Source organism: Paenibacillus rhizophilus (assembly GCF_003854965.1).
In the GTDB taxonomy this organism is placed as follows: Bacteria; Bacillota; Bacilli; order Paenibacillales; family Paenibacillaceae; genus Paenibacillus_AQ; species Paenibacillus_AQ rhizophilus.
This window is the reverse complement of record NZ_RQPI01000003.1, coordinates 288,036-345,706: the sequence shown is the minus strand read 5'-3', so window position 1 is coordinate 345,706 and position 57,671 is coordinate 288,036. Positions and strand designations below refer to the sequence as shown.

Annotated in this window: 55 protein-coding genes and 2 tRNA genes (2 of these 57 cut by a window edge); 8 read left to right on the top strand and 49 right to left on the bottom strand. The window is 49.3% G+C overall.

Annotation, left to right across the window (positions count from 1 at the left end):
* The 26 genes from glf to EH198_RS08675 all read right to left on the bottom strand — a co-directional run.
* Window positions 1-364, bottom strand: partial view of a UDP-galactopyranose mutase gene (glf, locus tag EH198_RS08800; RefSeq protein WP_124695162.1) — the beginning only. It extends 755 nt beyond the left edge of the window; the window shows 364 of its 1,119 coding nt (coding positions 1-364); it begins with the start codon at window positions 362-364; the stop codon falls past the left edge of the window.
* A gap of 42 nt (window positions 365-406) precedes the next feature.
* Window positions 407-1,867, bottom strand: a complete 1,461-nt coding sequence (locus EH198_RS08795) for a flippase (RefSeq protein ID WP_124695161.1) — start codon at window positions 1,865-1,867, stop codon at window positions 407-409.
* A 34-nt stretch (window positions 1,868-1,901) separates the two neighbouring features.
* On the bottom strand, window positions 1,902-2,810 hold the full coding sequence (locus EH198_RS08790; RefSeq protein ID WP_124695160.1) for an alpha-1,2-fucosyltransferase: 909 nt from the start codon (window positions 2,808-2,810) through the stop codon (window positions 1,902-1,904).
* 36 nt (window positions 2,811-2,846) lie between these two features.
* Window positions 2,847-3,719: a glycosyltransferase gene (locus EH198_RS08785; protein ID WP_124695159.1), complete on the bottom strand. Its 873-nt coding sequence runs from the start codon at window positions 3,717-3,719 to the stop codon at window positions 2,847-2,849.
* A 37-nt stretch (window positions 3,720-3,756) separates the two neighbouring features.
* On the bottom strand, window positions 3,757-4,569 hold the full coding sequence (locus tag EH198_RS08780; protein WP_124695158.1) for a glycosyltransferase family protein: 813 nt from the start codon (window positions 4,567-4,569) through the stop codon (window positions 3,757-3,759).
* A 12-nt stretch (window positions 4,570-4,581) separates the two neighbouring features.
* The gene (locus EH198_RS08775) at window positions 4,582-5,880 is read right to left on the bottom strand and encodes an O-antigen polymerase (RefSeq protein WP_124695157.1); all 1,299 of its coding nucleotides are present in this window, start codon (window positions 5,878-5,880) and stop codon (window positions 4,582-4,584) included.
* Between the two features lie 29 nt (window positions 5,881-5,909).
* The gene (locus tag EH198_RS08770) at window positions 5,910-7,238 is read right to left on the bottom strand and encodes a UDP-glucose dehydrogenase family protein (protein WP_124695156.1); all 1,329 of its coding nucleotides are present in this window, start codon (window positions 7,236-7,238) and stop codon (window positions 5,910-5,912) included.
* A 211-nt stretch (window positions 7,239-7,449) separates the two neighbouring features.
* A complete protein-coding gene (locus EH198_RS08765) occupies window positions 7,450-8,223 on the bottom strand; it encodes a glycosyltransferase family 2 protein (RefSeq protein WP_246014156.1) in 774 nt (257 codons plus the stop codon).
* Between the two features lie 2 nt (window positions 8,224-8,225).
* Window positions 8,226-9,104 carry an NAD-dependent epimerase/dehydratase family protein gene (locus tag EH198_RS08760; RefSeq protein WP_124695154.1) on the bottom strand — a complete coding sequence of 293 codons (879 nt, stop codon included), beginning with the start codon at window positions 9,102-9,104 and terminating at the stop codon, window positions 8,226-8,228.
* Between the two features lie 3 nt (window positions 9,105-9,107).
* Window positions 9,108-9,734, bottom strand: coding sequence for a sugar transferase (locus tag EH198_RS08755; RefSeq protein ID WP_124695153.1), 627 nt, complete (start codon window positions 9,732-9,734; stop codon window positions 9,108-9,110).
* A gap of 29 nt (window positions 9,735-9,763) precedes the next feature.
* On the bottom strand, window positions 9,764-9,988 hold the full coding sequence (locus EH198_RS08750) for a hypothetical protein (protein ID WP_124695152.1): 225 nt from the start codon (window positions 9,986-9,988) through the stop codon (window positions 9,764-9,766).
* Between the two features lie 26 nt (window positions 9,989-10,014).
* A complete protein-coding gene (locus EH198_RS08745) occupies window positions 10,015-11,007 on the bottom strand; it encodes a stalk domain-containing protein (RefSeq protein WP_124695151.1) in 993 nt (330 codons plus the stop codon).
* Window positions 11,008-11,009: 2 nt separating this feature from the next.
* A complete protein-coding gene (locus tag EH198_RS08740) occupies window positions 11,010-11,654 on the bottom strand; it encodes a hypothetical protein (RefSeq protein ID WP_124695150.1) in 645 nt (214 codons plus the stop codon).
* A gap of 24 nt (window positions 11,655-11,678) precedes the next feature.
* Window positions 11,679-13,517: a polysaccharide biosynthesis protein gene (locus EH198_RS08735; protein ID WP_124695149.1), complete on the bottom strand. Its 1,839-nt coding sequence runs from the start codon at window positions 13,515-13,517 to the stop codon at window positions 11,679-11,681.
* Between the two features lie 58 nt (window positions 13,518-13,575).
* Entirely contained in the window at window positions 13,576-14,262 is a 687-nt protein-coding gene (locus EH198_RS08730; protein ID WP_124695148.1) for a CpsD/CapB family tyrosine-protein kinase, read from the bottom strand.
* On the bottom strand, window positions 14,243-15,019 hold the full coding sequence (locus tag EH198_RS08725; protein ID WP_124695147.1) for a YveK family protein: 777 nt from the start codon (window positions 15,017-15,019) through the stop codon (window positions 14,243-14,245). Before EH198_RS08725 ends, EH198_RS08730 begins: the two co-directional genes overlap by 20 nt.
* A 189-nt stretch (window positions 15,020-15,208) precedes the next feature.
* Window positions 15,209-17,218 (bottom strand): S-layer homology domain-containing protein, encoded by a 2,010-nt coding sequence (locus EH198_RS08720; protein ID WP_124695146.1) that lies wholly within the window; start codon window positions 17,216-17,218, stop codon window positions 15,209-15,211.
* A gap of 113 nt (window positions 17,219-17,331) precedes the next feature.
* Window positions 17,332-18,114, bottom strand: coding sequence for a tyrosine-protein phosphatase (locus EH198_RS08715; protein WP_124695230.1), 783 nt, complete (start codon window positions 18,112-18,114; stop codon window positions 17,332-17,334).
* A gap of 103 nt (window positions 18,115-18,217) precedes the next feature.
* On the bottom strand, window positions 18,218-18,838 hold the full coding sequence (gene yihA, locus EH198_RS08710; RefSeq protein WP_124695145.1) for a ribosome biogenesis GTP-binding protein YihA/YsxC: 621 nt from the start codon (window positions 18,836-18,838) through the stop codon (window positions 18,218-18,220).
* Between the two features lie 20 nt (window positions 18,839-18,858).
* On the bottom strand, window positions 18,859-21,222 hold the full coding sequence (gene lon, locus EH198_RS08705) for an endopeptidase La (RefSeq protein WP_124695144.1): 2,364 nt from the start codon (window positions 21,220-21,222) through the stop codon (window positions 18,859-18,861).
* Window positions 21,223-21,385: 163 nt separating this feature from the next.
* Complete coding sequence (gene lonB, locus EH198_RS08700) at window positions 21,386-23,095, bottom strand: ATP-dependent protease LonB (protein WP_124695143.1); 1,710 nt, start codon at window positions 23,093-23,095, stop codon at window positions 21,386-21,388.
* 294 nt (window positions 23,096-23,389) lie between these two features.
* Window positions 23,390-24,517, bottom strand: coding sequence for a flavodoxin-dependent (E)-4-hydroxy-3-methylbut-2-enyl-diphosphate synthase (gene ispG, locus EH198_RS08695; RefSeq protein WP_124695142.1), 1,128 nt, complete (start codon window positions 24,515-24,517; stop codon window positions 23,390-23,392).
* 160 nt (window positions 24,518-24,677) lie between these two features.
* A complete protein-coding gene (gene clpX / locus EH198_RS08690; protein ID WP_124695141.1) occupies window positions 24,678-25,934 on the bottom strand; it encodes an ATP-dependent protease ATP-binding subunit ClpX in 1,257 nt (418 codons plus the stop codon).
* An 11-nt stretch (window positions 25,935-25,945) separates the two neighbouring features.
* Window positions 25,946-26,536 carry an ATP-dependent Clp endopeptidase proteolytic subunit ClpP gene (clpP, locus tag EH198_RS08685; RefSeq protein WP_124695140.1) on the bottom strand — a complete coding sequence of 197 codons (591 nt, stop codon included), beginning with the start codon at window positions 26,534-26,536 and terminating at the stop codon, window positions 25,946-25,948.
* A 203-nt stretch (window positions 26,537-26,739) separates the two neighbouring features.
* Window positions 26,740-28,080, bottom strand: a complete 1,341-nt coding sequence (gene tig / locus EH198_RS08680; protein ID WP_124695139.1) for a trigger factor — start codon at window positions 28,078-28,080, stop codon at window positions 26,740-26,742.
* 118 nt (window positions 28,081-28,198) lie between these two features.
* Window positions 28,199-29,062, bottom strand: a complete 864-nt coding sequence (locus tag EH198_RS08675; RefSeq protein WP_425464151.1) for a hypothetical protein — start codon at window positions 29,060-29,062, stop codon at window positions 28,199-28,201.
* Window positions 29,063-29,253: 191 nt separating this feature from the next.
* Between EH198_RS08675 and EH198_RS08670 the strand changes: the two genes are divergently transcribed.
* Window positions 29,254-29,327: transfer RNA gene (locus EH198_RS08670), tRNA-Arg, on the top strand.
* Between the two features lie 630 nt (window positions 29,328-29,957).
* On the opposite strand, the gene pstA is transcribed toward EH198_RS08670, so the two are convergent.
* The 4 genes from pstA to EH198_RS08650 form a co-directional block, all read right to left on the bottom strand.
* Window positions 29,958-30,839, bottom strand: coding sequence for a phosphate ABC transporter permease PstA (gene pstA, locus EH198_RS08665; protein WP_124695138.1), 882 nt, complete (start codon window positions 30,837-30,839; stop codon window positions 29,958-29,960).
* Window positions 30,840-31,781 (bottom strand): phosphate ABC transporter permease subunit PstC, encoded by a 942-nt coding sequence (gene pstC / locus EH198_RS08660; protein WP_124695137.1) that lies wholly within the window; start codon window positions 31,779-31,781, stop codon window positions 30,840-30,842.
* Between the two features lie 82 nt (window positions 31,782-31,863).
* Window positions 31,864-32,721: a phosphate ABC transporter substrate-binding protein gene (locus EH198_RS08655; protein WP_124695136.1), complete on the bottom strand. Its 858-nt coding sequence runs from the start codon at window positions 32,719-32,721 to the stop codon at window positions 31,864-31,866.
* 59 nt (window positions 32,722-32,780) lie between these two features.
* Window positions 32,781-34,214 carry a stalk domain-containing protein gene (locus EH198_RS08650; protein ID WP_124695135.1) on the bottom strand — a complete coding sequence of 478 codons (1,434 nt, stop codon included), beginning with the start codon at window positions 34,212-34,214 and terminating at the stop codon, window positions 32,781-32,783.
* Window positions 34,215-34,456: 242 nt separating this feature from the next.
* On the opposite strand from EH198_RS08650, the gene EH198_RS08645 reads away from it, so the two are divergent.
* From EH198_RS08645 to EH198_RS08635, 3 genes are read left to right on the top strand one after another with little or no spacing between them, the layout of a single operon-like run.
* Window positions 34,457-35,188, top strand: coding sequence for an ABC transporter ATP-binding protein (locus tag EH198_RS08645; RefSeq protein ID WP_124695134.1), 732 nt, complete (start codon window positions 34,457-34,459; stop codon window positions 35,186-35,188).
* Window positions 35,185-36,249, top strand: coding sequence for an ABC transporter permease (locus EH198_RS08640; RefSeq protein WP_124695133.1), 1,065 nt, complete (start codon window positions 35,185-35,187; stop codon window positions 36,247-36,249). The genes EH198_RS08645 and EH198_RS08640 overlap by 4 nt, the downstream gene beginning before the upstream one ends.
* 58 nt (window positions 36,250-36,307) lie before the next feature.
* The gene (locus EH198_RS08635) at window positions 36,308-37,000 is read left to right on the top strand and encodes a TetR/AcrR family transcriptional regulator (protein WP_124695132.1); all 693 of its coding nucleotides are present in this window, start codon (window positions 36,308-36,310) and stop codon (window positions 36,998-37,000) included.
* Window positions 37,001-37,094: 94 nt separating this feature from the next.
* Here EH198_RS08635 and EH198_RS24880 read toward each other — a convergent pair whose 3' ends face one another.
* The 3 genes from EH198_RS24880 to EH198_RS08625 form a co-directional block, all read right to left on the bottom strand.
* Complete coding sequence (locus tag EH198_RS24880; protein WP_197970100.1) at window positions 37,095-37,196, bottom strand: sporulation protein YjcZ; 102 nt, start codon at window positions 37,194-37,196, stop codon at window positions 37,095-37,097.
* Window positions 37,197-37,836: 640 nt separating this feature from the next.
* Window positions 37,837-37,910 (bottom strand) — tRNA-Arg (locus EH198_RS08630).
* 192 nt (window positions 37,911-38,102) lie between these two features.
* The gene (locus EH198_RS08625) at window positions 38,103-38,459 is read right to left on the bottom strand and encodes a hypothetical protein (RefSeq protein ID WP_124695131.1); all 357 of its coding nucleotides are present in this window, start codon (window positions 38,457-38,459) and stop codon (window positions 38,103-38,105) included.
* 151 nt (window positions 38,460-38,610) lie between these two features.
* Between EH198_RS08625 and asnB the strand changes: the two genes are divergently transcribed.
* Together asnB and EH198_RS08615 are read left to right on the top strand one after the other, a co-directional pair.
* On the top strand, window positions 38,611-40,455 hold the full coding sequence (gene asnB, locus EH198_RS08620; protein ID WP_124695130.1) for an asparagine synthase (glutamine-hydrolyzing): 1,845 nt from the start codon (window positions 38,611-38,613) through the stop codon (window positions 40,453-40,455).
* Window positions 40,456-40,678: 223 nt separating this feature from the next.
* Window positions 40,679-41,500, top strand: coding sequence for a type II CAAX endopeptidase family protein (locus EH198_RS08615; protein ID WP_124695129.1), 822 nt, complete (start codon window positions 40,679-40,681; stop codon window positions 41,498-41,500).
* Window positions 41,501-41,596: 96 nt separating this feature from the next.
* On the opposite strand, the gene EH198_RS08610 is transcribed toward EH198_RS08615, so the two are convergent.
* From EH198_RS08610 to EH198_RS08580, 7 genes are all read right to left on the bottom strand, one after another.
* A complete protein-coding gene (locus tag EH198_RS08610) occupies window positions 41,597-42,433 on the bottom strand; it encodes an aldo/keto reductase (protein WP_124695128.1) in 837 nt (278 codons plus the stop codon).
* A 225-nt stretch (window positions 42,434-42,658) separates the two neighbouring features.
* Window positions 42,659-43,123 (bottom strand): cupin domain-containing protein, encoded by a 465-nt coding sequence (locus EH198_RS08605; protein ID WP_124695127.1) that lies wholly within the window; start codon window positions 43,121-43,123, stop codon window positions 42,659-42,661.
* 115 nt (window positions 43,124-43,238) lie between these two features.
* Window positions 43,239-44,171 carry an SPFH domain-containing protein gene (locus EH198_RS08600; RefSeq protein ID WP_124695126.1) on the bottom strand — a complete coding sequence of 311 codons (933 nt, stop codon included), beginning with the start codon at window positions 44,169-44,171 and terminating at the stop codon, window positions 43,239-43,241.
* A gap of 4 nt (window positions 44,172-44,175) precedes the next feature.
* Window positions 44,176-44,604, bottom strand: a complete 429-nt coding sequence (locus EH198_RS08595) for an NfeD family protein (protein WP_124695125.1) — start codon at window positions 44,602-44,604, stop codon at window positions 44,176-44,178.
* A 281-nt stretch (window positions 44,605-44,885) separates the two neighbouring features.
* Window positions 44,886-45,533 carry an XTP/dITP diphosphatase gene (locus tag EH198_RS08590; protein WP_124695124.1) on the bottom strand — a complete coding sequence of 216 codons (648 nt, stop codon included), beginning with the start codon at window positions 45,531-45,533 and terminating at the stop codon, window positions 44,886-44,888.
* A 1-nt stretch (window position 45,534) separates the two neighbouring features.
* Window positions 45,535-46,293 (bottom strand): ribonuclease PH, encoded by a 759-nt coding sequence (gene rph, locus EH198_RS08585; RefSeq protein WP_124695123.1) that lies wholly within the window; start codon window positions 46,291-46,293, stop codon window positions 45,535-45,537.
* Window positions 46,294-46,482: 189 nt separating this feature from the next.
* The gene (locus EH198_RS08580; protein ID WP_124695122.1) at window positions 46,483-47,670 is read right to left on the bottom strand and encodes a GerMN domain-containing protein; all 1,188 of its coding nucleotides are present in this window, start codon (window positions 47,668-47,670) and stop codon (window positions 46,483-46,485) included.
* 108 nt (window positions 47,671-47,778) lie between these two features.
* Between EH198_RS08580 and EH198_RS24565 the strand changes: the two genes are divergently transcribed.
* Together EH198_RS24565 and EH198_RS08575 are read left to right on the top strand one after the other, a co-directional pair.
* The gene (locus EH198_RS24565; protein ID WP_185702811.1) at window positions 47,779-47,937 is read left to right on the top strand and encodes a hypothetical protein; all 159 of its coding nucleotides are present in this window, start codon (window positions 47,779-47,781) and stop codon (window positions 47,935-47,937) included.
* Window positions 47,938-47,943: 6 nt separating this feature from the next.
* Window positions 47,944-48,543 carry a phosphatidylglycerophosphatase A family protein gene (locus EH198_RS08575; RefSeq protein WP_124695121.1) on the top strand — a complete coding sequence of 200 codons (600 nt, stop codon included), beginning with the start codon at window positions 47,944-47,946 and terminating at the stop codon, window positions 48,541-48,543.
* A 94-nt stretch (window positions 48,544-48,637) separates the two neighbouring features.
* On the opposite strand, the gene EH198_RS08570 is transcribed toward EH198_RS08575, so the two are convergent.
* From EH198_RS08570 to nifE, 9 genes are all read right to left on the bottom strand, one after another.
* Window positions 48,638-49,654: an MBL fold metallo-hydrolase gene (locus EH198_RS08570; protein ID WP_124695120.1), complete on the bottom strand. Its 1,017-nt coding sequence runs from the start codon at window positions 49,652-49,654 to the stop codon at window positions 48,638-48,640.
* Entirely contained in the window at window positions 49,655-50,389 is a 735-nt protein-coding gene (locus EH198_RS08565; RefSeq protein WP_124695119.1) for a class I SAM-dependent methyltransferase, read from the bottom strand.
* A 236-nt stretch (window positions 50,390-50,625) separates the two neighbouring features.
* A complete protein-coding gene (locus EH198_RS08560; RefSeq protein ID WP_124695118.1) occupies window positions 50,626-52,335 on the bottom strand; it encodes a glycoside hydrolase family 13 protein in 1,710 nt (569 codons plus the stop codon).
* Between the two features lie 317 nt (window positions 52,336-52,652).
* Window positions 52,653-53,798: a homocitrate synthase/isopropylmalate synthase family protein gene (locus EH198_RS08555; protein WP_124695117.1), complete on the bottom strand. Its 1,146-nt coding sequence runs from the start codon at window positions 53,796-53,798 to the stop codon at window positions 52,653-52,655.
* Window positions 53,795-54,550, bottom strand: a complete 756-nt coding sequence (locus EH198_RS08550) for a HesA/MoeB/ThiF family protein (protein WP_124695116.1) — start codon at window positions 54,548-54,550, stop codon at window positions 53,795-53,797. The genes EH198_RS08555 and EH198_RS08550 overlap by 4 nt, the downstream gene beginning before the upstream one ends.
* Window positions 54,551-54,630: 80 nt before the next feature.
* Window positions 54,631-55,176 carry a DUF269 domain-containing protein gene (locus EH198_RS08545; RefSeq protein ID WP_124695115.1) on the bottom strand — a complete coding sequence of 182 codons (546 nt, stop codon included), beginning with the start codon at window positions 55,174-55,176 and terminating at the stop codon, window positions 54,631-54,633.
* Window positions 55,160-55,561, bottom strand: coding sequence for a nitrogen fixation protein NifX (nifX, locus tag EH198_RS08540; protein ID WP_124695114.1), 402 nt, complete (start codon window positions 55,559-55,561; stop codon window positions 55,160-55,162). The genes EH198_RS08545 and nifX overlap by 17 nt, the downstream gene beginning before the upstream one ends.
* Window positions 55,536-56,864 carry a nitrogenase iron-molybdenum cofactor biosynthesis protein NifN gene (gene nifN, locus EH198_RS08535; RefSeq protein WP_124695113.1) on the bottom strand — a complete coding sequence of 443 codons (1,329 nt, stop codon included), beginning with the start codon at window positions 56,862-56,864 and terminating at the stop codon, window positions 55,536-55,538. The genes nifX and nifN overlap by 26 nt, the downstream gene beginning before the upstream one ends.
* A protein-coding gene (nifE, locus tag EH198_RS08530; RefSeq protein WP_124695112.1) for a nitrogenase iron-molybdenum cofactor biosynthesis protein NifE crosses the window boundary here: on the bottom strand, window positions 56,854-57,671 show its 3' portion. 544 nt of this gene lie beyond the right edge of the window; the window shows 818 of its 1,362 coding nt (coding positions 545-1,362); the start codon falls outside the window, past its right edge; its stop codon occupies window positions 56,854-56,856. The genes nifN and nifE overlap by 11 nt, the downstream gene beginning before the upstream one ends.

Genomic DNA, 57,671 nt, shown 5'->3' with positions numbered 1-57,671 from the left:
GTTCTTCAATTTTTTGTTTAGCTTCACCAGGTGTAATAGCACCCCATAACTTGTTAAATGTATTCATATTAAATGGTAAATTATAAATCTCTCCTTTATAATTTGCAATCGGAGCATTAGTGTATCTATTGAATTCAGCAAATTGATTAACGTAATCCCATATTTCTTTATTATTGGTATGAAAAATATGTGCCCCATAATTATGTACATTTATACCTTCAACATTTTCACAATAAACATTACCACCTATATGATCTCTGCGATCAATAACCAGACACTTTTTTCCTCTTTTGGTTGCTTCATATGCAAAAACTGCACCAAATAAGCCAGAGCCTACAATCAGATAGTCATATTCTTTTGACATATTATTAATACTCCTCTTTTATATGGATGTATATTTAAAGTTCTATTTTCTAAAAGGCTGTATCTTCTTCAGGATTTTATTTGTAAAGCCATAAATGAATTCATTTTTCAATAAATATAAGATAGCGTAATAAAACAAAGTAGATAATAAGACTGATAAAAATGTGCTTATTAGTAAGTTGCTTATTAATAAATGAATTATAGTGCAAGTTAAAACAATAAGTGTACTCCCTAGAAAATAACCCAATAAGTTCTTAAATTTAATAGTTCCTTTGATATATTTAAAAGCTAAAACAAACTGTGCTAATACAACACAAATTTCTGCAATTAAAGAACTAATTGCAGCTCCATTCTGTTGCATTTTGGAAATCAAAAGCAGATTTAAGATGAAATTAACAGAGGCACCTATTAAAGTTGATATTAATGTCAACTTTTCTTTACCATGTGAAACTAATATTTGAATTCCTATCAAGTTACTTAAACCTATTGCTATAATTATGGGGCTAATAATTTTTATAGTAGTAATCGCATCTAAATAGTCACTTCCAGCAAACAAAAAAATGATCTGTTTAGAGAGCATAATAATACCAACAGCAGAAGGTATAGATATCATTAGTACAAAATCTAAAGATTTTCCTATTAGCCTTTTTTTCTCTATTTCCATATTATTTTCTATATAGTACGACATTCTTGGTAACATAACTGCCCCTAGAGATGTGATTAATAAGACAATAATACTTACAATTTTATTGGCAGCTGTGTAAAGACCAACCGATTTATCTCCAGAAATAAATCCTAACATTACTTTGTCCAGATTGATATAAACACTTACAGAAAGATTCATAAAAAACAATATCATAATAGGTTTTAAATGCTTTTTGAAATTGTATTTTTTATATTTTTTAAACAAATCAATATACTTGGTTGCTCTTACAAAGTTATAGAAGTAACCGAGCGATAATGAGAGAACATAAAAAATACCGTATAATAAATAATCATCTTGTTCTTTAATAAAAATAAATACCAATATTAGAGAAAACAGCTTAACGAAAAGACTTCTTAGAGTAATATATCTGTATTCTTCAATAGCTTGGTAAAACCATTCCATACCTATATTAACAGACAAAATATTAATACTAATTATTATCATTAAACTCTTATATTCATTCAATTGACTCACAAAACTCATTGATATAAATAACAGTAAATAGGATACAGAAACCATAACAAAATTTAATATTAATATTTCTTGAACTAGTTTACTTAATTTCTCTTTATCATCTCTAACTTTAGCACATTGTCTAACGGCATATAATGGTATCCCCACTTGAGAGATAATTATAAAGTATTGAATAATCGCTGTAACAAAATCTATTCTTCCTACCCCATCTGCTGATAATACTCTGGCTAAATAAGGAAAAGTAATTAGCGGGAAAATTATACTTAAAAACCTTAATAAAGCATTATACAAAAAATTTGTCTTTATAGATTTTAAATTCGCCAATTTGAGTCCCTCAAAACTTGTTTATTTTTTCCAATCACACTTCTACTAAAATCATTGATTTCAAGTAAATATCAGGATTTCTTAATGAATTTTTATACCATTTACTAGGTGCTACAATTATTTTTTGTTCATTATCCGATAAATAAGCCCCAGCCCACGAAAATGAACTGTTAGCTATCACAAAATGCTTACAGGAATATAGTAACCTTAACGATTCATAGTCCGGTAAATTATCTATAAATTTAACGGGATACTTAAAATTATAAAACTCCTTTACTACATTTATATTATCACTGAAAATGTAAAATACAGGATTTTTAACTTTTGAAGCTATAATTTCCATCCCTTTGTAATAGTATTCTTTCGAACAAACATTCAAATGAGAATTGATATAATCTTCTCCACATCTTATACTTACACCAATTGCGTTAGAGCTTAGAATCTCATTTAAATAAAATTGAGCCTTTTCAGAAGGCTTAGTGATTACTTTTAATTCGGTTTTAATTTCATTCTTTATATTTTCAAAATATCTTTCGCTTTGGAAATATCCATATATGCATTTAATTCTCTTATCCACTTTAATGGAAGAATAGTACTGTCTATCAAATGTGAAGTATAGCCCTTTTCTTGAATACTTCAAGAAATTCCTTTCTCCAGTAGCATCCCTTTCAAAAGTTAACTTATAGAAACGCTGATATGCCCTATAAATTTTTTGGTGTATTTTCAGCCTTACAAAATCATATTTATTCAGACCACTAAATTGTATATCCTGTATTTCTTTAGATATATTTAGATTGAACAAGGAAAAATTTCTTATCTTATATTTCTTGTATGCTGTAGTATCAAAAAAAAGAGGCTCGTTATACATTTCCTGTATAAATCTAGCATAAGCATACTGAAAAATTTGATTTCCTAAACCACCTGTTAATTTTAAAATAATCATTTATAAACGCCTCTCAAAAATAGTCTTAGATTGATTTTAATAATGTGAGCACTTCCCCATTTTTCTATTTCTATAATCAAAGAAACCTTTCCTCATTGCATTTATTTTTTTGATTTTTGATGATTCTAACAACAATACCATTCCGATATGTTTTAAAGAAGACACTACTAAATGAAAGACTTTGTTTAATTTATTCTTCTGGTACTTATCTAATATATACAAGCGATTTCTAAACATGTAATAATGTCTAATATAATTATGTTGATAATAATTAATAATTCCAGCTGTGGGCTCTCCTAAAAATTGATATAAGAGAGAATTTTGGACCACTACCGTTTTATATCCAAATGATTTTATGTTTATACAATAGTCATAATCAACCTTGTCAATGAATAAATTCTCGTCAAATCCACCCGTAATATTAAATATCTTCAAGTCAATTACACTTCCTGAGGTAATACTCCAGCTTACCTCATCAACCTCCGGGCTTCTTTCGACATTCTTCTGCTCTCTGTCTATGTCCTCTATAAATCTTATGGCAGTAGATTTTGGAGAGAAAACTCCTATGTTCTCAACACTATTATTACTTACTACCTCGAATAGTTTTGTCATATTTCCCAAATCAAAAATACTATCTTGATCCATTAATAGTATATATTTATATCTGTCTTGAATTGCTTTATTACATAAGTAATTTAAAGCAATTGAAATACCATCATTTCTTTTATCCCCTAAATATTCACAATAATCTCTTTGAATTAATTCCAGTACAGCTGCATCTACATTACCTTCCGAATTATCATAAATATAAATTTTATCAACTATTTTGGAATAATCCCTCACTTTTTGAATTTGTTCTTTAGTCGGATTGTAGAATATAATTCCTACACAGAATGAATCATATATCATGGAATCAATAACCCCTCTGCTGAATTTTCTTAAATAGTCACTTCATCTTGTACCAAGTTTGATAATACTCGATATAGGATTCAGCAACTCTATCGATAATCGCTCCTTCCAAAAAGTTCATACTCCCATCTTCTTTGTGCAATATACTAACGTGTGAATTCATAATTATACTAACTTTCTTTGATCTAGCAAGTTGTGCTAAGTGATCTTCTTCTGCGAATAAAAACATTTTCTCATTATATAATGGGCCAAGCCTTTTTATAGTGTTACGACCTAGAATTAAAAAAGAGCCATGACATGAGTAAATATTATAAACTTTTCTTTTTGAAAATTTATTCACTTGAAGAAAAAACACTTTTAAAATTTTATTTATTGCAATATCAATATACAATAATTTATATTTCTTTTTTTTGAAAGCGATGTACTTTAAGTATTCTAATAACTTATTGTTTATTAGTCTAAATGGATTTTGTTGCTTATGATCTAAGGTTCTAATTTCTGGTGCAATTATGTAGTTTGCATACTCTTGTATACTTTTATAATCAAATCGAATTATTTCTGTATCTGGGTTACATATGGCTAAAAATTTATAATTGTAGTTATTATTTGCATACTCAATCCCTACATTGTTTCCCGCTCCATACCCTTGGTTTGGAACATTAATAAAGTCACAATAATAATTTTTAGCTACATTCTCTATTTCCCTCATACTATCTTCATCAAAATAACTGTTGACTACAATTATTTTATATGAATTTGAAACCTTTAGTTGAACACTTTCAATAAAATCAACCATATCTTTGCTGTTTCTATAAGTCAGAACTATAAACACAATGTCAACCTGTGTCATCGTTTAACTCCTCTACTTTATACTGTCTAAAGGCCGATTTTCTTTGAGTATTTTTAATACTAGAGCCATTAATATAAAGACTGCAATTAAGCTAGTATAGGACCAAGGACTGATTATAAAACTATATAGGATAAAAAAATAATTTGCCGATAAAACTGCGTAACAAACGGCGCTTGGTTTATTGCTTAAAATATTTCTATGAGAATAACCAGCAATCACACCGCTAGTATACATAAATATTAAACCGCCAATTTTACCAAAATCCTCTATAATTCCTCTAAAGACTGTATAAACATTTGTATTATAAAAACCTTCACTATAAAAGAGTTTATATACACCCTGCTCCCTAGCAAATGTTCCTAAAATATTTGTGACAGCATTAAAAGTTCTAGCTCCGAAATATAATTGTGTAGTATCCGTGCTATTGAACCAGTAATCAAAGGCAAACACACTGCCAAATATATAATTAACAAATTTTATTTTTAATATTTCGATCATGTAAGCATCGTATCTTCCGGCCCTTAATATCATAGCTATAAACAATAGCAAGAAGAAGATTACAATAAGTGCAACTATCTTAATAATCACCCTAATATTTAGTTCAGGTATTTTTTTATATAATAATAATTGGGTTGTTAATATTCCGCACACAAAAAAGAATACTACAACAATAAGACCTAATTTTGCATTAGATGATAAAAGTCCAATGATCGTGGGAATAAATGATATCCAACATAGGACTTTATCTTTTATATTTTTTGAAACCACTAGGAATATTCCGCTTAAGAAAGGTGTGAAATATGATAAAATCGTATTTATTTGTAGTCTTACTCTTTCTCCTAAAGAAAAATTAAATTGATTTAAATATCTATCTTGTGCATTTTGAGCATTCAAATCAAACAGTTGATTTAAGTCTAAAAATGTACTGAACCTAATTCCAGTAGAAATTATTGAATACAAGGAACTAACCATAAACAAAGTTACAGCAACGATTAAAATTTTCTTACAATAAGCATAATTAATAGTCCAAAAAACTTCTTTTTCTGGAACGCTTTTTTTTGTATAAAATCCATTTGCTACAATAGATCCAAATGAATAAAAATTTATGGAAATAATTATCCATATAATCCCTAAATATCCAATATTGATATCGCCAGCAAAGACTAGTGCTAGTGATATAAATATTATCCAAAAAAATTGCATGGAAATTGCGGGAGATAACTTTTTAATCTTTTTGGTATAGAGTATATATAGTAAAATAATATATATACTACTTATAAATAATGGTAATGTTGTTGTAATTTCGATCACCCACTTAAAATACTTAGAATAGATTTTAGTTAGACTCCAACACCAAAATATTTCAATTTATTAACTTTATCCTGCTTTCTAAAAAACACATTTCTTAAATCGAATACAAAAGAATCTTTCATATTAGAAATTATTTTTGAAACATCCATTCCTCTAAATTGATGCCATTCCGTGATAATAACAATTGCATCAGCTTCTTTAGCTGCTTCGTATTCATTATTCATATATTTAATGCTGCTGTTTATATGTTCAAGTCTCCACTCAGCTTCTTTCATACCTTCGGGACAATAAGCTTGTATTTTTGCACCATAACTAACCAATCCATTTATAATATCAATAGAAGGGGCATCTCTCATATCATCAGTTTCAGGTTTAAATGATAAACCTAATACTCCAATCGTTTTTCCGGTTAGATCCCCTTTCTCATTCATTGCATATCTTATTTTCTCAACCATTTTATTTTTCTGCTTCTCGTTTGCTTTTATTGCAGCTTCAATGACCATCATCTGTTCTCCATTGTCTCTAGCAATCTTAGTTATGGCTTTAGTATCTTTAGGAAAGCATGACCCCCCAAAACCTGGACCTGCATGTAAGAACTTAGGAGATATCCTACCGTCCATTCCCATAGCTGCAGCAATTTCCTGAATATTTGCTCCTACCTTCTCTGCCAAAAGCGCCATTTCATTAATGTAACTTATTTTAACTGCCAAGAAAGCATTTGAAGCATATTTAATCATCTCCGCAGTCTCAATATTGGTAAAAACAAAGGGTGTTTGATTAATATACAACACATCATATACATTTTTCATAATATTTCTTGCTTTTTCTGAAGAGGTACCTATGACAATCCTATCGGGAGTAAGACAATCTTTCACTGCCTTACCTTCTCTTAAGAACTCTGGATTTGATACGATATCATAATCAAAGTCCACGTTTCGTTTATTCAGAATATCCTTAATTAAATTATTTACAAGTTTCCCTGTCCCAACAGGAACAGTAGATTTATTTACAATTACTTTATAACCATTCATATTTTCTGCAATCATTCGCGCCACTTCTAACACATATGTTAAATCAGCACTACCATCCTCTTTTGGTGGAGTACCCACAGAAATAAAAATAACATGGCTATTTTGTATAGTATCATCAATGCTTGTAGTAAACTTCAATCTTTTCGATTTAACATTTTTGTCCAATATTTCTTTTAGTCCTGGTTCGTATATTGGTAATATACCTTGGTTTAGTAAACCTATCTTTTCTTCATTAATATCAATGCAGGTAACATTCATACCGAATTCAGATAAAATAACACCCTGGACAAGTCCAACATAACCTGTTCCTACAATACCAATGTTCATTATTGTTTGCTCCCACCTTAATAATGTACAAAAAAGTTAATCTTAAATTACGATTAAAAGACCGCAATTATTTAGCGGATAGTGAATAGTCATTGTATCATCCGAATAACCTGTATATCACTATTTTTTGCAATATATTCCTTTGTGATCTTGTTATTATGAACTTATATAATTTAGATCAATATATAATTAATATGAGATATTCTCTATTTCACTTCAACTTAAATACTGTTGATATAATCCAATAACATATTAAGTAGACTGATTTAACAAATGATAGATGCTCAATCTCACGATATACCTTCCAGTGATACCCTACTAAACTTGATTTTTTTTTTGAGATTGCTCCCTCTCTTATGCGATGACTTCCTAACGCCTCCTCAAAGCCGAAAAGGTAAGATTCTTTTTTTATAACTTGAAGCCACATCACATAATCATTTCTTTTCTTTATGTTTGGAATTTTGAACTTACCTAATCTTTCCGCATCATATATAACTGTTGAATTCCCTGGACAAGTCTTTAAAACTCCATCATAATCGCTTTTACTATGTGCTCTAATAGTGCGGTTAAGATAGTTCCCATGTTCATCAATCTTTGTATAACTAGTACAAGTAAAGTTATATCCATTCTCCTCCATAAAACCGATCTGTTTTGTTAACTTTTCAGGAAACCAAACATCATCACTATCAAGAAAGGCCATATATTTTCCTGCTGCGAGATCAATAGCTTTGTTTCTAGCCACTGCTGCACCAGAGTTTTTCTCCAACTTGTGGTATTTAATTCTTGGATCTTTCGACATATACTCTTTCACTACTTCTTCAGTGTTATCTGTGGAACAGTCATCTACAACAATGATCTCCCAATATTTATATGTTTGAGCTATCACCGAATCAATTGTGATTCCTATATAGTCACCACAATTGTATGCTGGCATGATTATTGAAACTAAGCCTTCTGAAATAATGTTACCGTTTAATTCACTCACCATTACGCACTCTCCAACTCTGACAACTCTATTGACTTTCTCAAGTCCCAAATTTGGTACTTTTCTTTATAAATACTCAAGCTTTTTTCATAAATCAAATTACCAAATACCTTATTAATTATCGCTACCTTAGTTCCCATAACATTCAATAAAGGATTAAACACTCTGATTAATCTAATTTTCTTCTCATGTACCTTGGCAATCAATCTAACCATTTCGCATGTCTTTACGTGTTCGCTATCTTGAGGAAAAAACAATCCACTTTCATTATTTTCAATTATAAGGCGAATAAACTCACCAAGGTTATCTATATAAAGCATACTGCGCTGATTATCGATATCTGGAAAAACGGGCAGTATCCTAGCTGCTTTTGATAATTTTGCGTAATTCCCTTTTGATCCTTTCCCATAGATCATAGGCGGTCTGATAATTACAATTTTAAACTCAGCATCCTCTAGGCTTTTTATACCTTCTTCAGCCTGTAACTTACTATTCCCATAAGAATTAGTGGGTTGTGGAATGGTGTGTTCAGTGATAATCTTTTTCTCATTTATACCGCCACTATCCCCATAAACAATAATACTGCTCATAAAAATAAACTGCTTAACTCCATCATTTTTCGCTTTCTTCGCTACCTCTATCGTCAGATCCCGATTAACCTTATAATACAGATCTTCCAATTTAGGATCAGCCGAGACATGAGCTATTCCAGCTACATGCAGAACCGTGTCATATCCAGAGAAATCGTGTTTTTTCCACTCTTCCCCCTTAACGGATATCTCCTCGACCTCGTACTGATCCGGCCATTGGCTTACCCATTTGATAAAGCTTGTTCCTATGTAGCTGCTCTTGCCGGTTATCAGAATCTTCTTTCTGCTCATTTCTTAAGAGGCAACTCCTTTAGCTTTGGATGCTGATTTGAGGCTTTCTCCTTCAACGACGCCGTCGGATTTCAGTACTCGGGCAATGGTCATGACAAAGATTTTCGCATCAAAAATGAAAGATACTTTCTTGGTATAATCCCCGTCATATTTTGCCTTTTCTTCATTCGGCAGCTCATCGCGACCGTTAATCTGCGCCCATCCGGTCAGGCCCGGTTTAATATCATTTGCTCCGTACTTGTCTCTCTCTTCAACCAGATCATACTGATTCCATAGGGCAGGCCGGGGGCCGATGATGCTCATTTCGCCCTTTAGTATATTGATAATCTGAGGCAGCTCGTCTAGGCTTGTCTTTCTGAGGAACTTGCCGACCTTGGTGATGCAGGCTTCCGGGTTCTTCAATAAGTGTGTGGGCATATCTTTGGGTGTGTCGGTGCGCATCGTTCTGAACTTCAGAATATGGAATTCGCTCTTATGCTTGCCAACTCGCTTCTGCTTGAAGAGAACGGGGCCTCTGGACTCCAACTTGATGGCCGCAGCGATAATGATAAAGAAGGGCCACAAGCAAAGCAGAGCGACAAGAGCAAGCAGAATATCCACGACCGGTTTAATCCTTGTATAAGACCTCATAGAATTCACCCTTATTCCAGTTTTCGTTATTACATTCCGACTTCAAACGAATAGCCCAATTCTTCTAGCGTTGGCACTTTTCTCGGCTCACCCAGTTGAATGATCAAGCCGCTGTCCATCGTCGCAAGCCGTTTAACTTCAGAGTTCATGCGGGTGTCCGGTATGCTGGCTTTGGTTGCATACGTCTCTTGCTGACCCGATATTTCAAGCGTTACGGTATTCTCGACAACGGTCAACAGATCTCTTAATCTCATAGTTATACCTCCATTGGTATGTTCGATTAATCTGCCATGCCTTTAACTAATTCAAGCCCGCTATTGACTTGTGACTCAAAGGCGCTGCGATACTGGTCAATAATGGCCGTATCATAACCGTTCGCTTTCAGCTTGGATTCGGCAGCGGAAATGATGCTGTTAAATGATGAAGTGAATGAATTCAGCTGCTGCTCGCCTTTAGAGAGAATTGCAGCTTTCGCGTCGTCATCCTTGGCGTTCAGGTATTCCATTGCCAGTCCCATTAAGGCGGACTTTGCTTGAGATTGCAGCGTGGTAAGCTTCGCTTCCGTTTCGCTGGTAATCTGTTCGTAGGAATACTTGCTCTCTGCCCCACCTCCGGAAGCGCCTGTTCCAGCCTGTGCGGTCGGCGCAGGGGATGAAGAGGATTGTTCCGTTTGACTAGAGCTTGAAGAATCATCGTTATTACTTTTCGTATCGTTCGGACTTTGCGCTTTATAGGCGCTGGTAAAAGCTGTAATACTCTTGGTCTTCTGATTCCATTTCAGGGTTGTTCCTGCCGCTTCTGAAAGAAAGCGCAGAGGTACGTACAGGTTGCCGTTCAGTATGTAGCTGGATAAACCTTGGGGGATGCTTTTGATGGAACCGTTAAAGACATAGCTTGCATTAACTTTGCTGAGAGCAACGGTTTTGGTTACTGCTACGGAAGTTTTCGGATTGCCCGCGTTCATTAAATATTCTTTAATCACGGTCAGCTCCCGGCTGTTGGGCTGAGCGACCGTTACTTTCATATTCTTGGCGTCCCAGCTTACGCTCTTCTGAAGCGCGTAGGAGATGAAGCGCAGCGGCACATAAGTGGAATTGTTATAGATAAAGATATATTGTCCCTCAGGAGGCTGTAGGTTGACCCCGTCAAACGTTATTGCTGCCTTTATAGTCTGTGCTTTAATAACAACTGGAGCAGCGTATGCCGTAACTGGGGCAATGCTGATCAGCATCGTCAGCCACAGTATTGCAGCGGAATATCTTAATTTGCCCATATTTACTCACTTTCCTTTTCTTCTGCTAGTATCTGGCTGCGTGATTTCCCTTCGCTGACGCCGTACTTCTTGGCAATCTGCACGAGCTCGTTATACTGCTGTTCCGAGACTTTTCCCATAACTAGAGCGCGTGCTTCCTTCTTCTCATCTACCGTTAATCCGCCCTGTGCCAATGTTTGAAGCCGCTTGATGTCAGATATACTCAACTCGCCCAATACTATGGAGACGACGTCGGCCTTATCCTTTACGCTGACATTCTCCTGTATCTTCTTGGCCTTCTCCGTGGTTATTTGCGGAGTATATTCGGTTATAGAATCCGAATTGGCAGCAGGTGATGATGAGGGCTTGTTCTGCTCCTTGACGGGTTGGGTATCGGTATTGTTATTGGCGTTGGAATTGGCTGCTGTGTTTACCGGTTGGGTAATTGTCGAATCCGTTACCTGTGGTACAGCCGATGACGTTGGTGAAGCCGGAGCCGCGGATACTTGAGGTTCGGCTATGCCGCCAGTCTCCGTCGCCAGTCCATCCGCCATGGAGTTCATCAGTTTGTTCACCGCATAATTGGCGGCAAATGCACCGCCTATTCCCAGAATAATGATGACCGACAACGTCCAGGCCAGTATTTTGGTCCATCTTTTCTTAAACATGGTAATCCTCCGTTTAGCTTGTGATTAGCTGATGGCCGCATTGGCAACAGGCATCATCGGCACGATCTGATTGATAATCTCCCGGACTGAAGCCGTGTTGCTCTCCAATAGAGCACGGTCCAAACGTTTAAATTCAAGCTCCAATTGGCTTGAGGTTAAGACGGCCGGTCTGCCAATAAATATCCGGTCATGCTGTGTTGATCCCAAATTCTCTTCCGCCGTAAGCAGCTCTTCGTACAGCTTCTCGCCCTCGCGGATACCAGAAAACGTAATCTGGATGTCCTTGTAAGGCTCGTAACCGGATAAGGTGATCAAATCTTCAGCCAGCGTCAGAATCTTCACCGGTTTACCCATATCCAGCACAAAGACTTCGCCGCCTTCGGCAATGGCTCCCGCCTGGATCACAAGCTGTACCGCCTCAGGAATCGTCATGAAGTACCTAACCATCTCGGGATGGGTGACTGTAACCGGCCCGCCTTCGGCAATCTGCTGCTTGAAGACCGGAACAACGCTTCCCCGGCTTCCCAAGACATTGCCAAAACGGACGGCTGAGAATTTCGTTCTGCTCATCGTATTGAGGCTCTGAACATACATTTCCGCAATCCGCTTCGTGGCTCCCATAACGCTCGTCGGGTTAACGGCTTTGTCGGAGGATATCATTACAAAGCGGTCTGTACCGTATTCATCCGCGCAGTCCGCTACATTGCGGGTGCCGAAAACGTTGTTCTTGATCGCTTCGGAAGGATTGCCTTCCATAAGAGGCACATGCTTGTGGGCTGCCGCGTGGAAGACTACCTGCGGACGATGGGCACGAAATACATCCATCATGCGGGCGCGGTCCTGGATATCGGCGATAATCGGAACCAGATTCAAGTTCGAAAAGCTTTTTCGCAGCTCCATCTCAATGTTGTAAATGCTGTTCTCTCCGTGCCCGAGCAGCAGCAGCTTGTCCGGCATAAATTTGGCAACCTGACGGCATAGCTCTGAACCGATGGAGCCGCCGGCTCCGGTAACGAGAACCACCTTGTTGTGAACGTACCCCAAAATGCTGTTCAGGTCCTCAACAATAGGTTCGCGTCCAAGCAAATCTTCCACGCTGACATCGCGCAGCCGTTTAACTGAAACCTTGCCGGTTATCAAGTCATTAATCGCCGGAATAATCTTCAGCTTGATGCCGGTCTGCTTGGCAATGCTGATAATCTCCGATATTTCCGTTCGTGATACCGAGGGCATTGCTATAATGATTTCATTGATTTCCTGCTCACTTACAATACGCGGGATAGAATGCCGGTTCCCCAGCACCGGAACGCCCAATATGGACATCCGGAATTTGTAGGGACTGTCATCAATAAATCCTACCAATTGGGTATGGGCAAAAGAAGAACTCTTCATTTCCTTTGCAATTAGCGTGCCGCAATCACCGGCGCCTACGATCAACGCACGGTTCTGCTGTTCATTGCGTCCATTCCGTTCCTTATGAACGACTACTCTCCATAAAAAGCGGGTTCCGCCGACCAACAGCAGGATTGTTTCGATTACCCGCGCCTCTACTCCTAGCGGAAGACGTTCATCAAACAGCACCAAAGAAAAGACGTATGATAATATGGCTCCAACAATAATAGCTTTGAGAATGGCGACAATCTCGCCAATACTCGCGTATTTCCATATTCTTCGGTACAAGCCGAAGTAGTAAAGACTGCCTCCAAAGGTAAACGAAGAAATTAAACAGTATTGCAGCATTTGGCGGGAATAATTATCGGGAATATCTCCGTAGAACCGCAGAAGATAGGACGTTTCAATACTAAACCACACGATGATAAGATCGATCATGAATAATAGGATAAACCGTTTGTTCACTGTCATTTTCAGTGCCTCCGAAAAATAACATATGGTGACTATTAAAGCCTGTTTCAACCTGCGGTTAATTGCCGTAATAATAGTAATAATAGCCTTCACTGGCTTTGCGTTTAACATTATTCATAACGACGCCAAGCACTCGGCATCCTACCCGGTCCAAGTTTGCTTTGGCTTTTACTGCGATATCGCGTTTGACTCTCCCGTAGCTTACTACCATAATCACTCCGTCGCTCTTGGTAGCCATAATCTGAGCGTCGGTGACGGCGAGCAGAGGCGGCGTGTCTATTAGGATGATATCGAAACGTTGTCTCAGTTCCTGCAGAACTGCGCTCATCCGGTTGGATGCAAGCATTTCGGCTGGATTCGGCGGAATCGGACCTGAGGTAATAATCGATAAATTGGGAACTTCGGAGCCCTGAATAACTTCATCCAGGTTCGCCTGCTGCGATAATAGAGAGGACAGGCCATATCGGTTGCTTAGCGAGAAGGTCCGGTGCCCGGTCGGCTTCCGCATATCTGCGTCAATTAGCACTACCTTCTTGTCCGCTTGTGCATAGGCGGCGGCCAGGTTGGCAGTAACTGTCGATTTCCCTTCCTCAGGCCCTGAGGAGGTAACCATAATGACCTGAATCTTGTCATCTACTGAGGAAAAATCAATATTTGTCCGAAGAGCCCTGAACGCTTCCGAGACGGTGGAACGCGGATTGGTGACGGTAATCAAATGACGTTGTTTACTTTGCTGCTGTGACATGTTCAAGCTCCCCCGTCTTTCTGGTTTGCGTTGCGGAGACTGGCTCTCCCGCTTTCATTTCCTCCGCTCCCACTCTCGTAATCATAGCCAAAGTTGGAAGTCCTAGCACTTGCTCGATATCTGCTTCAGTCTTGAGCGTATCGTCCATATACTCCAGCAGGAAGGCGATCCCCAAACCGATCATCAGGGAAACGACAAAGGCGATAGCCAAATTCAGCATTACATTCGGCTCCACCGGACCGGGAGCTTGTATTGGATTCACTTTGGCTTCGTTAAGGATAGAAACATTCTGCACATTGAATAAATCCGGAATCTCCTGCTTGAATACGAGCGAAATGGCGTTAACGACCTCGGCTGCCTTTGAATAGGAATTATCCCTGACTACGAGGGTCATCACCTGCGTATTATTTACGGAACTGACATTGACCTTCTTCATCAGTTCATCCGTCGTCAGATCGAACTGCGGATATTTACTTGCAACGATGTCCAATATGGCAGGAGTCTTAATGATTTCCTTATACGTGTTGATCAATTGGATATTCGTGTTGATTTGATTGAGATCCAGTTGGGCAACCGCCGATTGGTTAGGTGTCTGATTGACAATAATCTTGGTTGAAGCCTCATATACCGGGTTCTTGATATATACGCTGTATATTCCGGCGATACCGCACGCTAAAATAACGATTCCGACGATCAGCCACAACCGTTTCCGAATAATCCGGAAATAGTCGCGAAGATCCAATTCTTGTGATAACACGTATAATTCCCTCCAAGCTCTTCTTGAAATATTTCAAGCCTTACTTCTACGAGAAACGCCTACCCCTTCTTTTTAATAGCGGCAACCGTTTCTCGTAGAAGTAGCTGGCCTGTTCTAAGCGCGAAGCTTATTATTGGCATTAGTTAAAAATACCTCCTCTCACCTGCATGAGAGGAGGCCGGTAATTACTTATTTGAAGTTGATTGTACGGTAAATGATGACTGCAGCTTCAGCCCGCGTAGCTGTATTATTCGGATTGAATTTGCCGGCGTTGCCGATAATCAAACCTTTGCTAGCGGCAAAAGCAACTCCATCCTTAAGCGAAGGACTGATCTTCGCGGCGTCCTTGAAGACGCTGAGAGCCGCTGCGGAAGTTCCGCTGTCCTTCAAATTATGAACGGATTTGAGTGCACGGGAAATCATTGTTGCCATTTCGGCCCGTGTAATCGTGGCGTTCGGATCGAACTTCGAAGCGCCGCGTCCGTTAATAATGCCCTTCTCAGCTGCAACAGCAACATATGGCGCGAACCAGTCGGTCTTCTTCACGTCGCCGAAGTTGCTAACAGCCAAGCTATTCTCCAGGTTCAACGCACGGATGAGCATCTTCGCGAACTCGGCGCGGGTAACGCTGTTCTTCGGAGCGAATTTGCCGCCGCCTACACCTTCAATCGCGCCTTTGGCCGCGATCACTTGAATTTGTCTTCCGGCCCAAGCTTGTACTCTGGCGATGTCATTGAAGGTTACTTTGTTCTCTACAACAACGTAGGAAGAGAAGGTATCGCGCGGCTCAACGATGAATTCACCGTCAAGTACACCGCCTTGGAACTGGAGAGCCCCATATACGATCTTCGTTACGGATAATAGTTCTTTATCCAGCCCGTCCGTATTTTTAAGCGGAAGCTTGATCGTAATCGGTTGTTTGAATGTCGATGTTGGCACGCCGCCAACCGTCAGACCGAATTCATATACATCGGAAGCCAGCTTCAGGGATGTAACAGAAGTCGCTACAGAAGGATCGGCTTTTGTAACGGTCAATGTCACGGCTGCGTCAAACTGGGATACCGGAATCGTAATAGTCACGCCGTTAAAAGTAATCGCGATATTGGCAATGCCGTTAGCTTTGGCCGCATCGATAATTGCTTTGGAGAGTGGGACTTCGACCGTCGCCGCATTCACTGTACCAAGGTTAATAGTCAGTGTGGTTCCTGTCTTGGCTGCGGCCAGCGCCTGAATCGCCTTGATTACATCGGCGTCAACCAGAGCCACTGTCGCTTTGCCGTTCGTCACGGTAACGAGCTTGGAAGCATCGAATACGGCTACATCGGTAGATGGTGTGGTAGTCGTTCCACCTATAATACCTCCGCCTGGAGTACTGTCAGTAGGAGTACTGTCAGTATTATCAGCAATACCAAGTCCGAATGCGCGGATATAAGCCTGTGCGAGCGCTTGTGCAGCTGGTTTTGCGGAAGGAAGGGCAACGTTCAGATTATAGAGCGCCGTCTTCACATTCGTCGGGGTAATATCGAGGTTATAAACCGCTTGGCTTACCGTTGTCGCCTGCTGGGAACCTGTCGCATGGTTAAGAACTTTGTCATAGGCTTGTTCAAAAAGAGTTTCGGAAGCGGACGGATCATTAATAATGGCTTGCAGTTCGCTTTGCGTTTTGCCCTTTAGAAGTTCGCGGAGTTCAGCCTCAACACCCGATGTTCCAAAGAAAAACTCCAAGAAATCGTCGAAGCTCAGGTCATCCACTTCAGCTTTTACGGCAATAGCTTTCAGCAGATCCGTATACTCTGCATTCGTCTGAATTCTGCCGATCGCAGCGTAATCACTTTGATACACGTCATAGACCACGCTGGTAGCGCTTTGGAACAACTTGTATGAAGTTGTCGTTTGCGTGTCGCTAAGCTTGAGTTTACCCAGAATCGGAGCGAAGATTCCCTCGTATTCCGACTGAGAAAGGGCGTTAACATCTTTGTAAAAGGCTCCAAGTTTGACCCAGTCAGCCGGTTGCAAGTTGGAATAAAGCGAAATAAACTTGGCTTTCAGGTCGTTGTTTACTGTACTTGCAGCTGAAGCCACGTTAACAAATCCCAATTGTTGCGCCAATCCTTTGCCGCTGAGCGGGAGTCCCGCTACGGATGCCGCCGCCATGCTAACCGCAAGCGTCGAAACGGCTAATTTCTTCTTCAATGTCACTTTTCATCCACCTCTTATGTATTATTATTTGATAAATCCCAGTGCCATGTACCCATTTGTGCAAAAATTAACAAAGTCATGAATCTTATTCTATCATTATATGAAAAATTTGGTTAGCTTTTTCTGAAAAATAATCCGAATAAATTATGACGTTTTTTTCCTTCATTCTCAACAATTCTCTGATCTATCGGTGAATTACCGACAATATTCTGCGCATTCTTTCGAAAATAGTCTGAAGTCTCCCCCCCTAATAGTTTGTCAATCACCTGATAGGCCTGAGATAGACTAAAAGACCTAGTTCCTCCGTCATGGGCATCCGAAGCCACTGCATGAATCGTATTCCGGCGGCATAATTCCAGCGACAGCTTCTGCAGCTTGCCTCCGAATACGCCCGTCAGACTCTGCGCCGTCAACTGTCCAAGAGCTCCGATTTCGACCAGTCTTTGAAGCCGTTCCGGATGAGCGGCAATCTCGGCATTACGCTCCGGGTGGGCAATAACGGGCACGTAGCCTTGAATGACCAGTTCATGGCACAGCTCTTCCATTCGGCTTGGCACCCTTGATGAAGGCATTTCCAGCAGGATATAACGCGAGGAAGCCAGCGGCAATAATATCCCGCTCTCCAAATCATCAAGCAGATTACCGTAAACCCGAATTTCCTGGCCTGGAAGAACGTTCAGCGGTATGCCCTCCAGACGGAGCTTCTCATTCATTCTCTCTACCCCATCCAATACGCCATCTGCCGGATTCAGATATTGGCCATTGGCATGATGGGGTGTTGCGACGACGGTATGAATACCGTCCTTATGGGCATCCCGGGCCATGGCAAGAGCATCTTCCCAATCGGATGCACCATCATCTGCAAAAGGCAGGATGTGACTATGAATATCGATCATATTCATTTTATCGTCCCTTTCACTTAAAATTTGTAGAGTATTAATAAAAAAAAAACAACCATTTCACTTGGAAATAGTTGCTTGATATCATCCTGCAAATGGCTTACTCATTTTCGGTGTCCGGGTCCGCCTCTTCCTCCGTGGCAATCTGACTCTCGATCAACGCCCAGAGCTCGTCTTTTCCAAGACCAAGTTCCGAAGAAAATGGAATAAAGCTTTCGCCTGGAAGCACCCCGAGCGCTTCTTTCATAATCTTGATATGCCTCGGCAGCCGGGTCTTCGGGATTTTGTCCGCTTTGGTCGCGACGACGCACATCGGGATGTCATAGTGCTTTAACCATTCGTACATCATCCTGTCGTCGGCGGTCGGCGGGTGGCGAAGGTCGAGCACGAGCAGCACCAGCTTGAGGGTCTCGCGTTCGGCCAAATACTTCTCCACCATTTTGCCCCAGGCCGCACGTTGGACCTTGGATACTTTGGCGTAACCGTAACCGGGAAAATCGACATAATACATAAGATCATTAATACGGTAATAGTTCATGTGCTGCGTCTTGCCCGGAGTGGAGCTGGTGCGGGCCAGATTTTTGCGGCTAATCATTCGATTGATCAGGGACGACTTCCCCACATTGGAGCGCCCTGCCAGAGCAATCTCCGGCAAGGCGTCTTCAGGGTACTGACTCGGGCCGACGGCACTGATAACAAACTCGGCTTGGGTTACTTTCATCTGACTTCCTTTCTGAAAACCTATTGCAAACTTTGGACGGGATGATCCGCGATCTTCGCCGCCTGTTCCACAAGCGCGTGGTGCAGCACCTGGTCCATATGGGAGACAGGCACGAATTCCACGTCATTCTTCACGCTCTCCGGAATTTCTTTCAGATCCCGCTCGTTGTCTTTGGGGAGCAGGATTTTTTTGTAGCCGGCGCGGTGAGCGGCAAGCGACTTCTCTTTAAGCCCGCCAATCGGCAGCACCCGCCCGCGCAGCGTAATCTCGCCCGTCATCGCCACATCCTTCGAGACTTGACGCTTGGTGAGTGCGGATACTAACGCCGTAGCGATTGTAATGCCTGCCGAAGGTCCATCCTTCGGAATCGCGCCTTCAGGAATGTGAATATGAATATCGTTCTTTTCGTAAAAATCGGACGGGATGCCAAGCTCATCTGCCTTGGAACGCGTGTAGCTGAATGCGGCCTGCGCCGACTCCTTCATGACATCGCCCAGTTGACCGGTCAGTATGAGCTTGCCGCTTCCCGGCAACACCGTTACTTCAATCAGCAGCGTATCTCCGCCCACCTCTGTCCAGGCCAGGCCGGTTACCGTGCCGATTTGATCTTCAAGTTCTGCCATACCGTAACGGTATTTGGCTGTCCCGAGGTAATCCTTGATGTCATCGGGGGAAATGCTGACGTTCTCCTTCTCTCCCGATACAATCTGCTTCGCCGCCTTCCGGCATAGCGCGGCAACCTGTTGCTCCAAATTCCGAACGCCGGATTCCCGCGTATATTCGCGGATGACACGCAGCAGCGTGCCTTCCTCGATTGTGAGCTGGCCGTCCTCCAGCCCGTGATTCTTCTTCTGCTTCGGCAGCAGATAGCGCCCTGCGATTTGCAGCTTCTCAAGCTCCGTATAGCCGGGAATATACAGCATCTCCATCCGGTCAAGCAGCGGACGCGGAATATTGTGCACGGCGTTGGCTGTGGTCACGAACATGACGTTCGACAGATCGAACGGAATCTCCACGAAGTGATCGCTGAATGTATTATTCTGTTCCGGATCGAGAACCTCAAGCAGCGCGGCGGATGGGTCACCGCGGAAATCGGAAGCCATCTTGTCGATTTCGTCGAGCAGGAAGACGGGATTGAGCGAACCCGCGGTCTTCATACCCTGGATGATCCGCCCAGGCATCGCGCCCACATAAGTCCGGCGGTGGCCGCGGATCTCCGCTTCATCGCGCACACCGCCAAGGGAGATGCGGACGAACTTGCGGTTCAGTGAACGCGCAATCGATCGTGCCAAGGAGGTTTTGCCGACCCCTGGAGGACCGACAAGACAGAGGATCGGGCCCTTCAGCTTTTTGACAAGCTTCTGAACGGCAAGATATTCCAGTACCCGCTCTTTCGGCTTATCCAGTCCATAGTGGTCTTCGTCGAGCACCTGCTCGGCCTTGGCGATATCCAGATCGTCCTCGGTCCAGTCGTTCCAGGGAAGGCTGAGCAGCATTTCCACGTAGTTGCGGATGACGCCGCCTTCTGCGGAGCTTGCAGGCATTTTTTCGAGCCGGTCGATTTCCTTGTCGATCTTTTCCCGAACCCGTTCCGGCAGATCCTTCTCCTCGACCTGGGCACGGAGCTCCTCGGCTTCGCCTGCCCGGCCTTCCTTGTCGCCAAGCTCCTTCTGGATCGCCTTCATTTGCTCGCGCAAGTAGTATTCCTTCTGGGTCTTTTCCATCTGTTTCTTGACGCGCTGGTTGATTTTGCGTTCCAGCTCCAGTACCTCGCGCTCATTGCCCAGAATATCAAGCAGTTTCTCCAGTCGCTTGCGGACGTCGATCGTCTCCAGAATTTCCTGCTTCTCCTTGATCTTCAGCGCCAGGTGGCTGGTGATCACATCGGCGAGACGTCCGGGCTCTTCGATATCCGATACCGCAGCGAGCGTCTCGGGCGTTACCTTTTTGGATAATGTAATATAATGTTCGAACTGGCTCAGCACGGTGCGCATCAGAGCGTCACTCTCCGGATCTCCGTCCGGCTGCTCGGGCAGCTCGCGCGCCATAACCTCGTAATACTCTTCATTATCGGTATAGTGGATGATCTCGGCACGTTCGACGCCCTCCACAAGGACACGGATGGTGCCGTTGGGCAGCTTCAGCATTTGCCGTACATTCGCGACTGTACCGACCCGAAAAATATCTTCCTGACCCGGCTCTTCAATATTGACTTCGGATTGTGAACAGAGGAGGATCAAATTATCTTCTACCATCGCTTTTTCCAGCGCTTTAACCGACTTCTCGCGTCCCACATCCAGATGGAGGACCATGCTGGGATACACTAGAAGACCTCTGAGCGGCAATAAAGGAAAACGACGACCTTTAGTCTGTTTGGATACCATCGCTTTCGGACCTCCAATCGCTCTCGTGTGTGTCATATCGTTGTTTTTATATTTTAACAAAAGCGGCATCAAAACACCAACGGGCCGCACAAAGCGGCCGGTTGGCGCAAAATGAGTATAAGCGGGCACTTAGCATATTGACCGGTTAACCTTCGGGACGGCCTTAAAGATTGGCGCTTTCTCCCGACGCGTCCGCCTTCAGCAGCGACGGAGAGGCCGCAAAGGTCTCGCCGGCAACGGCGGGCAAGCGAATATCTTCGAGATGAGCGCCAAAGACAAGACGGAAAGCCTCTTCCACCGTCTCGATGGGAATGACTCGCAGAGGGGACAGATCGGCGAACAGCGACTGCCAGTTGTCCTTGGGTACGAGCACCGTTGTGGCGCCAGCCTGCAAGGCCGCTTCCACCTTGGCAATTACCCCTCCGACCGGCTTGACTCTGCCGTGAATGCCGATCTCTCCGGTCATTGCCACCGTGTTGTCCACCGGAAGGCCGCGGATCGCGGACACAATCGCGACCGCCATCGCCACGCCGGCGGAAGGTCCGTCAATCGGAGTGCCGCCGGGAAAGTTCACATGTATATCATATTGGTCGGGCGAAAGATTCATGTTCCGCAGAACGGTCAGCACATTCTCAACCGATCCTTTCGCCATGCTCTTTCGGCGGATGGTACGCGAGCCGCCGCCGATTTCCTCTTCGTCGACGACCCCGGTAACGTTCAGTCTGCCGATTCCGTTAAAGGCGGGGGCCGCCGAGACTTCAATTTCAAGCAGCGTTCCCATGCCCGGTCCGTAGACCGCCAGTCCGTTGACCACCCCTACCTGCGGTTCTGAAGGAATCTTGCGCTCGGTACGCAGCGGTAGCTGGCTGCTGCCCGCAACCCATTCCACATCGGCCGCGCTCAAAGTATCGCGATTCTCCGTGAGCGCAAGCCCTGCCGCAAGCTGAATCATATTGACCGCTTCGCGTCCGTTCGTGGCATACTGCTGAACGACGGAGACGGCTTCCGGGCTTGGCTTCAACCCGATCTTCTGAATCGCGTCCCTGGCGATTACCGAGATTTCGTCCGGCAGCAAGGGCCGGAAATAAATTTCCATGCAGCGCGACCGGAGCGCAGGGGAAATCTCCTGCGGCGAGCGCGTTGTGGCGCCGACCAGCCGGAAATCGGCGGGAAGGCCATTTTGAAAAATATCGTGGATATACGCCGGCGTATTCCCATCCTCCGAGTTGTAATAAGCGCTCTCCAGCAGAACCTTGCGGTCCTCCAGGACCTTAAGCAGCTTGTTCATCTGAATCGGATGCAATTCCCCGATTTCATCCAGGAACAGAATGCCTCCATGCGCCTTCGTAACCGCCCCCGGCTTGGGCTGAGGCACACCCGCCACACCCATCGCTCCGGCTCCCTGGTAGATCGGATCATGCACCGAGCCGATCAGCGGATCGGCGATGCCCCGCTCGTCAAAACGCGCCGTCGTCGCATCGATTTCCGTAAACTTGGAGTCCGCTTTAAAGGGGGAGAGCGGATTTTTTTTCGCCTCCTCCATAACAACCCGTGCAGCCGCCGTCTTGCCCACTCCCGGCGGGCCGTAGATGATGACGTGCTGCGGGTTCGCGCTGCACAGCGCCGCCTTCAGCGCCCGCAGGCCGTCCTTCTGCCCGACAATATCCTTGATTGAAGCCGGGCGCGTCTTCTCGGCCAGCGGCTTGGTCAGCGAGATAGCCCGCATCTTCCGCAGCTTCTCCAGTTCCTTGCGCGATTCCCGCTCCACCGCCGTCTTGTTCGTCTTTTGTCCCCGCAGCAAATTCCAAAAGTAAACGCCGATGACCAGCGCGAAAAATAGCTGCACGACCATTAGCAATAAACCCAGTTCCATATGTCATCCTCCCTTTCATTCACTCTGCTACTAGGTAGTATAGCCGTTTCCGTAAGGGCTAAACGCATGTAGCAGATTTAAGGCGGGACAACGTGATGGATTCGAGTCAATGAAACGATAAACGCGCAGCTTATATTCAAGAAGAAACGCCTGACGGCGTCTTTATAAGACGCAAGTACGTTTCTCGTAGAAATATAAGTCAAAATGTTAAGCCCCCGGCTTATACATGCTTATATTTTTAAAAAAGCGGCCCCTCCCGCACCGGGAAAGACCGCAGCCATATGATGTTTAGTATTATTTCCCCGTCCCCATGATGGACTCGTAATGAGCCTTGCGGCCGGGAATTTCCCCGGTGGCTTCATAATGGACAACAATAGCGTCGATTTCTTTCTTCAGCTCGGACAGCAAATCCGCCTCAGGAACTTTACGGATCATCTCACCGTATCGGAACAGCAGGCCTTCGCCGCGCGCTCCGGCAATGCCGATATCGGCTTCCCGCGCTTCACCGGGACCGTTCACCGCACAGCCCAGCACCGACACCTTGATCGGCACTTTTAGCTTGGAGATATACTCCTCGACTTCATTCGCAATGGAGAACAGATCGATATCAAGCCGTCCGCATGTCGGACAGGAGATGAGCGTCGCCGCATTCGCGATCAGTCCAAAGGTCTTCAGCAGCTCGCGCGCCACTCTGACTTCCTCCACCGGATCGGCGCTGAGTGAAATCCGCACAGTATTGCCTATCCCCATGGAGAGCAGGGCGCCGATTCCCGCGGAGCTCTTCACCGTACCGGCGAACAGCGTGCCCGATTCAGTAATGCCCAGATGCAGCGGGTAAGGAATCACTTCAGCCGCCTTGCGGTAGGCTTCAATCGCCATCGGAACGTCTGAAGCCTTCAGCGACACGATAATGTCGTGAAAGTCCAGCTCCTCCAAAATTCCGATATGGTACAGAGCGCTCTCCACCATCGCTTCCGGAGTCGGGTAGCCGTATTTCTCCAGCAGGTGATTCTCAAGTGAACCGGCATTGACGCCGATGCGAATCGGTATCCCCTTATCCTTACAGGCTTGGACGACCGCCTCGACTTTCTCGCGCCGTCCGATGTTGCCGGGGTTGATTCGTACCTTGTCGATACCGTTCTCAATCGCCAGCAGGGCCAGTTTGTAATTAAAATGAATATCCGCAACGAGCGGGATATGAATCCGCTGCTTGATTTCCTTGATGGCCGCTGCAGCCTCTTCATTATTGACTGTGACCCGTACAAGCTGACAGCCCGCTTCCTCCAGCCGAAGAATCTCGGCTACCGTCGCTTCAACATCCGCTGTCTTGGTCGTGCACATGCTTTGGATGACAACCTCATTGTTTCCGCCAATTGTGATCCCGCCTACATTGACGGGACGCGTCTGATGTCTGAGAAACATGGTTTCTTCCCCCATAACGCCAAAGCTCCACCCCCTCCGCTCCCGCTAAGACAGACGGGGGGCGGAAGAAGGTGGAGACATAAGGCTAATATTGTAAAGGCCGCAATACGAGAAACGGATACCCTCCTCTAAGGAGAAGGATGCAGTCGTTCCTGCGTATTTACGCACTTTCCTCTTGTTTCTTGTCTTTCTTGAGGTTCAGTTCAGGCAATGCCTTCTCCTGAACGACCTTCTCCGTAATGACACAGTCCTTGATGTCGTCGCGGGAAGGAACTTCGTACATTACATCCAGCATAATGCTCTCGATAATGGCGCGAAGTCCGCGTGCACCGGTATTGCGCTTGATCGCTTCCTTGGCGATGGCTTCCAGCGCCTGCGGCTCGAATTTCAGCGACACATTGTCCATTTCCAGCAGCTTGGCATACTGCTTCGTCAATGCGTTCTTCGGCTCGGAAAGGATGCGCACAAGCGTCTTCTCGTCAAGCGGCTCCAATGTGGAGATGACCGGCAGACGGCCGACAAACTCGGGAATCAGACCGAATTTTAGCAAATCCTCCGGCAGAACCATTGACAGGTATTCTCCTGCTTTCAGTTCCTTTTGGCCGCCTTCGGATGCGTTGAAGCCGATGACCTTCTTGCCGACACGGCGTTTAATCAGCTGTTCCAGTCCGTCAAAAGCACCGCCGACGATGAACAGAATGTTGGTCGTATCAATTTGAATAAATTCCTGATGCGGATGCTTCCGTCCGCCTTGCGGCGGTACCGATGCGACTGTTCCTTCGAGAATCTTCAGCAATGCCTGCTGAACGCCTTCGCCGGAAACGTCGCGGGTAATCGACGGGTTCTCGGATTTGCGGGCCACTTTATCGATTTCATCGATATAGATGATGCCGCGTTCCGCTTTTTCAACATCATAATCGGCAGCTTGAATCAGCTTCAGCAGAATATTCTCGACGTCTTCGCCGACATAACCGGCTTCGGTCAATGAAGTTGCATCCGCAATCGCAAACGGCACATTGATGATTTTCGCCATCGTCTGAGCCAGCAGCGTCTTACCGGAGCCTGTCGGACCAAGCAGCAAGATATTGCTCTTCGTCAGTTCAACGTCTTCAATTTTGCTTTGGCTGTTAATGCGTTTGTAGTGATTGTACACCGCTACGGACAACGATTTCTTGGCTTGGTCTTGGCCAATAACATATTGGTCGAGAATGTCGCGGATTTCCTTTGGCTTCGGAATATCCTTCAGATCCAGCTCCTCCTCATGTCCGAGCTCTTCTTCCACGATTTCCGTGCACAATTCGATACATTCGTCACATATATAAACGCCAGGTCCGGCTACAAGCTTGCGCACTTGTTCTTGCGATTTTCCGCAGAAGGAGCACTTCAGCTGTCCTTTTTCATCATTAAATTTAAACATTTAACCACCCCTTAGGATTTGATCGGTGAAGCCAGAACCTCGTCAATCAGGCCGTAAGCCTTCGCTTCCTCCGCACTCATGAAATTGTCGCGATCCGTATCGCGCTCGATTTTTTCAAGGGGCTGTCCGGTGCGATTTACATAAATTTTATTGAGCTTCTGTCTTGTTTTGAGAATCCAGTCCGCGTGAATCCAAATATCAGACGCCTGACCTTGAACGCCGCCAAGCGGTTGGTGAATCATCACCTCGCTGTTGGTAAGCGCATATCTTTTGCCCGGCGCCCCGGCCGTTAACAGCAGCGATCCCATGCTGGCCGCCATCCCGACGCATATAGTAGATACATCTGGCTTGATATATTGCATCGTATCATATATACCCATGCCGGCTGTTACAGAACCACCGGGTGAATTGATGTACAAGTTGATGTCCTTTTCAGGGTCCTCGGCTGCCAGAAAAAGCAATTGGGCAATAACCAGATTGGCAACATCATCATCAATTGCGTTGCTCAGGAAAATGATGCGGTCCTTGAGCAATCGGGAGTAGATGTCGTAAGAGCGTTCTCCTCGATTTGTCGATTCCACAACCATTGGTACCAGACTCATGCCACCAACCTCATTTCTCTATATATAATTAGTCTTGCCTTTTCAGAAGTATTTTAACACGTTCAAAGCGCAATGTCATTTTTTCACTTCCTGAAGGCTTTTCTTTCATAAAAATAAGGCACGTAACATAATATACGTGCCTTATCGCTTGAGTATGAGGCCCGAAATAGGGCCGCTCTGGTTATAACGTATTAATCGCCGATTTATTCGGCGCTTGCTTCTTCCGATTTCTCGGCCGCTTCTTCTGCAGGAGCTTCAACTTCCTTGCTGTTCTCAACGAGGAAATCGATGGTCTTGCGAAGGGAGATCTCGTCTTTCAGGCTGTCGAGCGATCCGTTCGCCGTAAGAATACCGCGAATTTCTTCAGCGGAGCGTTTGTAAGTCTCAGCCATTTTGGAGAGTTCTTCTTCAAACTCCTCATCGGAAACCTTGATGTTCTCTTCCTTGGCGATCACTTCGAGAACCAGATTGTTGCGGACGCGTTTCTCCGCATCATTCGTCATTTGTGCCCGCAGATCTTCCTGCGTTTGGCCCGAGAAGCTGAGGAACATGTCCATGTTCATGCCTTGCTGACGGAGACGCATGTCGAAATCGCGAACCATGTTCTGAACTTCGCTATCGATCATAGCTTCAGGGATTTCCACTTCCGCATTGGCAGCGGCTTTCTCGACAACGGCGTTTTCTTTCACGCCTTTCAGCTCTTCCGCCTTGCGGGATTCCAGTTGCTTCTTCAAGTCTTCCTTGTATTCGCCCAGCGTTTCGAACTCGCTAACGTCTTTCGCGAACTCGTCATCCAGTTCCGGAAGCTGCTTGCGTTTGATTTCATGCAGTTTCACTTTGAATACGGCCGGTTTGCCAGCAAGATTCTCGGCTTGATAGTTCTCCGGGAAAGTCACTTCCACGTCCTTCAAATCGCCGGTAGCCATACCGATCACTTGATCCTCGAAGCCCGGGATAAAGGAGTTGCTTCCCAGCTCAAGGGAGTGACGCTCCGCTTTGCCGCCTTCAAAAGCTTCACCGTCAACATATCCGTCGAAATCGATTACGGCGATGTCGCCGCTCGCTGCCGCTTCGTCTTCGATAACTGCGAGTTCGGCATGACGCTCTTGCAAGCGAGTCAGTTCAGCGTTCAATTCTTCGTCCGTCACTTCGGCTTTTTGCACGGGAACTTCGATTCCTTTGTACTGGCCGAGTGTCACTTCAGGCTTAACGGTAACTTTGGCTTTGAACTTGAAGGATTGTCCCTTGCCGAACTGCTCGATATCCACTTCAGGACGGTCTACAGGGAAGATGTCGGCTTGTTCAACCGCTTCGCCGTAAGCTTCAGGCAGCAGAATGTCGATGGCGTCTTGGTAAAGGCTCTCCACGCCAAAACGAGATTCGAAAATCGGCCGCGGCACTTTTCCTTTACGGAAACCGGGTACGTTTGCTTTCTTAACGACTTTATTAAAGGCTTTGTCGAGAGCTTGCGCTACACGCTCAGCGTCAACTTCAACTTCAAGAACGCCAAGGTTCTTCTCTATTTTTTCCCAAGTTGCTTTCATGTTATACTTTCCCCTCCAAAATTGGTTCGCATATCACGCACAGAATAACCATTATATTATATAAAAGATTATTATACTTTTCAAGTAGCGTTATGCGTTTTCGCCTCGAGCTACGGGGTTACAAAGGCCTTCCCGCAAAACTGTTAAGCATCCGGTAAGCCTGTTCAAATGGAAATCGCATGCTTTCGGTGATGCCGTACATCGTTCGGGTCTCTTCCTCATTTCTTGTTCCGTTCAGCGTTTCGGAAACCGTCTGATGCAGCGCTCCCGCCCATAAATCCAGCACTCCGTCTTCGCCGGTCAGTATCGAATAATAGGCCTCCGAGCCGTAGATCGACATCATAAACTGCCCCCACAGCTCCTGCGCAAAATAATACAAAGTAGGCTCATGCGTCTCCGTCTGCTCCGCGACCCGTTCCAGCACCTGAGCAACCTGCGGAGGAAAATCATCGTTCTGCAAAGGAACTTGTTCGATTTCCACCACGACGTTCTCCGACCCTCTCTTCAGCTCAACGGCCCCTTGGACGCCCCGACGGCGAAGCGTCTGCAGTGTCCGGAATTGCAGAATGGGATGAATCCCAGCTTTCTGAACCCAGTCGGTCAGGGCATAATCCACCTCTTCTCCTTCAAAAAAAGACAGCTGCTCCAGAGCGAGCAGCGTCGCTTCCGACAAAGGCTCGTCCATGACCCGGCGCAGAAGCTTGTTCGCGTAGTCCGCATCCTCTTGAAGCTTGGCTTTTGCCATCTGCCGGGCCATCTCTTGTGCGCCCATATCTTCTTCGTGAGCCGGCGATTCGCCGACATATTCGCCCTCCGATGCGTAAGGAAACGCCGCCTCCAGCCAATCCAGCAGCGATTGCCATTCCTCGTAGTGCCGCTCTTCCTGCCCCTGGCACTGCAGCAAAAATCTCAGCAGCCCGATGGCTTCTCCGTAACGCTCGCTTTCCAGCATGACCGTCAGTTGAATCTGATAGTAGTCCAACGTCTTTGGAAAAAGCACGATATTTTCTTTGGCGGGGGAATTGGAATTTCGAATGAGGGCACCTCCTTCCTGATTCTCCAAAACGTCTCAGTTGATGATTATAGCATACCCTGTGATTGCTTTGTAAAAACAGGTTGAACATTCACCGTTTTTATGATACTATAATTTTTGCTTGCTTTTCAGTATTATATGTCCCAGTAGCTCAGTTGGATAGAGCATGCGCCTTCTAAGCGCACGGTCGGGGGTTCGAATCCCTCCTGGGACGTCAAATGCCTTCCCTTTCGGGAAGGCATTTTTGTGTCCGGGGATGAGAAGCCCCAAAGGTTCGCCGGAGCGACGCATCGTAAGCATCCGCTTCGCAGTCAGACCGTAGGGCTGTACCCCGACCGAGACGTCAAATGCCTTCCCTTTCGGGAAGGCGTTTTTTGTGTCCGGGGATGAGAAGCCCCAAAGGTTCGCCGGAACTACCACAGTAGCGGTTGTCCCGTGAGCCTATAATCTGGACGAAGGAGAAGCGCTAGAGCTTAACAGCTATGTGAACGAACGGGAAAACCTCCCTTTCATTTTGTAAAAAAGGGCGGGCCAGTCCCATGAACGGGAAAAGCTCCACCTTATGGGCCGCTTTTTCTTTATTTTATGCAAAAATGCCTGATTAAAGGGGAGAAATTCCCTCCCAGGTTTCTCAAAGAGCCCTTTTTAAAAAATATGATGGAGAAATTCCGTTTCACTCGTCCTGCGGCCCCGATATTAAGCGATCTTTCACGGATCTTTCTGGTGGAGAGGCAATTCTGAACGTATGTCCAGATAGATCAAGTACAATCGTGCATTTCAGCGGTTTCAGCCTTGCGGCATGAGGGACAGCCCTATTTCATCCAGAGATAATCGAATGCAGGTATTACCGCCCAGTCCCGCGCTTGGCCCACCACAGCGGCGCGCGGAACGCCAGATTGATCAGCAGCACGACGATCACGAGCACGGCGGCGGATTTATCGGCGATCTGCCGGGCGTCCTCGACAATCGCTTCCGATTGCACATACCATAAATGCACGGCCAGCGTCTCCCCCGGAGAGAACAGATTGAAGTCCCACATTTCCCCCGAAGTGCTGAGGCCCGCCGTCAGGATAATTACCGCAGATTCACCAAATGCCCGGCCGGCAACCAGGCAGATGCCCGTAATAATGGACGGCAGCGCGACCGGCAGAACGATTTTACGGATGCAATAAAATTTGGTCAGACCCAGCGCGTAGCCCGCCTCGCGCAGCTCGTCTGGAACCGCCCGCACCGCTTCCTCCGTAACCCGAGCCAGCATTGGCAGGTTCAGCAGCGCCAGACTGACGCCGCCCCCCAGAATGGTCAGACCCAATCCGAAGTACTCCGTAAATATCGCCAGACCCAGGAGCCCAAATACAATGGAAGGCACAGAGGACAAGGATTCCACGCAGATCCGCAGCGCTCCGGTAAAGGCGTTGTCCGGCGCATATTCCGCCATGTAGATCCCCGCCCCCAGTCCGATGGGAATCGAAATGACCAGCGAGATCAACAGAATATAAAATGAATTGAACAGCACGGGGCCGATGCCGCCGCCGGTATCGATCTCCTCGGGCTGGCGAATGAGGAAGGAGAAATCAAACCCAGGCAGCCCTTTGCTCAAGATAGTGAACAGCAGCCAAAAAATCAGCAGCATAACCAGAGCCCCGAGGCCGTAGAAGCCGTAGGTCGCAAGCTTATCTCGCCGGATAGACCGGGCGGTTTGCCGCGAACGGGAGAATCCGTCCATCTATCCTTCCCTCCTTTTGCGTCCCAAAAACCGGACAATCAGTATCAGTAAAAATGAAATCAGCAGCAGCAGAAAAGCCATCATATGCAGGGCATAGTTCCAGGTGGAGTCGAATTCCACGTTGGAAATCTGCATCACGATGTTGCTCGTCAGCACCGACGCCGGGGTAAACAGTGTCTTAGCCAGCTGCGGCGTGTTGCCGATCACCATTACGACGGCCATCGTCTCGCCGATCGCGCGCGTCATTCCGAGAATGACCGCCGTAAGGATGCCTCTGCCGGCCGCAGGCAGCACGACGCGCATAATAACCTGCAGCCGGGTGGAGCCGAGTGCATAGGCGGCATCACGGTATTTGCGCGGCACGGCGGTGATCGCATCGTCGCTGATCCGGGCGATGGTTGGCAGCACCATCAGCGCCAGAACGAGCGCCGCGGCAAGCAAGCCGTCTCCGAGGCCTTCCCCGCTGGCGCGCCGAAGCAGCGGCAAAAGGACAGTCAAGCCAAGATAACCGTATACAATAGAAGGAATGCCGACCAGAAGGTCAAGAATCGGACGGATCAGGCGCTTGAGCCAGGCCGGCGCGATTTCGGCGGTCAGCACCGCCATGCCTACCGAGACGGGAACCGAAATCAGCAGCGTGAGCGCGGTAAGCGACAAGGTGTTCAAAATAAAGGCCGCCGCCCCGAACCGGTCTTCCTCCGGCGTCCAGTCAAACGAGAGGAAGAATTGGGCCGGCGTGACCTGCCCGAACAGCAGCAGCGCCGTTTTGCCGATAAAGAGAATGACCAGCGCCAGAACGAAGCAGAGCGCCAAAATGCTGAACAAAAAATAATAGCGGGCAACGGTGTTTGCAAGCAAATGCCGGAGATGGCGTCTGCCAGAAACCGCCTTGGTGCGGATGCTTTGTACCACAGGGTTCGGTTCATAGGACTGTTGTGCCATGCTTTTCCTCCTATAAAAAACCAGCCCCGCATGTGCCGGAGGCTGGCCGTATAATGACGCTCTTCCGAAATATTGTGCTAAATTACTTCATTGCCGAGATCGGAATGAACTTAAGTTTTTTCAGCGAACCCTGTTGGAACTTCTTGCTTTGTACATAGTCAATGAAAGCTTTAACAGCTCCGGTCGGCTGTCCCTTGGTCATGTAGTAGCCATAAGCCCAAATTTTGTAGGAACCGTTAATGACGTTGTCGGAAGTAGCCGCTACTCCGTTGAACTTCACAGCCTTCACATCGCCGCTAACGTAGACCAAATCAATATAACCGATAGCGTTTGGAGTCGTTCCCACAGCTGTTTTCATATCGCCGCTGGAGCCAACTTCTTTATAATTCTTCTCTTTCTTGACAATATCGCCGCCTGCCAGAGCCTTGGCCTGGTAGTTAACGCGTGTGCCGGAGCCGAAAGCGCGGGTAATGACGACGATATCCGCGTCAGCGCCGCCGACTTGCTTCCAGTTCGTAATTTTGCCGGAGAAAATGCCCTTGAGCTGATCGGTGGTCAGGTTGTCTACGCCAACATTCTTGTTCACGATAGTCGCAAAAGGAATAACCGCAACCTTGTTCGCTACTTGTCCGCTGAATGCTTTGAAGCCGGGAACGTCGATACTGGCATCCCAGTCGCACGCGCCGATATCGGCGATGCCTTTCTTAACGGCTTGCGGTCCGGTAACGGAGCCTTTGCCGGAAGCGGCGATTCTAACCTTCGGATTCATTCTTTGGAATTCCTTGGCGGCCTGCAGTGTCAGCGGCAGCAGAGCCGTCGAACCGTTAACCGTAATTTTGCCCGACAGCGATCCCGCTGCAGATGCCGCTCCCGCAAAAGATGCCGTAACGGCAAACACGGCAGCCAAAGCTGTAAACGTGATTTTTTTAAACAATTTCATGATTTATTCTCCTCTCGGTTTAAACCGATATAGTATGTGTTCGTTCTGTAAAAAGCGTCTTATCTCGTCAGTTGCACAGACTTGCCGTTCTCGATTGTTACCAGCTTGCCTCCCGTGATTACAGCCAACTTGCTTCCGTCAGCGGAAACCGCGACTTCGGAAATGTCAGCTTTGGTACGGAACAGTTCTTGTGCCGATCCGGAGACCGGAACGGAATAAATGCGGGAAGTGCCGTCAGCAGCCGTTCCGGATGCGATAATTCCGCCGCCTGCGGCTTGCGCCCAAGTTACCTCGATATCCAGCGCAATATTGGCGGCTGTGCCGTCCGGCTTAACCGTCTTCAGTGTATTGGCCGTTTTGCCTTCCGGGTCAGCGCTTAAGTAGACTACAGTCCCGTCTGCCAAAATTTCCGGGTACAGCTTGTTGTCGTCCGAGGTGGTCAAAGCGGCCGGTTTGGCATCCTTTGTAGCCAGGTCGAGCTGATACAGCTGCTCTCCCGCCTTGCTGAAGTCGACCGTCAGGGAATCTTCCGTGCTGTCGGCGTCATTTTTGGCGGTTCCGGTAATGTTGACGATGTAGACCGCTCTCTTGCCGTCCGCGGAAATATGCAGTTCGGATTTGTTCTCCACCTTATCGGCCAGCAGCTCCGTTACGGCGCCGGTATCCACCGAAATTTGCGAGATCTTCTCCTGCTTGTCCCCTTGGATAAAATAGATGATCTTGCCGTCTGCCGACCAGGTAAGATCCGTCTTGGTGGAAGTATCCGTTCCGACCGGTCTCACCGCACCCGAAGTCAAATCGATGACGGACAACAGGCCGGTCTCATCAGTGAAAGCGCCGTAACGACGATCGCCCGAAACCGTGAAATCGGAGGCTTTTTCGTCGCTGGAAAATAATCCATAGCTGCCCGGATTCGCCGCAAACTTATAAATCTGCGCCGTTTCTCCTTCCAGGTTCGCCAGAACGGTTCCGTCCGCGGCCCAATGGATCGTATCAAATTCGCCTTGCGGACGCGCCGCGCCAAGAATTTGCAGCGGGCTGCCGAACAGCTCCCCGCCAAGACCGTTAACGACTGCGCTAAGCTCAACGTACAGCTTGCCGCCGAATACCGTAGGAGCCGTCGTGAAATTACGCTTCACGCCGTCCAGCGAATAGCTCTTGGAGCCGGCCTTCAATTTAATCGTATGTACTCCCGCCTTGTCCTTCAGCACCAGACTTCCCGACTCATTAGCGATGCTTGCGCCGAGAGAAGCGGCCAGCTGGCTGATGGAATATAGCTTATATCCAGCGGCGTCTACCGTTTTGAAAGTGGTTTGGGCGCCGTTTACCGTCCAAGCCTTTACTCCTTCTTTGACTTTTACCGCGGCCTTAACGGATGCTTTAACGGCGGACGTTTTGCTTACCGTTCCTGCCGCCGCGTACACGCTTGCTTCGCCCACAGATACTAGAAGCGCCGAAGCCATGAGTACGCTAAACAACTGATTTTTTTTCAAATGAATTCACCCTTTTCATATAGGTAACTACTAATGTTATTTTCCGCCCTGGTTGTAAAATCTGTTGCCGAGAAATATTTGGTAATTATGAAGTTGTCCTCATTTTTCACGTGTTATCTGTCGAAATCCGGCACTTTTGTCAACTCAGGATTAACGCAGGAAAAAGATTTACAATCGGCGATCTCTCGTTTAATATATTGAGTGAGTACTCACTCATTTTAATGAAGAACGGAGAGATTCATATGAACCCGGAAGCCCCAGTGATTACGGTGAATCATATTCGCAAAGCATTCGGAAGCAAAGTTGTCCTGGAAGACATCAGCCTTGAGGTCCGCAAAGCCGAGACCTTCGGCCTACTCGGACCCTCCGGCTCCGGAAAGACGACGCTGGTCAGGCTCCTTACCGGAATCGATGAAGCGGACTCGGGCGAAGTGCATGTACTGGGGGTGAAGGTTCCCAAGCTTTCGCTGCTGTCGCAAATCGGCTATATGGCCCAGTCCGACGCTCTGTACAGTGAGCTGAGCGCTAAGGAGAATCTGGAATTTTTCGCTTCGCTGTATGGATTGAAGAAAGAACAGAGAAATCGTCGAATCAAGGAAGTCATGGAGATTGTGGGTCTGGAAGAGCATCTCCGCAAAAGGGTCGATCAATACTCCGGGGGGATGAAACGCCGTCTGTCGCTGGCCATTGCGCTTTTGCACGAGCCGCCACTGCTTATTCTGGATGAACCGACGGTCGGCATCGATCCGGTGCTGCGCATGTCCATCTGGAAGGAGCTTAAAGCTCTGAATGAACGGGGAACGACCATAGTGCTCACGACCCATGTCATGGATGAAGCCGAAAAATGCGACCGGCTCGGCATGATCCGGGAAGGCCGTCTGCTTGCGGAGGACACTCCCGCCAATCTGCTTCAGTCTACAGGCTCGTCTTCCATTGAAGAAGCATTTTTATATTACGGAGGTGTCCGTTCATGAGAATCCGCGCGCTTACGCTGCGTATTTTGCGGCAGTTCATTCACGACAAAAGAACGATGGCTCTCATGTTCGCCGCTCCCCTGCTCGTTCTCAGCCTGATGAGCCTGGTGTTTGGTAGCGATGCCTATAAGCCGAATATCGGCGTGTCGGGTCAAGCGGCCGTCCTTTCGGAAGCGCTGGCCAAACATGACGCCCAGGTTGTTAAGTATAATTCGGAGGAAGATGGCGCCCTGGCGCTGAAGAATGGAGAAATCGACGCCCTGATCTCAATCGACGGCGGTGCTCCGAAGATCATTTTGGAAGGAAGCAATCCGGCGGCCAATCGGGCGGTTATGCTGGCACTGGAGCAGGCATCCGGGGATCAGCGGATATCCGGGCAGGCTCAGGCGCAGGGAAATCAGGCACAGTCGCAGGCCTCCCCCCAGCCGCAAATCAGCTATCTGTACGGTTCCGCGGACATGAAGACCATCGACCGGTTCGGACCGATTATGATTGGCGTATTCGTCTTCTTTTTCGTCTTCCTGATTGCGGGGGTCTCCTTTCTTCGGGAACGGACGACGGGAACGCTGGAGCGCCTGCTCGCTACCCCGCTTAAACGCTGGGAAATCGTCATCGGCTATGTCTGCGGCTTCGGTATTTTCACCGTGTTTCAGGCCTTGCTTATCTCCTGGTTCTCCATTCAGGTACTGGGCATTATGATGGCCGGAAGCTTCGGCTATGTTCTCCTGATTACTCTGCTGCTGTCGATGACGGCCCTGACCCTCGGTACGCTGCTGTCGGCGTTTGCCGGAAACGAGCTGCAGATGATTCAGTTCATCCCGCTAGTCATCGTGCCGCAGATTTTTCTGAGCGGATTGTTTCCAATGGACACACTTCCACTTTGGCTTCAGCGGATTGGATATGCCACTCCGTTATACTATGGGGCGCAGGCGATGATGAATGTGATGATCCGCGGGAAAGGCTGGAATTCGATTGAAAATGATGTGTATGTGCTGATCACCTTCTCGCTTTTGTTCATGATCCTGAACGTGCTTGCCCTCCGCAAACACCGTAAAATGTAACTTGGGTTCTCCTATATGGTACGATAAGCAAACAGAAAACGTCTGGAGGGTTGACATTATGGCAGAACATCTTTCTGCAGATAAGGACACGGAGCAGTGGGCTCTGGAGCTGCTTGCCCTGGGCGATGAGGAGAAAATGACGCCTAAGCAAGTTGCGATTTTGCAGGCGGCCGTGGATGTATTTGCGGAAAAAGGCTATGCGGGCGCGGCGACCAGTGAAATCGCACAGAAGGCCGGGGTGGCGGAAGGAACGATTTTTCGCTACTACAAGACCAAGAAAGATCTTCTGCTGTCCATTGTGGGGCCGACGATGAGCCGCCTGCTCGCCCCTTTTGTCATGAGAAACTTTGGGAATTTGCTGGATGGTTCCTTTGACAGCTACGAGGACTTTCTCCGCTCCCTGATCCGAAACCGGCTGGAATTCGCCCGCAAAAATTTTAAAATCCTGCAAATCCTGATTCAGGAAATTCCCTTTCATCCAAAGCTGCGCGAGCAGTTCATGGAGGATATTATGAGCAAGGTATTCGAAAGGGTTACCGCGCAAGTCGATCATTTTAAGCAAAAAGGGGAAATCATCGACGTTCCGGCGCCAACCGTTATCCGTTTTACCGCATCCTCGATCATCGGCTACATTATGACCCGCCTGCTGCTGCAGCCGGACAAGGATTGGAACGACGAGGAAGAAATCGGACTGCTGATCCGGTTCATCATGCATGGGATTGCAGCAGATCCGGGAAATCGGGGCGTCTGAGAACATACCTGCATAGTCGGCTTATACTTTCTTATATTTCCAAAAAAATCCCGTCAGGCCTTGTACCTGGCGGGATTTTAACATTACGCAAAAATTATACCCACAGAGACTTTGTGATGATGACCAGCAAAATGAACAGTACGAGAATTGCGGTTGCAGATGTAAAACCAGCGCCATATCCGCCAGCTTCGCCCATGAAAAACTCCTCCTCTCAAGTAGAGTACGTCACCAGATTATGCAGCAACTTCCACATTCGTCTGGGGGTTTCGGCAAGTAAATAAAACGAAAGAACAAATTGCTTTTTCCCAAAAAATCGATTATAAAAGGCATCGGAAGCTTGTATTTGTTTGCCGGGCCCTATGGAAAAAGCAGAGGCCGCGCTGCTGCGGCAAATCGCCTTTTGGCCGGACACGCTCTATGCGGCCGGACGGCTTCTTAGCCGGATTTAGTAGTTGGTACCGGGGCAGGGGAGCGGATGAAATGGAATTTATCCCTTTAATTTTTTAAAAAATGGCCCTCCGGCAGAGCTTAACTGGAATTTCTCCAGTTAAATTTGCCGATTCTGCCTGAAACGAAGATAAATAGGCCAATTAGCTGGAGTTTTTCCCTTTAGATGGCGAATACATCGTTTTTCGGGAGGAATTAACGGGATGTTTTCCAGTCCAAATAAGCGTAACATTAAGAAAAACCTTCCCGTAGGAAGGTTTCGTCCAAAGAGGGATGCAGCCCGCTCGGGCTGACTGCGATGCCGTTGCTAACGATGCCAATGCTCCGACGAACCTCCGGCGGTTCTCTTCCCTGTACGCAAAAAACCTTCCCGAAGGAAGGTTTTTGTACGTCCCAAGAGGGATTCGAACCCCCGACCGTGCGCTTAGAAGGCGCATGCTCTATCCGGCTGAGCTATTGGGACACAAAGTATGTATTTCAACAACGTTATCTATTATATAACGGTTGTGCTGAGGAGATCAAGTTTTGGCGCGTTACAATTCTTCGAAATTTTGAAGAGCCGCTGATTCGCAGCCGGTGTTTTGCACATACATCAAGGGAGTGCCCTTTTAGCCTTGCCGGCCAAACCACACTCCCTTTAATATTATTGGTTAACTTATGAATACTCCTGAAACCGCACCCCCAGCTGTTTTTTCAAATCCCCGAATATCAGCAGCTCCCGTTGAAATTTGTCCCGTTCCTCCTCCGGGCTCATGACCGGACTGCCTGGAAATGCGCTCGATGTCACATCGACAAAGGCGTCATGCATATTATTGTCATACCAATCGGTGGCCGTGTCGGCGTCATTGGTCAAAATACGGATAATTTCGTACCCCTCTTCCCGGTTGTCTTCAACAATATAGACCAAAAGCGCAGAGTCACCCACGGCCCCCGGCAGTACCCCCACTTCGGCGCAGGGCGCTCCGTCATATTTAAGCATTCTGCGTATTTTGGCATCCTTAATATAATACATCGGTCATCCTTCCTTCCAAGCCAAATTTCCCCCTCTCTAGTGTTCGGATAAGGACATACATTTTATGCCTTCCTTCGGCATATATCTGTATTAATTGGCAAAAAGATAGGGACACCACACTTAGGCTATCCACAAGAGAGGATGAACCGTCATGTGCGGAATAACCGGATTTATCCAGTGGCGCGGAGATCTGACCCAACATTCCCAGCTGCTGGTCAAAATGACTGAAACATTGGCGAACCGCGGTCCGGACGCGGCGGGTACATGGATTTCGGGCCCTATCGCATTCGGACACCGCAGACTCAGCGTTATCGATCCCGAGAACGGCGCACAACCGATGATCGCCCGCCATGAAGACCAGGTTTATGCCATTGTCTACAACGGAGAATTATATAATGCCGCCGAATTAAAAAATGAGCTGAAGCTCCGGGGGCATGAGTTCCGCACCCAGTGCGACACCGAGGTACTGCTGCATGCTTACATCGAGTGGGGCCCGGACTGCGCCGGGAAGCTGAACGGTATATTCGCCTTTGCCGTCTGGGACGGACTTCGCGAGCAGGTATTCTTCGCGCGTGACCGGTTGGGCGTGAAGCCGCTGTTCTTCAGCAAGGCAGACGATACCCTTATCTTCGGGTCGGAGCCGAAGGCGCTGCTTCAACATCCCAAGGTCCGCCCGGTCGTTGGACCGGAAGGGCTTGCGGAGATTTTCATTGTCGGTCCGGCCCGGACGCCGGGACATGGCGTATACAAGGATATGTCGGAGCTTCGCCCTGGCCATGCCATGATCTACAGCCGCGAGGGTCTGCGGAGTTATGCCTACTGGACGCTGGAAAGTTCCCCCCACACAGACAGTCCGGAAGAAACAGCCGCCAAGGTGCGGGATCTTCTCCAGGATACACTGGAACGCCAGCTGGTATCCGACGTGCCCGTCTGCTCCCTGTTATCCGGCGGTCTGGATTCGAGCGCGTTGTCCGCGCTTGCCGTCGACTATTATAAACGGACCGGCCAAGGACAGATGGACACCTATTCCGTCGACTATGTCGACAACGACAAATACTTCAAAAGCCACTCCTTCCAGCCGGGAGCCGATGGACCCTGGATTAAACGGATGGTTGATGAGCTGGGAACCCGCCATCATTATATACAATTCGACACGGATGAGCTGGTGGAAGCGCTCGATAATGCGCTGTTCTCCCGCGATCTGCCGGGTATGACGGATGTCGATTCGTCGCTGTATTTGTTCTGCCGGGAAATTAAAAAAGGCGCCACGGTCGCGATTTCTGGCGAAGCGGCCGACGAAATATTCGGCGGATACCCCTGGTTTCACCGCGAAGAAATGCTGTCCTCGGGAACTTTCCCATGGGCAGTCGCTCCCAAGATGCGGTCCGGTCTGCTCTCACCCGAAATCCGGGAATGGATTCGTCCGCTCGAATATTTGGGCGACAGATACAGCGATGCAGTGGCCGAGACGCCAAAGCTTGAAGGCGAGACCGGCAAACAGGCGCAAATGCGGGTGATGTCATACCTCAATATAACCCGGTTTATGCCGACTCTGCTGGACCGTAAGGACCGGATGAGCATGGGTGTCGGTCTTGAGGTGCGCGTTCCTTACTGCGATCACCGGCTAGTACAGTACGTCTGGAATATTCCCTGGGAAATTAAAACCGTGGGAGGAAGGGAAAAAGGTATCCTGCGCAAGGCACTTGAAGGAGTGCTGCCGGAAGATGTGCTGTACCGTAAAAAAAGCCCCTATCCCAAAACGCATAATCCCGGCTATTTGAATGCCGTTCGTCAGCGGGCGCTCAGCATTCTCGACGACCCTTCTTCGCCGATTCTGCCATTGATCAATTCCGCCAAAATCCGCGAAATTGCGGCATCGCCTGAGTCCTCCAGCAATTTGCCCTGGTTCGGTCAGTTGATGTCCGGTCCGCAGCTGTTCGCTTATCTGGCCCAGGTCGATCTCTGGCTGCGCACTTACAATATTTCAATCGAGTAGAAGCGGTCAGCCGCGACATAGCGATCCTTTTGCAAACGAAGCCGCCCACAAGCCGTAAATACCATTCATTTTTCAAAGAAACAGCCTGCAGGAAGCTATCCGTCTTAGCGCCCTGCAGGCTTAATGATTTTCCCCGCAAAAGGTGATATTTGCCGTATACCAGTTAAAGGCCTTGCTCCCATTATGGAGATAGAGCATCTTCTATATGAAGGAGTTGGTATTCATGAATTCCCGCTTGTCCCCAAGGCGGAAGCCCGGAAGAAACAGGCTGACTCTGTTTCTGTCTGTCACCTTCGGCTTTACCTGGGCCTGCTGGCTCCCGCTGCTTGCGAACAGACAGTTCGAGGCCCATATCCCCGTCCTGCCCGGACAGTTCTACCTGGGCTCGTTCGGGCCGCTCGCCGGAGCCGCAGCGGCAGAATTGCTGCCCGGCGGCAAAGGATCTTCCGCTTGGATCAAGACGGCGTTTTCCTTCTCCTTCCCCCGAAAGTGGCTGCTGATTGCAGCTGGGCTTCCGCTCGTTTACGGGTGCATTGCCATTTTGGCCCATCGCCTCTTTACCGGGAGCTTTCCGGATATGCATCGGTTCGGGCTTACCTCCGATCTCCCCGCCGGCTTTAACGTCTGGGAAACCTCACTTGTCTGGATGCTCACCTTCGGCATCGGCGAAGAGAGCGGCTGGCGCGGCTTTCTTTTGCCCGAACTGCACCGCCGCCGCTCCTTATTCGCTTCAGCCCTGATTGTAGCCGCCGTCTGGATGCTCTGGCATCTGCCCGCATTCTGGTTTAACGAAAGTTATCTCGGCATGGGCTTCGGCGTCATCGGCTGGGGAATCAGCCTGACCTACGGTTCCGTCGTACTCGCCTGGATTTGCGCGGGAAGCCGGTGGAGCATCATTCCGGTCATTCTCTGGCACGGCATCTTCGATACGCTCACAGCCGGCGATCAGGCCGGACAGGTCATGGCAATGGTCTGCAGCATGCTGGTCATTGTCCACGGGATACTCCTGATGAAAAGACTGGGGCGAGCCCCCAAACTTCATTAATAATATACAAATAAACAAAGGATGCCTCCATCGGCCGTGGAAAACGGCGGGAGACATCCTTTTTATCCAATCAATAAATTAGAGCTGAACTGCCTATTAGAAATTGAAATTATCCGGGTCGGGACCGTAGCGGTGGTTCTTGTTCAATCCCTCGATAGCCAGAACATCTTCATCGCTTAGCGTAAAATCAAAAATACCGGCGTTCTCACGGATTCGATCGGCATGAACTGATTTCGGAATCGTAATTACCCCCTGCTGGATATCCCAGCGGAGAACGATTTGGGCAGGCGTCTTTCCGTATTTTTGCGCGAGATCCTGCAGCAGCGGAATATCCAGGTTGCCCTGCAGCAGCGGGCTCCATGCTTCCAGTTGAATATTCTGATCCTGGCAGTATTTGAGCAGCTCGCGCTGAGTGAGCAGCGGGTGGAATTCCACCTGATTCACCACGGGCACGACGCCGGTATCGTCAATGATGCTATTCAGATGATGAGTCTGAAAATTGCTGACGCCGATCGACTTGACATAGCCCTCTTTTTGCAAATGAACAAGCGCTTTCCATGTCTCCCTGAACTTCTCCTTAACCGGCCAGTGGATCAGATACAAGTCGATGACATCCAGACCGAGCTTCTTGCGGCTGGACTCGCAGGCCTTCAAGGTCTGCTCATATCCTTGTTCATTATTGAACACCTTCGTGGTGATAAACAGTTCCTCTCGGGGCACTCCAGCTTCTTTAATGGCTTGCCCTACGCCTTCTTCATTCTTGTAAGCCGAGGCCGTATCAATACTGCGGTAGCCGATTTCAATCGCCGATTTGACCGCATGGATGACTTCATCGCCGTCTTTGGTCTGCCATACTCCGAGCCCCAGCCACGGCATCGTTACGCCATCACTCAAAGTAGGTCCGCCGGTAAAAGGTCCATTCAACTGACTCATCGCTTTTCCCTCCAGATTCGTGTGTGGATTGGATTCTACAAAAGTGTTTAACCGCGTATGCTGCCCTTCTAAGCAGGATTTCCAAAATCAAGTATATCAGATGGATTACATGCAATACAAAATTCGGTGCTTTCTTTCATTCTTTCGCACAAAAAAACGGAGCTTGCGCTCCGTTCTTACTGCAAAGCATATCGCCGTTCGGCTGCTTCCAAAAGAAACCCGGCGTTATTCCTCCGACTTGCCGATCAGCCGGAAATCGTCGTAGTGGAAGCCCGGGGCCACCACACAAGATACAAGGACCGGTTCGTCGCCGAGCGGTCTTGCTGCCTGCCATACTCCGGCGGGTACGAGTGCCTGCGGCTGCTGGCCTGCGGCGATATCGAGTCCCAGTATTATTTCCTCCGCATCGCCGGGATGCTCTCCGCTGCCGCCAAGGCTTAATACAAGCGGACTGCCCGCATGCCACATCCAATGCTCATCCGACAGGACGGCGTGCCACTGTGAAACCTCGCCCGGGTGCAGCAGAAAATAAATAGTGGATGCCGCAGGACGGGGGCCGGAGTAGTCTTTGCCCAGGAGATCCCGGGGAATTTGAACGGAAGATTGCCAAATTTCCTTAAACCAGCCACCTTCGACATGGCGCTCAAGGCCGAGCAATTCCACAAAAGGCGAAAGTTCTTTTTGCGTCACGATGGTCTTCTCTCCTTATAAATAGGTCTAGGGCCAATGACCCTACTTTAGCCGAAAAAGCCGCGATTGTAAAATAGAACCCTTTAAGACCATGCCGTGTATGACCATGGCGTGCTTATTTGTCCTTTCCCGCTTTAAACACTTCGGCAATCGCGCCCACACTTCCGAGGGTCCTGACGACGTCGCTCGGCAGGAATACTTTGTTGGCCGGCCCTTTGGCGATTTCGCCCAAGGCTTCGAATGATTGATACGCCAGCACCTGCTCATCCAGCCCCGCGCTTCGGATCAGCTCAATCCGCAGCTTCTCCGCCTCCGCGACCGCCTGAATGGCCTTGGCCTGGCCGAGAGCCTCCAGTTCCTGCGCTTGGCGCAGACCTTCCGCTTGATGAATCCGCGCTTCCCTGTCTCCCTCGGCCTTCAGGATTTTGCTCTGTTTATCGCCCTCCGCGCGCAGGATCATATCCTGCTTGGCCGCTTCCGCCTCCAGAACAATGGCACGCTTGTTCCGTTCCGCCTTCATCTGTTTATCCATCGCTTCCTGAATGTCCACCGGCGGCTTGATGTCGATCACCTCGACCCGCTCAATCCGTACGCCCCATTTCTCCGTCGCTTCGTCAAGGGCGAGGCGGATTTCGGTCGAGATTTTTTCCCGGCCGGACAGCGTCTCGTCAAGCTCCAGCTTGCCGATAATTTGCCGCATGGTCGCCGTGCTGATGTTCCGCACGCCGTATACATAATCGGAAATGCCGTAGGTCGCTTCTTCCGGGCCCACGACCTGATAGAAAATAATCGTATCAATCTGCACCTGCACATTATCCTTCGTTATCACCGTCTGCGGAGGCACATTCGCCTGCTGAATCCGCAGATCGTGATAGACCCGTACCTGATCGATGATCGGAATCAGAATATTCAGACCGGGCGTCAGCAGCCGGTGGAATTTCCCCAGCCGTTCAACGACGCCGACCCGCTGCTGCGGAACGATTTTGACCGTCAACGCGATAAATGCGACCACTACAACTAAAACTACTCCAATAACTGCCAATTCCATTCTCTCATACCTCCCAGCGTTCTACTTCAATAATGGCGTTTCCCCTGCCGATCACTCTAACCTTCTCATCCGCAGCCAGATTCTGCGCCGACGTGGCGCTCCATGTATCGCCTCCGACTTTAACCTGTCCGCGGCGGCCCTGCTCAATAGGCTGAACGACGATCCCCTGCTTGCCGACAATATCGGTCCCGATGTCCTTGAATCCCCGTGAAGCTCGGAAGCGCGACACCATCGGTTTCGAGAACAGAGTCAATCCAAGCGCGACCAAAGAACCGGTCAGCACCTGCATCAGTACAGCGTCCGGCGCGGCGAGCGACACAAGACCGGCAGCGGCAGCACCGACGCACAGCCATAGGAGGTAAAAAGTGAGCGTCAGCATTTCGGCGACCAGCAAAATGCCGGCGGCGATAAACCAGATCATCCAAATAACCAAAGCTGTCACCTTCTTTTTCGCTTTATACTAACAATAACGAAAAGAAATCTTCTGCGTTGCATCTTTTTGCATAGCAATGAACAGCTGCTATATTCATTGTATTTCTGCAGGAGCAGCGTTATGATGACAACGAATTTTCACCATTACGACTTGGATGACCGGCATCGCGGAACGAAAAAAGCCTCAAGCCTGAATTTCGCGAAAGCGACAGATTCAGACTTGAGGCCTTGCTTGAAATATCAGAAAGTATAAGCTTCGCTCATATCCTTGTTCTGATATTATTATTGTCCAGCGCCGTCCTGCGGCTTCACGGCCAATTTCTCCGTCAGGAGGCGCAGCGCCATTCCCCTATGGCTGACCGACTGTTTCTCTGCCAGCGTAAGCTCGGCCATCGTCTTCTCGAACTCCGGAAGATAGAACAAGGGATCGTAGCCGAAGCCTCCTCCGCCCGCCGGTTCGGAAGTGATCCAGCCTTCCACAACGCCTTCGGCCGTAAGTTCTGTGGCCGTGGACGGGTCGTACAATGACAGGGCGCAGACGAACCTCGCCGTGCTGAGCAACGGCTGTCCGGTATCCTCGCCCTGCTTCAGCCCTTCCAGCTCGCTTAACAGCTTGAGGTTATTATCCTCGTCCGACGCGCCTTCGCCCGCATAGCGGGCGGAGTATACGCCGGGGCGGCCGTCAAGCGCATCCACGCAGAGGCCGGAATCGTCGGCAAGCACAGGCAGACCGAGCGTTTCGGCGATTTGCCTTGATTTCTTCAGCGCATTCTCCGCAAAGGTCGTCCCATCCTCAACAACGTCCGGCAGCTCCGGATAATCGAACATGCTCTGTATCGTCAAGCCAAACGGCGCAAAAGCATGCTGAAACTCGCGTACCTTGCCGGCATTTTTGGTTGCGACGATAAGAATACCACTTCCGGAGATCATGCTATACCTCCTGGCCGGGCTGGCCGGAAGGAATTTTGAGCGCGATCGGTCCCAAAGCTTCTTTCTGAGCGGTGATCAGCTCGAGAATCCCTTTTTCGCCCAGACTCAGCAGATGATCCAGCTCCTTTCGCGAGAAAGGACGCTCTTCCCCTGTTCCCTGCAGCTCGACGAATTCACCGCTTCCGGTCATAACGACGTTCATGTCGACCTTCGCTTTGGAATCCTCTTCATAATTCAGATCGAGCAGCGGGCGATCTCCCACGATGCCGACGCTGATCGCCGCCAGGTAGTCGGTGATAGGAAACGCGCTGAGACGGTGCTGCAAGGCAATTTTGTTCACGGCAAACGCCAGCGCGACAAAAGAACCTGTAATCGACGCGGTCCGCGTGCCGCCGTCCGCTTGGATGACGTCACAGTCCAGCGTGATGCTCCGTTCGCCCAAAGCCTGCAAATTCACTACCGAGCGAAGCGCCCGTCCAATGAGCCGCTGGATTTCCATGGTGCGTCCGGTCAGCTTTCCGCGCGCAGCTTCGCGTTGATTGCGCGACTGCGTCGCCCGTGGAAGCATGGAATACTCCGCCGTCACCCAGCCTTTCCCCTGGCCCTTCAGAAAGGGAGGGACTTTTTCCTCAACGGTTGCCGTGCAAATGACCTTAGTGTCCCCCATTTCAATGAGTACGGAGCCTTCGGCGTATTTATTGGTTTGGGTCGTAATCTTGAGCGGCCGGAGCCCATCGTCGTTTCGCCCGTTTGATCTCATTTTGTCTGCCTCCTACATTTGTATAGCGTGAGCTTCGTTTAAGCATCCTTTATTCTACCAAAGTGCAGGCGCAAAAGCATCTTTTCGCCCTGGCGACCCGGGCGGAGGCCCGGCAGCACCGGTACCTGATTCCGCCCGTCGCTCGCAGAGCCGGAAGCCTACAGAACAAACCGTGCCTAACCTTCCTCTTTACAGCGGAAGTTCATTCACATACTGCGGCGCCGAAACGGGCTTGCCGTAATCGACATTGTCGGTGCCGGTGACCGTCTGTTTGCCGTTCATGCGGACCTGAACCATGGCGTCTTCCGAATTCTGGGCGACCGTAAGCACCACGGACTCCAGCAGCTCGGCGGGCACCTGACTGCCATCATCGAACATATCGTCGTTCAGCGATACGGTAACTACGCCGTTCTGCCCTTTCTCTACGGAATCCAGCGACGTCTCGGGGGTCATTACCGTTTCCAGTCCGTTCTCCGAATCGGGGCCTTGAATCAGTTCGTTCATCGCCGCTTTAAGCGGGTCCTGTCCCGGCGTCACGAACCGGGTAACGGGTACATAATATTGAACTCCGCTTGGCGAAGCAGCCGAGAAGTAGACGGTGACGGCGCTGGAATTCATCTTAGCCGGGCCCTGCGACGGCAGGTTGATTCCCAGGCTGCGGGTCAGCGGACGATCGAGCGGCGTTCCCTTGAGCGGCATTTCATTCAGCTTTTTGCCGTCAACCCACAGCTGCACTCCCTTAATTCCTTCCTGACCGGTCAGCGTCCAGGTAATGGCCTCCAGCAGCTTCCGTTCGTCTGCCGGAGCATAGGTGCCGAAATTGCCGCCAAACTCGGCGATGGCCAGATTATGGTCCAATGTCACGCTTTTGACTTCTGTTCCTTGGGGCAGGACCCCATGAAATCCGTCAGGCAGGCCCGCTGCGTAGGCTCCTTTATCCACCAGAGCTTCGAGCGACTGTTTCAGCGCTCCGTTTTGCTCTGCCGCCGGCAGGCTGAGAGCGACGGGAGCAAGCAGGCCGTTATCGTTCTGCAAAAATACGGTCGTGCGCGGCGCATTGGAGTCGCTGTCACCTTTGGCTCCCGACTTTGCGCTGCCGCTTGCGGCGTTATTCGCCGCGGTGCTTGAATCGGCTACGCCCCCGCCTGAATCGCTGCCGGTTGCGCCGCTGTCCGCGCCGTCCTCCGCAACAGGCGCGAAGACCCCGCTATCCAGCGTGTTATCGCTCGTCTGCAGCATTTGCGCCTCCACATCGCTTGGCGGCGGGTCAATGGCAGCCGATTTTTCCGAGCCGAACCAGCCGCAGCCGGACAGCGCCAGCGGAAACGCCAGCAGGCAGGCAGCGGAAACGCCGGCCAATTTTTTCTTATTTATCATCTTGTTTTGCCCCTTTCATAGGTAATCGAACGGTTTGTACTGCTATGTATACGAGCCCCCCGGACAAAAAATAACAACGGCTTATCCAAAAATCGCTTACGCTTGTTTTTGACGGTGTCCAGCAACCTCTTTCGCCAGGGCAACCGCTTTCCGCATAAGTCTCCATTTCTGGACAAATACTTCCTGTACACGTACAATTTGACTACGGCGCAGCATGGCAAGCCATGCGCCAAGACAACGTCCAATAACGACAACATAACGGGGTGACTGAACATGGCCGATACAAAAATCCCTTACAGTCTGAACAGCAAAGCCGTCGCGCAGGCAACGAGAGCTTGGCTTCACACACGCGGGGTAAAGATCGAGGAAATTGCGGAGCTTGTCATACTGCTTCAGCAAAAATATTACCCTTCCCTGACCATCGAGGAGTGCATCCACAATGTCGAGATGGTGCTCAGCAAGCGGGAAGTCCAGAACGCCGTCCTGACCGGCATCCAGCTGGATCTGCTGGCAGAAGAAGGCAAGCTGTTTCCGCCGCTGCAGGATATGATCGAACATGACGAAAGTCTTTACGGGGTAGATGAAATATTGGCCTTTTCCATCGTGAATGTATACGGAAGCATCGGCTTTACCAACTACGGCTATATCGATAAGCTGAAGCCGGGTGTGCTGGAGAGGCTGAACGACAAGGGAACGGGGAAAGTGAACACCTTCTTGGACGATATCGTAGGCGCCGTCGCCGCCGCTGCAAGCAGCCGAATCGCCCACCGGAAGCAGGCGGAGCGTGAGCAAGATCTCGGACTGCCGCATGAGCCGGAGGACAGCGAGGAGGCGGCAAGACGTTTATACGCGGAGAAGATTAAGACGAAATAAATCGCTAGGCTCAGAATGTTCCAATTGAAAAAGCGGGACCGGGCAAGAGTCGCTCTTGTCCGGTCCCGCTTTGTTTGTCTGCCGTATAAGATCACTAGCCATCTATCCGATAAAACCTTATCTCTCCATTCTTCTCCTCCGAGACAGCCCGGCCTCTGCGTTCCAATTCAACGAGGTGAGCCAGCGCCTCGCTCATGGCAAAACGCAGCTGATGAATGCCGGATATCCGTCCCCGGAACAGCTCTCCGCACACCTCGAATCCGCTGCGCGGACGATCCGCCAGAAGCGACTCCGCCGCGTCCAGCCGCTCTTCGTGATGAAGCAGCAGTTGTTCAATTCGGCCCGCAAAATAACCGAACGGCTCACGGTGCCCCGGAAACGCCGTCTTCACGGGCAGCTGCCGGAGCATGGACAGCCCGTCCATAAATGTCCGCAGAGGCTCGGGATCACTGCCTGGCAGCAGGCTGATATTCGGGGAAATCTGCGGCAGCACGGCATCCCCGCACAGCAGCTGCCCGCTGCCCGGGTGGAAGAAGGACAGATGCCCCGCCGCATGTCCACCGGTCTCAAGCGGCAGCCACTCCCGGCCGCCCATGGCAAAAGACCGCTCCGTCTCCACATGGGAAACTGCCGGCTGCGGCGAAACCACAGGCCATATCGCGGCCTGATGCTCCCTCAGCTCTGCCACCCGCTGCTCCGGCATGCCGTGCCGGGCAAAAAACTCCGGCAGCTCCGTCTCCATGACGGACGCAGGCCCCCACATCAGCTCCGCCTCGGCATGCGCCCGCTTCGACATCCAGACCCGGCAGCCGCTGCGCTCCTGCAGCCAACCTGCCAATCCGTAATGGTCCGGATGGTGATGGGTGACAACGATCTGCTTCACAGCATTCCATGACGCTCCAAGCTCCTGAAGAACTTCCTCCCAGACCGCCTCCGCTTCCCGGCTTCGGGGTCCCGGATCGACCACGGTAATACCGCCGTCATCGTCCCTGAGCAGATAGCCGTTCATCATCAGCAGCGGCGGCGCCATCGGCACAAGCACCTGAATCAATCCGCCCTCCTGAATCTTAAACCGGGCGGTTTCCTCCCGCCTGCTCTTGCCGCCGTCCATTTACGGACGCTTCCCTACGAAGATCATGCGCGGCGAGGTTTCCGCCTCATATTCATCCTCCTCGTAGCTCCCGTGCACCGCTTCAAGAGAAAGACCGGCTGCCGCGAGCAAATCGCGAAACTTCTCCAGCGAATACAGCTTCACCCGCTCATGGTATTGGCGCGGCGTCCCATCGATTTTGGACGTCAAGATGATGTCCTTCTTCACATAGCTGTCCTCGATCCGCCGCTTCTCGTCAATCAGATTGTCGCCGTCTTCCCGGTTGGAATGCGGCACGAGATGCGCAATCACATACGACGGGTTCAGGAAATCGATGATAAACTTGCCGCCCGGCTTCAGCATCCGCCGGATTTCGCGCAGCACCTTCAGATGCTCTTCATCCTCCTCAAAATATCCGAAGGAGGTGAACAGGTTGACCACTGCGTCGAAGCCTCCCTCAAGCGGCAGTTCCCGCATATCGGACCGGACCCAGGTCACGCGCTCCGCGCCTTCCTGGGCGCGCGCTTCGCGCAGCAGCGCTTCCGACAGGTCGATGCCGGTGACTTCGTAGCCCGCTTCCGCAAGCGCCAGCGAATGCCGGCCCATGCCGCAGCACAGATCGAGCACTTTGGCGCCCGCCGGCAGGCCGAGCCAGCCGATCATCCGCTCGACTTCCCGCCGCGCGCCTCCGAAATCCCGGTGTTTATATACGATCAGATAGTCCTCGCCAAAGCTTTTTTCATACCATTCACTCATGTCCGGTCTCCTCCCGCAGTTCCCTTTTCATCTAGCCCATCTATGTATCTGCAAATGTACCGCTTATTTTACCCCCTTTTGCCGGCAAACTCAAAGCAGCAAGTCACTCTCACTCCATGAAAAATGCAGATCATCGCCGGCGCAGATCGATTCCCCCGTCAGCCTGTCTTCCAAAAAAGCAGGTCCCGCGGCGCTGACGCCATCGGAACCTGCCCTGCAAATCTTTCGGTTAACTTCTACACTCCCTCCGACGCCCCCGGAATGGTTTTTATATAAACCCGCGCCTCGTACGGACGCAGCGGCAGCTTGCGGAGATTTTCGCTCTTTTCCGGCGGATAATTGGAGATCAGCAGCTCCATTCCGTCCTGCAACAGATCCTGCGGCATTTCAAAGACCGGATTGCGGTCAAAAAAATTCAGAATAATCAAAAGCTGCCGATCCTCCAGCGTCCGGGTAAAAGCATAAATTTCAGTATGAAGGGGCAGCAGCAGCCGGTATTCGCCGTAGACGATCACCTTGTGTTTTTTTCGCAGCTCAATCAGCTTTTTGTAATAATGATAAATGGAATCAGGGTCCTTGACCGCTTTGGCTGCATTGATCTCCACATAATTCGAGTTCAGCTTGATCCAGGGCACTCCGGTTGTAAATCCGGCTCCCTCGCCATCATCCCACTGCATCGGCGTCCGGGCGTTGTCCCGGCTCTTTTTGTGGATCGCCTTCATGATTTCTTCGTCGGACACGCCGCTGTTGCGCCGCTCCTCATAGTAGTTGAGCGTTTCGACGTCGCGGTAATCTTCAATCGACTGAAACGCGGCATTCGTCATGCCGATCTCCTCGCCTTGGTACATGTATGGCGTCCCTTCCAGCATATGCAGAAAAGTAGCCAGCATTTTGGCCGAGCAGTCCCGGTAGCGAACATCGTCACCAAACCGTGATACCGCCCGCGGCTGATCGTGATTGCATAAATAATTGGCGTTCCAACCCCGGTTATGGAGAGTCGTCTGCCAACCGCTCATGATTTTTTTTAGCGCCAGCAGATTCCATGGAACGATATCCCATTTCCCGCTGCCTGCCGAGGCGGCATCCAGAAACATATGCTCGAACTGGAACGTCATGTTCAGCTCCCGGCGTCCGTCGCCCACATACTCCAGCGCCTGCTCCGGCCCGAGGCCGGAAGTCTCACCAACCGTCATAATATCGTAATAATAAAGGACTTTCTCATGCAGGTTTTGCAGCAGGGTATGAACATGCTCCAGGTTGGAGAACATTTCGTAAGCCCGCACCGTCGTGGTGCCTTTTGGATTGAGCGCGTCGGGCAGCCCTTCGGCCTTGACAATATGCGCGATGGCGTCGAAACGGAAGCCGTCCACGCCTTTTTTCAGCCACCAGGCTACCATTTCATGCAGCTTATCGATGACGACGGGATTTTCCCAGTTGAGGTCGGGCTGGAATCTGGAATACAAATGCAGGTAGTACTCCTCCGTCCGCTCGTCGTACTCCCACACCGAGCCGCTGAAATATGACTCCCAGTTATTCGGAGGTCCGCCGTTTTTGCCTTTTCTCCATATATAGAAATCGCGTTTCGGATTATCCTTCGACTGCCGGGATTCAATAAACCAGGGATGTTGATGGGAGGTGTGATTGAGCACCAGGTCCATCATCAGCTTCATGCCCCGCGCATGGATCTCCCGAAGCATCAGGTCGAAATCCGCCATCGTTCCGAACTCCTTGCTGATGTCGCAGTAATCGCTGATATCATAGCCGTTGTCATGGCCGGGAGACTTGTAGATGGGGCACACCCAGATGACATCCACTCCGAGATCTTTCAGATAGTCCAGCTTCGAGATAATTCCCCGCAGGTCTCCCCTTCCGTCGCCGTTCGAATCCATGAAGCTCACGGGATAAATCTGGTACACGACGCTTTCCTTCCACCATTTCGGGTTCATATGCCTGCCTCCTTGTGCGGACTGTACCCCGCTTGCGAAGTACATTTAATATATCTTAACCTTTCGCACGGAGACTAATAACAATTCTTGAAAGCATTAGCTGCGGGAAATGCCCAATCCGTTCAGGAATTAAGCTTAGATGAACAAGAAATGGATACCGATTCTTCAAGCCTTCCGCGCATCAAAAAGAGGCCGATTCACAAGGACAGCTATGTCCCGTGAATCAGCCCCTTATTTCCTCCGCTACTCTGCTTCGCATGATCGCTTCCGTCCACTCCTATTTCGGGACAATAACGTTCTTGTCATCACCCGGGTTCTTACACCGCGTTTGGAGCCTGCTTCCGATCTTCCAACAGCCATTTCACCAACAAGGATTCCGGCACATTCCCCTTGCTCGCCTCGGCATAATCCCGGACACGCACCAGCAGTCTGGCCGCCGTCTCGGGGTCAGCTTCAAGTCCCTGTTTGCCAAGTACATGGGCAACGCCGCCCGTCCCGGAATGCTTGCCAAGCACAAAGTTGTGCTCACGGCCGACTTCCGACGGATTGAAGGTCTGGTAAGTCTCCCTGTCCTTCATCAGTCCGTCCACATGAATTCCTGATTCATGTGTGAAGGCCAGCTTGCCGACAATCGGTTTAGAGTCTCCAACGCTGCGTCCCGAAGCCGCTATTACCATATCCGCGGCAAGCTTAAGCAACTCGGCTCGAATGGCGGTGTGGCCGCCGTACAAGTAACGCCAGGCCAGCGCCACTTCCTCCATCGGCGCATTCCCGGTGCGCTCCCCAATTCCCGCGACCGTCGTGCTCGCCCACGTCGCACCCGCGGCGATGCCGCTCAGCGTGTTCGCGACAGCCAGTCCGAAATCGTTATGGCAGTGCACCTCAAGCTCCACATCCGGCGGTACAGCTCCAAGCAGGGCGCTTACCCGCTGAGCCATCTGTCCGGGATGATGTGCGGATACCGTATCCGCATAACGGAACCATCTTACGCCGCATTCCTTATAAAGGCAATTGACCAATTCCACCAGAAAATCCATATCCGCACGGGATGAATCTTCCATACCGACCGACACGGTCATACCCAGTCCTACTGCATATTCCGCCGCGCGAAGCAGCTTTGTTAAGCCTTCGACAGGCATAAGCCCGAGCTTGCCGCGAAGCTGAACTTCAGAGACGGGAATGGAAACATGGCACCAATTCACTCCCGTCGCCCAAGCCTTGTCAATATCGCTTTTGAGCGCACGGTTCCAGGTCATCAGCTTGATGGGAAGTCCGAGCGCGGCAATGGCCGCGATGTCCTCCTGCTCCCGTACTCCCATAGCCGGAATACCGATCTCCGCCTGCTCTACACCGCACTCCGACAGCAATCTTGCGATTTCCAGCTTTTCCGCCCTCGTGAATGAAACCCCAGCCGCCTGTTCGCCGTCCCTTAACGTCGTGTCACATAGCTTGAGACTTTTCACGGTTTACCTCCTTCTCCGCAGCAAGCGCAATTCGGATTACGGGTAAGTCGGACACTGTAAGTGGTAAAGTCGAGTGAGTTAAAGCGATGCATAATGCCGGTATAGGCCGTTCCTACCCTTGTTATCCATTTTACGGCTTCCAGCGCAGCCAGGCAACCCGCAATACCTGAGGTTGCACCCAAAACTGGAAATCCCAAAGGTTCCCACTGAGGCTTGCTGTCGGGGTACAAACACTCCAGACATGGCGTTTCTCCGGGAATCATCGTTGTAAGCGATATTTCAAAGCCGTACATCGCCGCTTCCACCATCGGCTTGCCGGCATCCACACAGAGACGGTTCAATTCGTACCGCTCAGGAAAATCATAGCGGGCGTCGATGACAATATCGGCGCTCTCAATCCAAGGTTTAGCTTTGTCGTACTCAATCTTGGAATTGTAGCCTTCGATCTCCACCTCGGGATTAAGCCGCCGCAGATGCTCCACGGCCGTGCTCATCCGCTCCATTCCCAGGTGATCGTTATCCATCAGAATCTGCCGGTTCAAGTCCGGCAGAACAATTTTACCTTCGTGAGCGAGTATCAGTTTTCCGACTCCGGCGGCTGCCAAATAAATTGCTGCCGTCCCGCCCAGGCCGCCGATACCCGCGATCATTACCGTCGCTTCTTTTAGCGCCTTCTGTCCGCTCTCTCCGAGCAGTTTCAACTGCCGTGCATACCGCTGCTGCTCCACCAATCCGGCCAATGCCTGCTCCATCGTCTTCTACCTCCGTTATCGCTCATGGTTTAATAGTTTCAATATAGTATAGAATCGGAGGTGTTTCCTGACAGTGAAGTTTATCCCTCCAGACTGAGCAATCCGTGCACAGCAGTCAGTTCTTTATATTTATCCAAAAAAGCAAGGCCCTCTTCTATGCAAGCAACCCCATAGGCAACCGTCTTGTCCAGGGAAGTGAACGGGAACGGAAAGCCTGCGCGAAGGCTCTTCATCACAAGGATAACGCGGCCGCTATAGAGCAGCCCGCGGCCGAAACCCTCAACGTTGATTTCCGCAGAGCTTTGAATCATCAAGCCGCAGTTCTCTTCTATCACGCCGGCAATGGCCTGGAACAGTACCGGCACCTGGCGGCGGACCTCATCGGATGCGGTGCAGTTGAAGTCCGACTTAGCTTTATCCTCGGCTGATGCCAAGAACAGCTTCGCAATCTTCTCATCAGGAGTAAGGGCCGCATGCCGTCCGAAATAATCGGTTGCGCTAAGGAGATCATTCAAGCGGCGGATAAGATGAGCCGCCTTTTCAGGATCGGGGGCCGGTTTGGAACGGCGCTTCGGCAATGCCGGTTGTTCATTAGCAGCTGCGATTTCGTTAGCCGTTTGATCCATTAACCCCAGCTCCTTCCTCTTCTTCCGCGCGAAGCACCTTGGCCAGCCACATAGGAGGCTTGCCTTGCAGCATGTCCACAAGCCGTTTTACCTGCTCATCAATCGGACTGCCAAATTGCACTTTGACCGGCATGATTTTGCGACGGGTCACCTTTGCCGCCGCCGAGGCTCCAATCTGCATCAGAAAGATCAGCGTGCAATCGGCAATAGCCTCGATCCGGCTGTCAATCTTGCCCATCTCATCTTGGGCTGCAATGTCGGGTATTCTGCGGAGCTCCACAAGCTCACAGCTGCTCTTCGTAATGTTATAAATGGCAAACATCGAACTTTGCCCGAAGTGGGCATTTACACGAACTCCGTCATCTGTGGCGAACGCGACTTTCACGATGCTCCGCCTCCCTTCTCATCAATAGATTGCCTGCTTTATTTGTCCACTCCATCGCACCGCGATAGCCGACGGAGACATTCATATAAGATCCAAGCTCATTCCAAATCGGGAAGCCCGCAGCCAGGAAAGCCGCTCCGATACGTTCAGCTCCTGCTATTCCGTGTGAACTGCTGATCCACAGATCGGCTCCGCTTCCCAGAACTTCAGCGTCATCCAGATCTCCGACCCACACTTCACGTTCCATTTCGGCTACTGCCGGAGTTTCGTAGGAAGTAATGAGCGCTTTTTGTTCAACTCCCAGTTCATCAAGCCACTCCGATACGGAACGCAGATGATCCGGCTCAAGCGCAGCAAGCGCGGAGACGCCGGCGAACTGAAAGTGTGCGTCAAGCATGCAATCAAGCAGGTTTTCCCGCTGCCAACAGTACCGGATTGGAACAGGAACTCCGCTGATTTGATGCAGAAAATTCAGCAGCTCGTCGGATGCCTTAAGTCCCATCGTTCCCTGGAACACTTTGTATGGCGTTCCCAGAGCGTTATGCAATCTTCTTGCCGGACGCTCCATGCTGGCGCCAAAGGCGATTGTAAGTCCCGACTGCAGGCTCTGCAGCATGGAGTCCAAAGGAACACCGCCTCTGGTCAGCGGCGAGAATCCCGTAAGCAGATGCCCTGACAAAGAAGTCGAAATATCAGGAAGCGCAATAACCTCGAATCCGAAGGAAGATACGATTTCCTTAAGCTCCATTACATCTCCGGGCGTGAGATACGAACCCGGGAGCAGCGTAATTTGACGGGAATTCACGTTTCGCTGTCCCCTGAGACCGGCCTGCTGAATCAGTTCATCGACCATCGCTTCTACGGTTACGCTGTATCCCGATTCCAGCGATCCGCGAAAATCGGGCAGCGTTACAGAGAAGGCAAGCCCGCCGCGCATATTCCGCTCTCTCTTGTATGACTTCAGCATGCTTTGGTAATCCACTCCGGCAACATCGGTCAGTTCAGTCCCGATAATCCCGATGATGTCGGGGCGATGCTTGGACAGCACCGCATTCAGAGCCTCTTCCAAATTTCGGTTTGCGTCAAAAATAACGTCCATTTCCTGAAGCGCAGAGGTTTGCACCGCAATCGGTTCGCGAAAATGACGGGTTAGAAGCGCTTTGGGAAAAGCGCTGCAGCCCTGCGAACCATGGACAATCGGCATCGCCCGGTAGCAGCCCTGCATAGCCAGGACGCCGCCCAAAGACTGGCCGATTTTGAGGGGATTGACCGATACCGGTTTGCTTCGTCTCTTAACGGTCATAGTTGCCCTCCTTATCCCATGGAGCAGGCGATGACGCAAGCTTCCAGATCGGATTGACCATAGAATCTACCAGTTCCTTGGCCAGCCGAATCAGACCTTCGTATCCCGCATAGGCTTTATGCCGCTCCTGATTGATGTCCACAAACGGTATCTGTTCTTTCATTGCGACATACATATTCCGCCCGCCGGCAATCATAATGTCGGCTTTGCGTTCCTTCACCGTCTTGATAATGCGGCTTGCTCCGCCTTCCGGGATGTATTCCGTATCATCGCCCACCCGGTCGGCAATCCGCTGCACATCTTCATCCGAGCTTTTGTTGGTGCCTACGCCTACAACTTGAATGCCAAGTTCTTTCAGCGCCGAAATGACCGACCAGCTCTTTACTCCGCCTGTATAAAGCACCGCTTTTTTTCCTTTGAGAATTTTGCGGTACGGACGCAAATCATGAGCCAGCCTGTTCTCTTCGCGCTCTGTCAACCGGTCTACCCGGCGTTCCATTTCCCTGTCATTCAGAAGGAAGGCCATCTGGCGCAAAGAATAGGTCGTCTCTTTCGCGCCATAGAACGATCCTTCAAAATACGGTATGCCGTACTTGGATTCCATCTGCTTCGCCAGTCCAAGCAGAGCGCGGCTGCATACGACCATATTGGCTTTCGCGCGATGCGCCCAAGTAATCTCCTTGTATCTGGCGTCGCCCGTAATGCGGGATAGAAGCGTAATTCCCGCTTGGTTCATCAACTTCTCAATGTCCCACATCTCGCCGGCGATGTTATACTCACCAATCAGGTTCACACCAAGCGGAGTCT

Coding starts and splice junctions, on each gene's coding strand:
- EH198_RS08790 (WP_124695160.1), bottom strand. CDS start 2,810: ATGATTATTTTAAAATTAACAGGTGGTTTAGGAAATCAAATTTTTCAG.
- EH198_RS08785 (WP_124695159.1), bottom strand. CDS start 3,719: ATGATATATGATTCATTCTGTGTAGGAATTATATTCTACAATCCGACT.
- EH198_RS08780 (WP_124695158.1), bottom strand. CDS start 4,569: ATGACACAGGTTGACATTGTGTTTATAGTTCTGACTTATAGAAACAGC.
- EH198_RS08770 (WP_124695156.1), bottom strand. CDS start 7,238: ATGAACATTGGTATTGTAGGAACAGGTTATGTTGGACTTGTCCAGGGT.
- EH198_RS08760 (WP_124695154.1), bottom strand. CDS start 9,104: ATGAGCAGAAAGAAGATTCTGATAACCGGCAAGAGCAGCTACATAGGA.
- EH198_RS08755 (WP_124695153.1), bottom strand. CDS start 9,734: ATGAGGTCTTATACAAGGATTAAACCGGTCGTGGATATTCTGCTTGCT.
- EH198_RS08750 (WP_124695152.1), bottom strand. CDS start 9,988: ATGAGATTAAGAGATCTGTTGACCGTTGTCGAGAATACCGTAACGCTT.
- EH198_RS08745 (WP_124695151.1), bottom strand. CDS start 11,007: ATGGGCAAATTAAGATATTCCGCTGCAATACTGTGGCTGACGATGCTG.
- EH198_RS08740 (WP_124695150.1), bottom strand. CDS start 11,654: ATGTTTAAGAAAAGATGGACCAAAATACTGGCCTGGACGTTGTCGGTC.
- EH198_RS08735 (WP_124695149.1), bottom strand. CDS start 13,517: ATGACAGTGAACAAACGGTTTATCCTATTATTCATGATCGATCTTATC.
- EH198_RS08730 (WP_124695148.1), bottom strand. CDS start 14,262: ATGTCACAGCAGCAAAGTAAACAACGTCATTTGATTACCGTCACCAAT.
- EH198_RS08715 (WP_124695230.1), bottom strand. CDS start 18,114: ATGATCGATATTCATAGTCACATCCTGCCTTTTGCAGATGATGGTGCA.
- yihA (WP_124695145.1), bottom strand. CDS start 18,838: ATGAAAGTAACCCAAGCCGAGTTTGTTATCAGTGCCGTCGGCCCGAGT.
- lon (WP_124695144.1), bottom strand. CDS start 21,222: ATGGTATCCAAACAGACTAAAGGTCGTCGTTTTCCTTTATTGCCGCTC.
- lonB (WP_124695143.1), bottom strand. CDS start 23,095: ATGGAACTGGGTTTATTGCTAATGGTCGTGCAGCTATTTTTCGCGCTG.
- ispG (WP_124695142.1), bottom strand. CDS start 24,517: ATGTTTCTCAGACATCAGACGCGTCCCGTCAATGTAGGCGGGATCACA.
- clpX (WP_124695141.1), bottom strand. CDS start 25,934: ATGTTTAAATTTAATGATGAAAAAGGACAGCTGAAGTGCTCCTTCTGC.
- clpP (WP_124695140.1), bottom strand. CDS start 26,536: ATGAGTCTGGTACCAATGGTTGTGGAATCGACAAATCGAGGAGAACGC.
- tig (WP_124695139.1), bottom strand. CDS start 28,080: ATGAAAGCAACTTGGGAAAAAATAGAGAAGAACCTTGGCGTTCTTGAA.
- pstA (WP_124695138.1), bottom strand. CDS start 30,839: ATGGACGGATTCTCCCGTTCGCGGCAAACCGCCCGGTCTATCCGGCGA.
- pstC (WP_124695137.1), bottom strand. CDS start 31,781: ATGGCACAACAGTCCTATGAACCGAACCCTGTGGTACAAAGCATCCGC.
- EH198_RS08655 (WP_124695136.1), bottom strand. CDS start 32,721: ATGAAATTGTTTAAAAAAATCACGTTTACAGCTTTGGCTGCCGTGTTT.
- EH198_RS08645 (WP_124695134.1), top strand. CDS start 34,457: ATGAACCCGGAAGCCCCAGTGATTACGGTGAATCATATTCGCAAAGCA.
- EH198_RS08640 (WP_124695133.1), top strand. CDS start 35,185: ATGAGAATCCGCGCGCTTACGCTGCGTATTTTGCGGCAGTTCATTCAC.
- EH198_RS08635 (WP_124695132.1), top strand. CDS start 36,308: ATGGCAGAACATCTTTCTGCAGATAAGGACACGGAGCAGTGGGCTCTG.
- EH198_RS24880 (WP_197970100.1), bottom strand. CDS start 37,196: ATGGGCGAAGCTGGCGGATATGGCGCTGGTTTTACATCTGCAACCGCA.
- EH198_RS08625 (WP_124695131.1), bottom strand. CDS start 38,459: ATGTATTATATTAAGGATGCCAAAATACGCAGAATGCTTAAATATGAC.
- asnB (WP_124695130.1), top strand. CDS start 38,611: ATGTGCGGAATAACCGGATTTATCCAGTGGCGCGGAGATCTGACCCAA.
- EH198_RS08615 (WP_124695129.1), top strand. CDS start 40,679: ATGAATTCCCGCTTGTCCCCAAGGCGGAAGCCCGGAAGAAACAGGCTG.
- EH198_RS08610 (WP_124695128.1), bottom strand. CDS start 42,433: ATGAGTCAGTTGAATGGACCTTTTACCGGCGGACCTACTTTGAGTGAT.
- EH198_RS08600 (WP_124695126.1), bottom strand. CDS start 44,171: ATGGAATTGGCAGTTATTGGAGTAGTTTTAGTTGTAGTGGTCGCATTT.
- EH198_RS08590 (WP_124695124.1), bottom strand. CDS start 45,533: ATGATCTCCGGAAGTGGTATTCTTATCGTCGCAACCAAAAATGCCGGC.
- rph (WP_124695123.1), bottom strand. CDS start 46,293: ATGAGATCAAACGGGCGAAACGACGATGGGCTCCGGCCGCTCAAGATT.
- EH198_RS08580 (WP_124695122.1), bottom strand. CDS start 47,670: ATGATAAATAAGAAAAAATTGGCCGGCGTTTCCGCTGCCTGCCTGCTG.
- EH198_RS08575 (WP_124695121.1), top strand. CDS start 47,944: ATGGCCGATACAAAAATCCCTTACAGTCTGAACAGCAAAGCCGTCGCG.
- EH198_RS08570 (WP_124695120.1), bottom strand. CDS start 49,654: ATGGACGGCGGCAAGAGCAGGCGGGAGGAAACCGCCCGGTTTAAGATT.
- EH198_RS08565 (WP_124695119.1), bottom strand. CDS start 50,389: ATGAGTGAATGGTATGAAAAAAGCTTTGGCGAGGACTATCTGATCGTA.
- EH198_RS08560 (WP_124695118.1), bottom strand. CDS start 52,335: ATGAACCCGAAATGGTGGAAGGAAAGCGTCGTGTACCAGATTTATCCC.
- EH198_RS08550 (WP_124695116.1), bottom strand. CDS start 54,550: ATGGAGCAGGCATTGGCCGGATTGGTGGAGCAGCAGCGGTATGCACGG.
- EH198_RS08545 (WP_124695115.1), bottom strand. CDS start 55,176: ATGGATCAAACGGCTAACGAAATCGCAGCTGCTAATGAACAACCGGCA.
- nifN (WP_124695113.1), bottom strand. CDS start 56,864: ATGACCGTTAAGAGACGAAGCAAACCGGTATCGGTCAATCCCCTCAAA.